At 54.0% G+C, this 57,671-nt stretch carries 46 protein-coding genes, 3 rRNA genes and 1 pseudogene (2 of these 50 only partly in view); 8 read left to right on the forward strand and 42 right to left on the reverse strand.

The genetic code is table 11. The annotated features are described in order from the left end of the window. From HMPREF1292_RS08360 to HMPREF1292_RS08435, 17 genes and pseudogenes are all read right to left on the reverse strand, one after another. A protein-coding gene (locus HMPREF1292_RS08360; protein ID WP_034645230.1) for an SMC-Scp complex subunit ScpB crosses the window boundary here: on the reverse strand, nucleotides 1-117 show its 5' portion. 483 nt of this gene lie to the left of the window's left edge; only the first 117 of its 600 coding nucleotides appear in the window; the start codon lies at nucleotides 115-117; its stop codon lies off the left edge, out of view. A gap of 122 nt (nucleotides 118-239) precedes the next feature. Next, nucleotides 240-1,100, reverse strand: a complete 861-nt coding sequence (locus tag HMPREF1292_RS08365) for a ScpA family protein (protein ID WP_023019516.1) — start codon at nucleotides 1,098-1,100, stop codon at nucleotides 240-242. Next, nucleotides 1,097-1,972, reverse strand: coding sequence for a ParA family protein (locus HMPREF1292_RS08370; protein WP_018119497.1), 876 nt, complete (start codon nucleotides 1,970-1,972; stop codon nucleotides 1,097-1,099). The genes HMPREF1292_RS08365 and HMPREF1292_RS08370 overlap by 4 nt, the downstream gene beginning before the upstream one ends. 389 nt (nucleotides 1,973-2,361) lie before the next feature. Then, complete coding sequence (locus HMPREF1292_RS08375) at nucleotides 2,362-3,153, reverse strand: ABC transporter ATP-binding protein (protein ID WP_023019517.1); 792 nt, start codon at nucleotides 3,151-3,153, stop codon at nucleotides 2,362-2,364. Between the two features lie 52 nt (nucleotides 3,154-3,205). After that, entirely contained in the window at nucleotides 3,206-4,192 is a 987-nt protein-coding gene (locus HMPREF1292_RS08380; protein WP_023019518.1) for an iron ABC transporter permease, read from the reverse strand. A 23-nt stretch (nucleotides 4,193-4,215) separates the two neighbouring features. Further along, nucleotides 4,216-5,114 (reverse strand): annotated as a pseudogene (locus HMPREF1292_RS08385) (FecCD family ABC transporter permease). A gap of 122 nt (nucleotides 5,115-5,236) precedes the next feature. After that, nucleotides 5,237-6,172, reverse strand: a complete 936-nt coding sequence (locus HMPREF1292_RS08390) for an ABC transporter substrate-binding protein (RefSeq protein ID WP_023019521.1) — start codon at nucleotides 6,170-6,172, stop codon at nucleotides 5,237-5,239. 162 nt (nucleotides 6,173-6,334) lie between these two features. Next, on the reverse strand, nucleotides 6,335-7,264 hold the full coding sequence (gene xerD / locus HMPREF1292_RS08395; RefSeq protein WP_023019522.1) for a site-specific tyrosine recombinase XerD: 930 nt from the start codon (nucleotides 7,262-7,264) through the stop codon (nucleotides 6,335-6,337). Then, nucleotides 7,264-8,019 carry an NUDIX hydrolase gene (locus HMPREF1292_RS08400; RefSeq protein WP_023019523.1) on the reverse strand — a complete coding sequence of 252 codons (756 nt, stop codon included), beginning with the start codon at nucleotides 8,017-8,019 and terminating at the stop codon, nucleotides 7,264-7,266. The genes xerD and HMPREF1292_RS08400 overlap by 1 nt, the downstream gene beginning before the upstream one ends. A 2-nt stretch (nucleotides 8,020-8,021) precedes the next feature. Beyond that, nucleotides 8,022-8,969: a copper transporter gene (locus tag HMPREF1292_RS08405; RefSeq protein ID WP_023019524.1), complete on the reverse strand. Its 948-nt coding sequence runs from the start codon at nucleotides 8,967-8,969 to the stop codon at nucleotides 8,022-8,024. Beyond that, nucleotides 8,969-10,153: a putative cytokinetic ring protein SteA gene (gene steA / locus HMPREF1292_RS08410; protein ID WP_023019525.1), complete on the reverse strand. Its 1,185-nt coding sequence runs from the start codon at nucleotides 10,151-10,153 to the stop codon at nucleotides 8,969-8,971. Before steA ends, HMPREF1292_RS08405 begins: the two co-directional genes overlap by 1 nt. A 50-nt stretch (nucleotides 10,154-10,203) precedes the next feature. Next, complete coding sequence (gene recN / locus HMPREF1292_RS08415; RefSeq protein ID WP_023019526.1) at nucleotides 10,204-11,931, reverse strand: DNA repair protein RecN; 1,728 nt, start codon at nucleotides 11,929-11,931, stop codon at nucleotides 10,204-10,206. An 8-nt stretch (nucleotides 11,932-11,939) separates the two neighbouring features. Further along, nucleotides 11,940-12,923, reverse strand: coding sequence for an NAD kinase (locus HMPREF1292_RS08420; protein ID WP_023019527.1), 984 nt, complete (start codon nucleotides 12,921-12,923; stop codon nucleotides 11,940-11,942). Nucleotides 12,924-12,934: 11 nt separating this feature from the next. Next, nucleotides 12,935-13,771: a TlyA family RNA methyltransferase gene (locus tag HMPREF1292_RS08425; RefSeq protein ID WP_023019528.1), complete on the reverse strand. Its 837-nt coding sequence runs from the start codon at nucleotides 13,769-13,771 to the stop codon at nucleotides 12,935-12,937. Between the two features lie 64 nt (nucleotides 13,772-13,835). Then, complete coding sequence (locus HMPREF1292_RS11280; RefSeq protein WP_023019529.1) at nucleotides 13,836-14,003, reverse strand: hypothetical protein; 168 nt, start codon at nucleotides 14,001-14,003, stop codon at nucleotides 13,836-13,838. A 3-nt stretch (nucleotides 14,004-14,006) separates the two neighbouring features. Continuing rightward, nucleotides 14,007-15,035, reverse strand: coding sequence for an HAD-IIA family hydrolase (locus HMPREF1292_RS08430; protein WP_023019530.1), 1,029 nt, complete (start codon nucleotides 15,033-15,035; stop codon nucleotides 14,007-14,009). Next, nucleotides 15,032-15,865, reverse strand: a complete 834-nt coding sequence (locus HMPREF1292_RS08435) for a hypothetical protein (protein WP_021353145.1) — start codon at nucleotides 15,863-15,865, stop codon at nucleotides 15,032-15,034. The genes HMPREF1292_RS08430 and HMPREF1292_RS08435 overlap by 4 nt, the downstream gene beginning before the upstream one ends. A gap of 440 nt (nucleotides 15,866-16,305) precedes the next feature. On the opposite strand from HMPREF1292_RS08435, the gene HMPREF1292_RS08440 reads away from it, so the two are divergent. Continuing rightward, nucleotides 16,306-16,725 (forward strand): thermonuclease family protein, encoded by a 420-nt coding sequence (locus HMPREF1292_RS08440; protein WP_051137389.1) that lies wholly within the window; start codon nucleotides 16,306-16,308, stop codon nucleotides 16,723-16,725. Between the two features lie 196 nt (nucleotides 16,726-16,921). Here the strand turns inward: HMPREF1292_RS08440 and rrf are convergent. From rrf to argC, 13 genes are all read right to left on the reverse strand, one after another. Continuing rightward, nucleotides 16,922-17,040 (reverse strand): 5S ribosomal RNA (gene rrf / locus HMPREF1292_RS08445). A gap of 140 nt (nucleotides 17,041-17,180) precedes the next feature. Then, nucleotides 17,181-20,235: ribosomal RNA gene (locus HMPREF1292_RS08450) — 23S ribosomal RNA — on the reverse strand. 375 nt (nucleotides 20,236-20,610) lie between these two features. Further along, nucleotides 20,611-22,126 (reverse strand): 16S ribosomal RNA (locus tag HMPREF1292_RS08455). The 16S, 23S and 5S rRNA genes sit together here, the layout of an rRNA operon. A 559-nt stretch (nucleotides 22,127-22,685) precedes the next feature. Further along, on the reverse strand, nucleotides 22,686-23,951 hold the full coding sequence (gene tyrS, locus HMPREF1292_RS08460; protein WP_023019532.1) for a tyrosine--tRNA ligase: 1,266 nt from the start codon (nucleotides 23,949-23,951) through the stop codon (nucleotides 22,686-22,688). Nucleotides 23,952-23,953: 2 nt separating this feature from the next. Beyond that, the gene (locus HMPREF1292_RS08465; protein ID WP_023019533.1) at nucleotides 23,954-24,145 is read right to left on the reverse strand and encodes a Trm112 family protein; all 192 of its coding nucleotides are present in this window, start codon (nucleotides 24,143-24,145) and stop codon (nucleotides 23,954-23,956) included. A 9-nt stretch (nucleotides 24,146-24,154) separates the two neighbouring features. Beyond that, nucleotides 24,155-25,600, reverse strand: a complete 1,446-nt coding sequence (gene argH / locus HMPREF1292_RS08470) for an argininosuccinate lyase (protein ID WP_031267972.1) — start codon at nucleotides 25,598-25,600, stop codon at nucleotides 24,155-24,157. 8 nt (nucleotides 25,601-25,608) lie between these two features. Then, entirely contained in the window at nucleotides 25,609-26,811 is a 1,203-nt protein-coding gene (locus tag HMPREF1292_RS08475) for an argininosuccinate synthase (RefSeq protein WP_021352201.1), read from the reverse strand. Nucleotides 26,812-26,972: 161 nt separating this feature from the next. After that, nucleotides 26,973-27,470: an arginine repressor gene (locus HMPREF1292_RS08480; protein WP_021352202.1), complete on the reverse strand. Its 498-nt coding sequence runs from the start codon at nucleotides 27,468-27,470 to the stop codon at nucleotides 26,973-26,975. Continuing rightward, nucleotides 27,467-28,462: an ornithine carbamoyltransferase gene (gene argF / locus HMPREF1292_RS08485; RefSeq protein ID WP_023019534.1), complete on the reverse strand. Its 996-nt coding sequence runs from the start codon at nucleotides 28,460-28,462 to the stop codon at nucleotides 27,467-27,469. The genes HMPREF1292_RS08480 and argF overlap by 4 nt, the downstream gene beginning before the upstream one ends. A gap of 8 nt (nucleotides 28,463-28,470) precedes the next feature. Continuing rightward, complete coding sequence (locus HMPREF1292_RS08490; protein WP_023019535.1) at nucleotides 28,471-29,643, reverse strand: acetylornithine transaminase; 1,173 nt, start codon at nucleotides 29,641-29,643, stop codon at nucleotides 28,471-28,473. Continuing rightward, nucleotides 29,640-30,575 (reverse strand): acetylglutamate kinase, encoded by a 936-nt coding sequence (argB, locus tag HMPREF1292_RS08495; protein ID WP_023019536.1) that lies wholly within the window; start codon nucleotides 30,573-30,575, stop codon nucleotides 29,640-29,642. The genes HMPREF1292_RS08490 and argB overlap by 4 nt, the downstream gene beginning before the upstream one ends. A 43-nt stretch (nucleotides 30,576-30,618) precedes the next feature. Continuing rightward, on the reverse strand, nucleotides 30,619-31,854 hold the full coding sequence (gene argJ / locus HMPREF1292_RS08500; RefSeq protein ID WP_023019537.1) for a bifunctional glutamate N-acetyltransferase/amino-acid acetyltransferase ArgJ: 1,236 nt from the start codon (nucleotides 31,852-31,854) through the stop codon (nucleotides 30,619-30,621). A 116-nt stretch (nucleotides 31,855-31,970) separates the two neighbouring features. Next, complete coding sequence (gene argC / locus HMPREF1292_RS08505; protein ID WP_021352207.1) at nucleotides 31,971-33,014, reverse strand: N-acetyl-gamma-glutamyl-phosphate reductase; 1,044 nt, start codon at nucleotides 33,012-33,014, stop codon at nucleotides 31,971-31,973. Between the two features lie 151 nt (nucleotides 33,015-33,165). Between argC and HMPREF1292_RS08510 the strand changes: the two genes are divergently transcribed. The 3 genes from HMPREF1292_RS08510 (at nucleotide 33,166) to HMPREF1292_RS08520 (ending at nucleotide 37,146) form a co-directional block, all read left to right on the forward strand. After that, nucleotides 33,166-34,185, forward strand: a complete 1,020-nt coding sequence (locus tag HMPREF1292_RS08510) for a formamidase (RefSeq protein ID WP_023019538.1) — start codon at nucleotides 33,166-33,168, stop codon at nucleotides 34,183-34,185. A 425-nt stretch (nucleotides 34,186-34,610) separates the two neighbouring features. Then, a complete protein-coding gene (locus tag HMPREF1292_RS08515) occupies nucleotides 34,611-36,026 on the forward strand; it encodes an amino acid permease (RefSeq protein ID WP_255342486.1) in 1,416 nt (471 codons plus the stop codon). 91 nt (nucleotides 36,027-36,117) lie between these two features. Next, nucleotides 36,118-37,146 (forward strand): ornithine cyclodeaminase, encoded by a 1,029-nt coding sequence (locus tag HMPREF1292_RS08520; protein WP_021352210.1) that lies wholly within the window; start codon nucleotides 36,118-36,120, stop codon nucleotides 37,144-37,146. A gap of 256 nt (nucleotides 37,147-37,402) precedes the next feature. Here the strand turns inward: HMPREF1292_RS08520 and pheT are convergent, their stop codons facing one another. The 7 genes from pheT to uvrA form a co-directional block, all read right to left on the reverse strand. Further along, nucleotides 37,403-39,907: a phenylalanine--tRNA ligase subunit beta gene (pheT, locus tag HMPREF1292_RS08525; RefSeq protein ID WP_023019540.1), complete on the reverse strand. Its 2,505-nt coding sequence runs from the start codon at nucleotides 39,905-39,907 to the stop codon at nucleotides 37,403-37,405. 29 nt (nucleotides 39,908-39,936) lie between these two features. Next, complete coding sequence (gene pheS / locus HMPREF1292_RS08530) at nucleotides 39,937-40,995, reverse strand: phenylalanine--tRNA ligase subunit alpha (RefSeq protein WP_021352212.1); 1,059 nt, start codon at nucleotides 40,993-40,995, stop codon at nucleotides 39,937-39,939. Nucleotides 40,996-41,116: 121 nt separating this feature from the next. Beyond that, nucleotides 41,117-41,938 (reverse strand): RNA methyltransferase, encoded by an 822-nt coding sequence (locus HMPREF1292_RS08535; RefSeq protein WP_023019541.1) that lies wholly within the window; start codon nucleotides 41,936-41,938, stop codon nucleotides 41,117-41,119. 104 nt (nucleotides 41,939-42,042) lie between these two features. Next, entirely contained in the window at nucleotides 42,043-42,426 is a 384-nt protein-coding gene (rplT, locus tag HMPREF1292_RS08540) for a 50S ribosomal protein L20 (protein WP_021352214.1), read from the reverse strand. A 58-nt stretch (nucleotides 42,427-42,484) separates the two neighbouring features. Then, a complete protein-coding gene (gene rpmI, locus HMPREF1292_RS08545; protein ID WP_018120128.1) occupies nucleotides 42,485-42,679 on the reverse strand; it encodes a 50S ribosomal protein L35 in 195 nt (64 codons plus the stop codon). Between the two features lie 33 nt (nucleotides 42,680-42,712). Next, entirely contained in the window at nucleotides 42,713-43,234 is a 522-nt protein-coding gene (gene infC, locus HMPREF1292_RS08550) for a translation initiation factor IF-3 (RefSeq protein WP_081703749.1), read from the reverse strand. 314 nt (nucleotides 43,235-43,548) lie between these two features. Continuing rightward, entirely contained in the window at nucleotides 43,549-46,392 is a 2,844-nt protein-coding gene (gene uvrA, locus HMPREF1292_RS08555; RefSeq protein WP_034645235.1) for an excinuclease ABC subunit UvrA, read from the reverse strand. Nucleotides 46,393-46,520: 128 nt separating this feature from the next. On the opposite strand from uvrA, the gene HMPREF1292_RS08560 reads away from it, so the two are divergent. From HMPREF1292_RS08560 to HMPREF1292_RS08570, 3 genes are all read left to right on the forward strand, one after another. Continuing rightward, on the forward strand, nucleotides 46,521-47,120 hold the full coding sequence (locus HMPREF1292_RS08560) for an MBL fold metallo-hydrolase (protein ID WP_023019543.1): 600 nt from the start codon (nucleotides 46,521-46,523) through the stop codon (nucleotides 47,118-47,120). A gap of 92 nt (nucleotides 47,121-47,212) precedes the next feature. Beyond that, nucleotides 47,213-48,064, forward strand: coding sequence for a DoxX family protein (locus HMPREF1292_RS08565; protein ID WP_021352217.1), 852 nt, complete (start codon nucleotides 47,213-47,215; stop codon nucleotides 48,062-48,064). A gap of 14 nt (nucleotides 48,065-48,078) precedes the next feature. Next, nucleotides 48,079-50,382, forward strand: a complete 2,304-nt coding sequence (locus HMPREF1292_RS08570; protein WP_023019544.1) for a UvrD-helicase domain-containing protein — start codon at nucleotides 48,079-48,081, stop codon at nucleotides 50,380-50,382. A 92-nt stretch (nucleotides 50,383-50,474) separates the two neighbouring features. On the opposite strand, the gene HMPREF1292_RS08575 is transcribed toward HMPREF1292_RS08570, so the two are convergent. The 5 genes from HMPREF1292_RS08575 to rpsA form a co-directional block, all read right to left on the reverse strand. After that, the gene (locus HMPREF1292_RS08575; protein WP_023019545.1) at nucleotides 50,475-50,963 is read right to left on the reverse strand and encodes a universal stress protein; all 489 of its coding nucleotides are present in this window, start codon (nucleotides 50,961-50,963) and stop codon (nucleotides 50,475-50,477) included. A gap of 21 nt (nucleotides 50,964-50,984) precedes the next feature. Beyond that, complete coding sequence (locus HMPREF1292_RS08580) at nucleotides 50,985-51,455, reverse strand: universal stress protein (RefSeq protein WP_021352220.1); 471 nt, start codon at nucleotides 51,453-51,455, stop codon at nucleotides 50,985-50,987. Nucleotides 51,456-51,574: 119 nt separating this feature from the next. Beyond that, nucleotides 51,575-53,680, reverse strand: coding sequence for an excinuclease ABC subunit UvrB (gene uvrB / locus HMPREF1292_RS08585; protein WP_023019546.1), 2,106 nt, complete (start codon nucleotides 53,678-53,680; stop codon nucleotides 51,575-51,577). 30 nt (nucleotides 53,681-53,710) lie between these two features. After that, the gene (gene coaE / locus HMPREF1292_RS08590; RefSeq protein ID WP_023019547.1) at nucleotides 53,711-54,316 is read right to left on the reverse strand and encodes a dephospho-CoA kinase; all 606 of its coding nucleotides are present in this window, start codon (nucleotides 54,314-54,316) and stop codon (nucleotides 53,711-53,713) included. Between the two features lie 116 nt (nucleotides 54,317-54,432). Next, on the reverse strand, nucleotides 54,433-55,899 hold the full coding sequence (gene rpsA / locus HMPREF1292_RS08595) for a 30S ribosomal protein S1 (protein WP_023019548.1): 1,467 nt from the start codon (nucleotides 55,897-55,899) through the stop codon (nucleotides 54,433-54,435). A gap of 559 nt (nucleotides 55,900-56,458) precedes the next feature. Here rpsA and HMPREF1292_RS08600 point away from each other — a divergent pair. Further along, nucleotides 56,459-57,671 carry the 5' portion of an ABC transporter substrate-binding protein gene (locus tag HMPREF1292_RS08600; protein WP_023019549.1) on the forward strand. It continues 383 nt past the right edge of the window, so the window shows 1,213 of its 1,596 coding nt (coding positions 1-1,213); it begins with the start codon at nucleotides 56,459-56,461; its stop codon lies off the right edge, out of view.

A 57,671-nucleotide genomic window follows, 5' to 3' on the forward strand; every position in this document is an offset into this window, starting at 1 on the left:
TCGAGCCAGGTGCGCAGCACTCGCCGGAGCATCGATGACGAGCAAGATGGACTCTAACTGGCTGCGCCGCTGCGAAATCAGTGGCAGATCCCTAGATTGCTCCGTGCTATCGTCCATGCTCATCGTGTTCCTTTACGCCTATTCTTGCTAGCAACCATTCTCACAGTCGCCTATTCTCACAGTCACCCATTTTCGCTGACAACCGCTCTTATTGACAGCCACTGGTACTTGTTCTCGACCTACTCCCAGTTTGCCGCACCAACGACGGCTGGGTCCACGTCCAAGCCAGTCCATGCGACAGATAGTTTTTCCAAAGCCTCGGGTTGTTCTGTATCCACCGCACGCGCCTTGTACAGCTCCAACAGCGCCAAAAATCGGCCCACTATGTGCATCGTATCTGGGCAATCCCGGGTCAGGGTTGCAAACGTCGTCCATTCGCTGGCCCCGAGCAGTTTCAGCGAGTTCAGCATCACACCTGCTTGTTCGGGCACTGAAACAGCCACCCGGTGTACGTGATCGGTGCCGACTTCCTCGGGAGGTTTCGGGCGGAATACGCCCGCGGCTAATTCTGCGAACGATTCCGGATTATGCCCCAGGTGCAACGGAGGTAGTAACTCAGCAAAGCGTTCTTCGATGGCCACGGCCCGTGGGTATCGTTGCTGTGCGTTTCGTTGCCAGTCTGCAAATAACTCTGCAACTTGTTTGTATGCGCGGTATTGCAGCAGCCGCGCAAATAAGAGATCCCGCGATTCCAGCAACGCGAGGTCTTCTTCGTCGTCAACTTCTCCGCGGGGAAGCAAACGCGCTGCCTTCAGGTCCAACAAGGTTGCTGCCACCACGAGGAATTCTGTGCGCTCGTCTAATCCGGCGCTGGCGTCAAGAAAACGGGTATACGCCAAAAACTCGTCGGTGACTTCGTGCAAAGCGATGTCCGTAATATCCATTTTTTTGGAATGGATAAGCTGCAGCAGCAGGTCGAAAGGTCCCTCAAAATTCGCCAAAGCCAGGCGAAAACCAGTGATCTCTGGTTGTTCTGGGGCTTCCGACTGGTTCTGTTCGTGCTGTGCGGTGCGAGTCTGTGCAGCGTGAATATGCGTCATGCCTGGGCGTTAGCGGTGCGCTCCATGACTTCCAGCGCCAAGGTTCGATATTGCTGGGTGGCTTGTGAACTCGGTGCCCAACTGGTTATTGGCTCGCCAGCCACGGAAGTTTCCGGGAAGCGGACGGTGCGTGTGATCACGGTATCGAAGACTTTCTCATCGAACACCTCGACAACGCGGTCCATCACTTCCCTGGCGTGTTTGGTGCGTCGGTCGAACATCGTGACCAAAATACCCAGAACTTCCAGGTCGAAGTTGATGCGCTCAGAGACTTTCTCGACGGTATCGGTCAACAGCGCCAAACCACGCAAGGAGAAATATTCACATTCCATTGGAATAATCACGCCGTGTGAACAGGCAAGCGCATTGACCGTCAACAAGCCCAAGGACGGCTGGCAGTCGATGATGATGAAGTCGTAATCCCGCATTACCGGACGCAGCGCACGAGCCAGAGTGTGCTCACGACCAACTTCGTTGACCATCTGAATTTCAGCAGCAGAAAGGTCAATATTCGCAGGAACTACATCAAGGTTTGCGGTATCGGTATGCAAAATTGCGGAGTGGATGCTGGTGTGGTTGTCCAACATGACGTCATAGATGGTGTCTTCTAAACGGTCATGCGAAATACCCAAACCCGCAGACAATGCACCCTGCGGGTCCAAGTCAACCAACAGGACTTTACGGCCATGCTCTGCGATACAGGCACCCAAATTGATGGTCGTGGTGGTCTTGCCGACGCCACCTTTTTGGTTACACATGGAGATAATCGTGGCTGGGCCGTGTTTGTCTAATGGCTTCGGTTGCGAGAATTCACGTTTTGCACGGCCGGTGAGGCCGGTTGTTTCCGCCTCAAAGAGCCCGTCGTCACTCATGTCCTCGCCTTCCTGCATCAAGACTAAATCCAGAGACGCCCTTCTTTACCGACCGGCCCCGGCCAGCAGCATGTCTCTGTGTCGATACACCAAACTTACAACGCTGTTATTAAAAAAGTCCACCTGCTTGACGAGAAAAGCACTAGACAAGTCTGTAACCTAGAATTACCAAGGATTAAAAGCAGGCACGGGCGCAGGTAAAGGAAAAGACCAGCTTTCAGAAACCTCAACAGACACACCAGCAAACGGCCGGTGTTACCAGTTTTTCTCGCTCTAACGATTCAATTAGACGTTTGTTGATATCAATTTCCGCATTAGCTAGGCGCTCTTCAAACTTCATAAAGGTAAGCATAACCTTGTTTTAGAAATAGTCAAGAGTAGTCCTCGCCTCATAAACTGTACGGAACGGGTAATTTCCTTCCAGTTGCCGGATCTTCCAGCAACAAACAGTTAACCGCGAAAACATCTTTTACTAGTTCTTTAGTCAATACATCTGCAGTATTTCCAGCACGTACCACTACCCCATCTTTCATCGCGATAACATAATTCGCATATCGTGCAGCTTGGGTGATGTCATGTAAGACCATCACTACAGTATGGCCTTCATGATGCAACTTCTTGACCAAATCGAGCGTCGATAGTTGGAATGCGGGATCAAGATACGTTGTTGGTTCATCCAGTAATAGCGTCGACGCTTGTTGAGCGATCGCCATTGCGATCCATACCCGTTGCTGTTGGCCACCCGACAAATTGGTTGCATCTTGATCCAATAACTCTGCGATTCCAGTTTGTTCGGCTGCGTCTTCGACTGCCAAATAATCCTCGTGCGATAAATTCGCAAAAATTCCTGTATAGGGATACCTTCCAAAGCTAATTAAGTCACGGACTGTAAGTCCTTCAGACACTGTTGGCCGTTGGGGCAGATACGAAACCATTCGGGCAAAATCGCGGGAGGAAAAGTTTTCTAGCTTAACGTCTCCGAGCTTAACTACTCCTGAAGACCGCGACAATTGACGTCCGAGCACTTTCAATAACGTTGATTTACCAGAGCCATTCGGTCCTATTATCGCGGTGACCATGTTTTTCGGAATATCTACGCTAACATTCCGTAAGACCGGTGCATCGCTATACCCTGCGACGATATTGTGTCCGGTGAGTGCATCAGTATTTCCGGAATTCATCTCGGCCCCTAAAATTTGTATCGTATATTTGCACAAATTGTACCTACTCAGTTCAGGTACCTTTTGCTGTAATTCGCATGAGTAAGAATACGAAGTACGGTGCGCCTATTACCGCAATCAGCGCACCAACTGGTATCTCAGTCGGGCTGAACATCCACCGTCCCAGCGCATCAGAACCAACAACTAATGCACTCCCGATGACTGTTGCCATTGGTAATTGCCGTAATAAATGCGGGCCAACCAATAAACGTGCTAAATGCGGTACGATTAACCCCGCAAATGCGAGTACACCAGCTGCCGCCACGGCAGCCGCGCCGCTAACGATCGCACAACCAACGGCGAGCAGCCGCCAGCGCAACGGCACCGCTCCGATTCCCTTCATTGTGGCGTCATCAAGCAACAAGACATCAAAATGCTTCGCGATGATCAGGCTCAAGCAAAATACGGTAACGACAATCGGACCGACAACAACAGCATCCGAAAGCGAACGTGCATACAACGAGCCTTTCAGCCACGCCATTGCGGCCCCAGCTTCGGGTGCAGTACGAACAAGTAATAACTGCGTGACTGCGCCAAGTCCTACAGAAACTGCAACACCGGTCAATGCTAAGCGAATCGGATTATTCACGCCTTTTCCGGAAGCAACTATAACTAAGCCTGCACCTATACAAGCTCCGACTAGCGCGACCGGGGTGAGAGCTTGTGCCGGCAATGCACCTGCGCCGAGCAATGCGACTACCGCAGCAAGCCCTCCTCCTGCAGTAATGCCTACGGTATCTGGGGCGGCAAGCGGGTTCCGGAGCCCTAGCTGCAGTAAGCAACCAGAAATCGCCATCCCGGCACCCGCAAACACGCCAACAAGCGCTCGCGGGACGCGGAATTTCCAGATGAGGTTATCGGCCTCCATCAGGCGTAGTACGACTTCACTAGGAGGTACAGCTACAGCTCCAATTCCCAGGGCAAGCACAATCGTCAAGAGTAAAACCGCATTCGCGATAACAAAGGCAACGATAAACCGCGTTGTCGATTGGGCGCCCATTATTTCATCCTCCACCAGTAGGCCTAAGACTTTTTAGACATGTGGTTTATTCCCCATAGCAGCACAGGGACACCAGCAATGGCGGTAATGATTCCTACGGGAGTCTCAGCCGGAGCCCATACCGCTTGACCGACAATATCTGCGAGCAACAGCACGAATGCACCAAGTAACCCTGCCACGGGTAACGCCCACCGGTGGTTAACACCACAAACCCGGTGAGCAGCCGTAGCAGCCATAAGACCTAAAAATCCAATCGGCCCAGTCGCAGCAACACAAGGAGCTATAAGAATAATCGCACCCACGATCGCAAGTAATCGCAATAACGCCGGTTTTGCACCAAATGCAGTAGCGACTTGCTCATCCGCAGTCAACGTATCGAGTTGTTTACCGCTCATGACCATCAGTGGCAACAGGATAATTAGGCAAACTAGTGCAGCCCAGATTTCTGATAGCCTTACGCCGGCAAGTTTGCCGGAAAGCCACGATAGTACAGTCGCTAACTGTGCCTCATCAAGGACCAAAGCAATCGATGTTAATGCACTGAATAATGCGCTCACCGCAATTCCCAGCAAAACCATGCGCTGCACAGATATTTGCTGTGCCTGGGTAGCGGAACCGCGTAGCCCGAAAAAACCGTAATCGCACCCGCGACTGTCGCGCCGAGTAATGCCCAAGGTAATAGAGTTAAACTACCCGAATTCCCTGAAAAGGCACTTGCTGCTACCGCTCCAAATGCCGCGCCAGAATTAACACCTACTATATCCGGATCTGCTAGCGGATTTTTTGTAGCTGTCCGCAGAAGAACGCCTGCTACCCCAAGGCACATCCCGACAACAACTGCAACGATAAGGCGATCGCGGTTAACCGCGACAACTTCGGCGAGCAACCATTCAGCATTCTGGGGAGCTTCAACCTGTAGCATACGCCAGCAAACTATCACTGTAATGCCAATAAGCGCTCCGACCACTGTTACGAGCGCGCGAACTTGTATTGTTCGCGTCCTGGCACGGACGTTGGTACTAGTCTTAGCTTCCGTTTCTACGTTCACTTCTGTAGCGCGTGGTCGATAATTTTATCGAGCATAACCTCGGCAGCTATCGGTCCGCGTGAGCGCGACCAGGTATCTTGTTCGACGTCAACCACGTCATCGACAACGTCAGCCCATGGGCTGTTGTGGAAAGCTTCTTGATCGTTATAAAGAAACAAAGTGTCTAACTCCATTGTTGACAGCTTATCACCGGTGAGCTCAGCTACATCTGTCTTTGATTCGATCGAACTCTTTTCTCCCTGGTAACCGTATTCGTAGCCTGCAGCAGTTAATAACGAAGCTGGAAATGAAGGATCCACCCAGGTATACAAGGTGTCCTTCGTCCAACCAATCAGTGCAGAACGAGTGCCATCCGGGACTACGTCTCTAGCCTTTTTCACTTTAGTTTCAATACGGTTACGCACTTCTTGTGCTTTATCTTGACGATCGTATTTAGCTGCGATTTCGTCCATTGCATCCAAAACATCGACATAGCTATCGTCTGAATAAGATTCCGTTGGAGCAATCTCAGCTAGTTGATCCATTATCGCAGCATGACGCGTTGGGCTTGCCAGAATCAAGTCAGGTTCAAGCGATTGAATCACTTCCAAATTTGGTTGTTTCGCTTGCCCAACGGATTCAATGCCGTCAAGTTTACCTTCCAGGGTAGCTGGTGCCTTTGATTGTCCGATTTCCACAATTCCGACTGGCTCCAGATCAAGCGCATGAAGGATTTCTTCGTACCGCCAATCGAGCGCCACAATGCGAGGATCTTCAGTTTCAGCAGTAGAAGATCCACCTACAGAAGAATCATCGGCAAGTTTCTCATTACTGCATGCTACAAGAACAACAGCAGAAAAGAGTGCAACCGAAAAAATAAGAATTGCTCGCAGGTTTATCGTATGCCGATAAACCGAAACTTCAGATTGAACACGCCGGGATAAATATTGCATGGGGTTCAATTTACACAGATTCCCCAGAAAATCAATATCTAAGGCTAACCTATTTAATCGATAATTCCACAAACGACTTTGGTAGAATTATCGGATCTCTGCGAATCTTTTGTTCGCTTTTCCACGACTTTTTACTCCCTCATTTGTGCGCACACCCAGCAACTACGCCCGGGGGTGCGACTGCGCCCAGACTTCCCGCATGTCATCCGCACTCACGTGGGTATAAATTTGTGTAGTAGTAACTGAAGAATGCCCTAGTAATTCCTGCACGGTTCGCACATCGGCTCCGCCAGAAAGCAAATGCGTGGCAAATGAATGCCGCAGCGTGTGCGGGGAAATCTTGGTGCTAATCCCCGCCCGTTGCGCAGCCTCTTGTAGCACCTTCCACGCGGACTGTCGCTTCAACTGCGCACCACGCGTATTCAAAAACAAAGCGTGACTAGTTCCTTTCGCCAGCATCGGCCGGGCCCGCACCACGTACTCGTTACACGCATCGATCGCAGCCTGGCCAATGGGAACGATGCGTTGTTTCGAGCCTTTACCGGTCACGCGAAGGATCCGTTCGCCGTCGGCAGCATGACGAAATTCGTCGAGCGTAATATCCAAAGCCTCCGAAATGCGGGTACCTGTGGAATACAACAATTCCAGCAAAGCCCGGTCCCGAATATTCACGGGGGTTGCCGCTTCACCATGCGGGATTGCGTCTAGCAAGCGTTCAACGTCAGCAATGGACAAGGCATCCGGCAAATTTTGTGCAGCACTCGGCGGAGCAATCCCCGCGGCCACATCTTCTGCCAATTCGCCCTCACTCAAAGCAAACTTGTGCAATCCCCGCACCACGATGAACGCCCGGCTCGTCGATGCCACTACCAATGGTTTATACCCTGCAAATCCAGTCTGCAGATCACGCAAATAACCTTCCAGATCCGCCGCAGTTACCTGGCCTAAGTGCGTATATCCCAGTTGCTCCAACCACGTGAGGTAGCGCCGGATATCACGTCGGTAACTCTGCAGCGTGTTATCCGAATGTCCTTTTTCCACCGCAAGGTGGTCCAGCCAAGTATCGGCAATCTCTTGCGCTGTAGCAGCCATTATTCGTGGTTGTCTGTCTCGGTTACGTGGGTCAACGCTGCACCCGGTTGCACCGTTCCAGATGCTTGCCGACGCTGCGCCAACGCGGTCGGGCGCAATGCGAATGGAGCTTCCACACTGCGCAGCTGCGTGCCTGCTACCACATGGTGGTGCGCCAACAAGATACCCGCCACGGCCGAGGCATTAGTGATTTCACCAGCGCAAACCTTGGCGACGGCGTCGTCAAGAGCTATCCAGGCTAATTCCATATCGGCTTCTTCATCTCCAGAATCACCGATCTGAGCTCCTAGACCGGATGCACCCTGCTCAGTCGGATCCCAGTCTGCTGTGCTGATATTTTGCGCGAGAAAAATCCGGGTGGCTTCATCCGATATCCCCGGGCTAGGAGCAATATCGCCGAGAACCGCCCATCGTGCTGCCTGCGCCCCGGTTTCTTCCAACAACTCACGCTGTGCGCATTCGAATGCCGTCTCGCCTGCCTGATCTAATAACCCGGCCGGGATCTCCCACAACCGCTGCCCGAAAGCGTGGCGATACTGATGGATCATCGCAATCCGGTTGTCTTCGTCCACCGCGACAATCGCCGCGGCACCGAAGTGTTCCAGGATTTCCCGCGTGGCCTCGCCCCCGCCCGGCATCGAAACAGTATCCCGGCGCAGCCCAACGATGGGGCCTTGCGCAAGCAGCTCCGAATTCAGCGTGGAAAAAGCGTGCTCGCCGCGCTGCTGTAGCTCCTGGTTTTGCTCGTTATGCACGCTTAATGCTCCGGCAAAACCTCATCGGCGTTTTCGGAAAATCCATAAGCGCCGCTGCCGCCTTCTAGTTGTTCGGCGGCGGCGAGAACCGTCGCCAAGCGTCCCCAGGTCTGATCCACGGCTTCGACAGTGCTTACAGCTCCGGCGGTGCTGTCGCTTCCACGCAATTGAGTAATCACGTTGCTCGCCTCGTCATGGCCTACGCGACCGGCAATTACAGTGGCCCCGCCCGCTTCATCCAGGGCTTCGGCGAAAGCAGCTTGGTTTTTTGCCACAAAATCTGCACCGCTAGCCGTAGAGCCGGATCCGGTGACCATTACGATAGCCTGCCCGGGAAGGATAGTGCCGGACTCATACTCTAAATACTCAGCGTCCGCTAAAGTTTCCAGCAGTAACCCTCGGTCTTCCGTGGTGGAATTCGGTGTATCCGTGCCTTCGGCAAAGGTCAGAGCCGCGCCCAACGCTTGTCCTGCATGGGTGCCAGGATCCCGATTATCGGCAGAAAGTTCAGTACCCGCAGGCAAGGTATTTGCCACTATCGTTTTAAGCTGGTCTGCACCGTTTTGAGTAAAAAGCTTCTCGGAAAGTTTAATTAACCCCGAATCAATCGCACCAGCTCGTTGCAATGATGCCCGCAGTTTTTCTACATCCTCGTCGCTGGCATCGGCTGTTGCTAGCACCAAAACAGGCTGTTCATCGAGTACGCCATTAATGATATCTTGCCCGGCGGCAGCAACGACCTCATCAGCGGCTTCGGCTTTGCGCTGCGCGAATTTTCCTTCGGCTTCCAGCGACTCATATTCAGAACTCGCCACAGTATCACTGGACACACCAGTATTCATCGCACCCGGGATATTAGGGCTAAGCAAAAATACCCCCAGCCCCGCACCTAGAGCTAGACCGATTCCGGCACCAGCGATTCCGACACCTGCTCGTGGAGTACCAGCCATTAGCTAAACCAACCTTGCACAGTCGCGAAAATATTATCCCACGTAGAAGCAATGTTCTCAGCGAAATTACCGCTTCCCGCGATACCAACAATCAGCACTAACGCAGCTAGCGCCACCAAGACCCCAAGTGCTGCCCAAAGCCAACCTGCAGCAACACCTCTGCCAGTCTGGTACAAGCCAATAACCGCATTAGCATCTACGAGTTTCGAACCTACTTTGGTCCTGGTCAACAACGCCGCGGGGCTGGCATATTTTGCTTGTTGGAAGATATCTCCTAAGTCCAATGTGCTGCCGGCGTTCACAATGAAGCTTGCTCCGTGGTAATCAGCCAAAAGCAATGCTAGATCAGTAGCATTATCAATCGCTGCCGGGAAAGTCATGGCTCCAACGCCGAGATCCTGGATCCGCTCCAGACCTGGGGCATGCCCATCTGGGTCTGCTGGCAACACAACCTGCGCACCACAACGCAGTGAATCGGCCTCCATTGCAGTGGGGTTACCAACGATAATATCTGGGGTATACCCCATTTCCAGCAAAGTATCAGCGGCTTGTTCCACGCCGATAATCGATGGCTGATATTCGCGAATGAAATTGCGCAAATTCTTGATTTGCGCACGATGGTGCACACCAGGACTAACCACGAGGACTTTGCGTCCTGCCAGACCAGTTGGAACATCAGGAATGCCTAAGCCGTCAATCAACAGCGGCCCTTCCGAATGAATAAACTGGATTGTGTTGCCGAAATATGCCTCCATATGATCAATGAGGGATTGTTGTGCTTCCGCAAAAGCCTTTTCCGCGGATTCACGATTCACCGGATCGCCTTTGCCGATGAAACGATCCCCTAGGTAGATTTCACCTTCTTCGGTCACGCGCGCTTTTTTGCCTTCGCGCATTGCAGAGGCAAAGCCCTCCCCGGCGTTTTCCAACAGCACAACATCTTCGTCTAGCAACATGTGCGGGCCATAATTTGGCACGCCGCCTTCGGTGAATCGAGCGACGTTAATTACCACTGACGGGCCGGCATCAACGAGGTTTTGTGCCTCCCGCCGAGTTATATCGGCAGCGTTAATCACTGCGATATCGCCACGTTGGAATTTGCGCATTCCCTTTCCGCCAGGAGTGCAATCACGCACAGTGGCCTGAACTCCAGGAAGATCGGCATCTTTGTTAAACAACCCCATGCCAGGATATTTAACACGCGTTCAGCCCGGTAGTGGCCAAGGCGCGCCTGTTACCGGGTAGTTTTGTCCTGGTCTGCCTTATCTAATAATTCTGCTGCATGCGCACGCCCAGTCTCTGTGTCATCCAAACCGGCTAACATGCGGGCAAGTTCCTCCACGCGTTGCTCATAACCCAACGTGAGCACGCCAGAGGTGACTGTCTCATCAGTGACTTCTTTAGCTACGTGCAAATGTGTATCCGCATAAGCTGCGACCTGTGGTAGATGCGTGACGACGATGACCTGATTATGCACCGCCAAGCGGGCCAAACGCCGGCCTATCTCGACCGCCGCACGGCCGCCGACGCCAGCATCAACTTCATCAAAAACCATCGTGGCACCAGTAGTTTCTGCAGAAATGATGACTTCCAATGCCAACATCACGCGCGATAATTCGCCACCGGACGCAGCGGTAGAAAGCGGTTGTGCCCGTGCTGCATCATTCGGCGCAAGTAGCAGTTCAACCTCATCAGCACCAGATTCTGCTGGCTGGATTTGTCGAACAGCAACCTCTAAACGTGCTTTCGGCATTGCCAAACCCTGTATCTCGGCGGTTGCCGCCTTTTCTAATTCCCCAGCGGCTCTAAGGCGTGCAGCAGAAAGTTTTTTCGCAGCCGCACGCATATTTTTCTCTGCCGTTTGCATGCGCTTTTGCAATTCTTCGAGTGCATGGGCTGAAGTGTCGATGCTCGCTAACCGTTTTTCCGCAGCGTCGCGCCACGCAATCACTTCGCTAATCGTCGGGGCATATTTGCGCGTCAAGTTTTTCAGTTCGTGCTGGCGTTGAAGTGCAGATTCTAACTGATCTGGATCTGCCGGTAGCTCCCCAAGAAAGCCGCCAAGTTCTGCGGAAATTTCCCCTAATTGCGTAGTGATATCGCCAAGTTTGTCCGCCAAGGCAGACAATTGTGGGTCATCAGAGCCCCGTACCGCTGATTCCGCCTGCCCCAGGAGAGTCGAAGCAGGGTCAGTTTCGCTAAACCCGTCTGATCCACCGGCAGCCTCCGCGCCGTCGATCGCGGTCAGTGCTGACATAGCTTGTTCACGGAGGGAGTCGACGTCTTGCAAGCGACGAATCCGGGTAATCAGCTCCTCGTCTTCACCAGCTTCCGGCGAAATCTCGTCGATTTCGTCAATCGCGAATTGCAAACGATCAATTTCTTGAGCCAGCTCGCGACGAGACTCTGTCCGAATTTTGAAGTCTCGCTGCAATCTTTTCCAGTCCCGATAATGAACTTGGTAATCCACAAGTAGAGCGGAATTCTTTGGCGCAAACCGATCAAGCGCAGCACGCTGTTCTTCTGGAGCCAACAAACGCAGTTGGTCATTTTGCCCGTGAATGGCCAAGACATAGGAAGAAAATTCCGCCAGCTTCGCGGCAGGCACCGAACGTCCTCCTAAGTGCGCCTTAGATCTCCCCTGGGCGCTAACCGTGCGGGCAGCGATGTATTCGCCATTTTCGTCTGCAGAACCGCCCCCAGATTCAACGATTTCTTTCACCGATTGTTGCGCACTGGAGCTAAGCTCATCAGTGAGAAAGCTACCTTCAACGACGGCTTTTTTAGCTCCCGTTCGTACCCGGGACGCGTCGGCACGGCTACCTGCGAGCAACCGAAGCCCGGTAACCACCATGGTTTTGCCGGCACCGGTCTCGCCAGTGAGCACGGTTAACCCGGAAGACAGTTCTGCTGAGGCATGACGAATCACGCCTAAATCTTCGATCGTGATATCCGCGAGCATAACCTTGACTACTCGCCTCCCCCTCGTGCATCGTCCGTGTCGTTGGCCCCGCGGCGAAGTCCCCGTGGACCACGCCACCCCTCCACCGGCAACCAAAATTTGTTAACGAGGCGGTCGGTGAACGGTTTATCATCCAAGCGTACCCAACGAATCGGATGTGCGCCTCGAACCACCTCTACTCGCGATCCCGGAGGCATAGTGATTTGCCGATGACCGTCCATAATCACGACCGCCTCATCAGTTTGCGAAGCGGACTCTACCGCCACCGTCGATGCCGGTGAAACTACAAGTGGTTTAGCAAAAAGCGCGTGCGCATTGTTCGGCACCACCAAAATCGCATCCAACTCAGGCCACAAGACTGGCCCACCAGCAGAAAACGAATACGCGGTAGACCCCGTCGGTGTCGAGATCAGCACACCATCGCAACCGAATGAACTCACCGGCCGGCCGTCGACTTCGAGAATGGCATCAAGCACTCCACGTCGATTCTGACTATGCATGCTAACTTCATTGAGCGCCCAAGAACGACCAACTTCTTCCCCAGCTGCATCGACTACGACCGTGTCAATGGTCATGCGCTCTTCAATGCGATAATCGCGCTTGACGACGCGCTCGATCGCGGTTTCCAGCGATTCCTCTTCCCACTCGGCAAGAAAGCCGACATGGCCCATGTTCACACCTAGGACCGGGACGTCAACTGCATGTGCCAAGTCTGCAGCACGCAAAAAAGTGCCATCTCCTCCGAGAACAAGCACCAGCTCGCAACCACGCGCAGCTTCTGGTTCTGCAGCAACCAACGGATACAGGGAGAGATACGGATGTTCGCTCACGCCGGTGGTTCGATCATCAACGACGATGCGCACAGAAATACCAGCGGCAGAAAGCAAGCGAACAACGCGTTCGGTGGTAGCTACGTTGCCCATGCTGCCAGTATGCGGGACCAACAAGACGACACGCTGGTCACTAGCGCGCCGGTTGCTCTGAGCAGCCATGTTCAACCTCGTCACTGTGGTCCTTTCTCAACCGCATTATGAATTAACTCGTGCAAAACCGAGTCAGACGGCATCCGTGCTCCACCGTCTTTCTTCAGCCATAAAAAGTATTCTACGTTTCCGCTCGGACCTGGCAGCCGCGAGGCCCCTGCCGCTAGCGTCGATAAGCCCAACTCAGCAGCAAATTCAGCAACCCCAATGGTGACTTCTTCTCGTAGCTGTGCGCTGCGCACTACTCCGCGATTTCCAAGTCGATTCTTACCGACTTCAAACTGTGGTTTGACCATAGGAAGTAGGTCAGCGCCGTCGGCAAGCACCGAAGCAATAGCAGGCAGCACTAACCGCCAAGAGATAAAAGATAAGTCTCCAACCATGGCATCGCAGTAGCCCTCCGTGTCATCAACAGTGACGTGCCGCAGATTAAGCTGTTCTTTCACCAACACCTGCGGGTGGCTGCGCAACCGCGGAATCAATTGCTCACGTCCGACGTCAGCGGCCACGACCACAGAGGCTCCACAGTGCAAACACACATCAGTGAAACCTCCGGTTGATGCACCAGCATCAAGAACCTTTTTGCCCGTAAGATCCAGGCCTGCAGGCGCAAATTCCTCGAGTGCTCCGAGCAATTTATAAGCGCCCCGCGATGCCCATTCCGGCTCGCCACCACCGCTAACCGTCACCAAGTTCGAATGCGTCACTGGGAAAGAGGGTTTCCGAATAACTGTCCCCTCGACAACAACCAAGCCATCTTTAATCAATCTGACCGCATGTTCCCGTGACCGGGCCAACTCGCGGTACACCAGCGCTGCATCGAGCCGTGAGCGGGATTCTTTGTGCGTGTCGTGCATGGGTTACTCGTCATTCCTGAGCTCGGTGTTTCGTGTTGCGATGACTACTTCCGCGATCAACACGCTAATTTTCTTGTAGACCACGTTGCAAGATCTGATGTGCCCGTTCGAGTTGTTCGGCTTCCATTTCTAGATCGGTTGCTGGTTGTGCAAACACATGGTCCAGTTCATCGGCAAGTTCACCCGGGGTAATCGATAAGGCGTTGGGGTCACGCGGTTTTGGTACAGACATGGCTTAGTTCCAGCTATCTACAGCTTTTTCGGCAAACTCTGATCGCGGATGGATATACCGGGGTGGCTTCGGCAGTGCCCACGCGACTTCAAGCACGGTGCGCAACGCAGCAGCCGAATGGGCAGCCTGCCCTTGGCCGTTGTTACCGTGACCTTCTACCGAGCCGCGTTCCAATAAAACATCGTGCCCATCGCCACGCGCGGTAAAACCATTTTGCGCCCCGGGTCGTAGTTGTTCAGCAGGAAGGAGGACATCAGCAAGATCAACGCCAATATAAGTTGGCCGGTGCTCCGGTGATGCCTCAAGCAAATCGATTGCCCCCGAAACTCCTGTAAGCACATGCAAGGAAGCGAAACCAGCGTTGTTGGCACCAGCAATATCTGTATTTAAGCGATCGCCTATGCACAGCGGATTCTTTGCCCCGATCTTCTGCGCAGCCAAATGGAATAATTCCGGTTCCGGCTTACCCGCTGCCCGGGGGTGCACCCCAGTAGACGCTGTAACTGCAGCGGCCATCGCACCGTTGCCCAGATAAAACCCGCGTTCTGTAGGCAGTGAAGTATCCGCGTTAGTCAAAATATAGCGAGCGCCGGCACGAACAGCCAATGCAATTTCCGACAACTGAGCCCAACCATTTTCTGGGTTATGTCCCTGCACAACTGTTGCGATCCCTGCGTTGACGGGGTCGTCGCCAGCTGAGGTCACTACCCGGTACCCCGCGTCTGCAATGGTTTCTTGCAGCCAAGCGGTGCCGACAACGAGCACGGTAGTGCCCGGCTCAGCTTCTTGTTGCAGCAGCTGCACAACTGCATCGACCGAATTAAACACCGTGGGACTCTCGTTGTTTATCCCTAAGGCACGGAGTTTTTCAGCGACGGCAGCATGGGCTTTTGAAGCGTTATTAGTTACGAAGGCGACGGGAACGGAGACATCGTTCAGGGCCGAAATAGCTGATGCAATGGCAGTGTCACCATTCCACACCGTGCCGTCCAAGTCGACAAGTAGACCATCATGCTGAGTTAACAGACTCATGAGCTTTTCTTCAACTCCTCTAAGCGCACTTCTGCATCAGTCCACTCTTCTTCATCAATTTCAGCAGCGTGCTCGAACCAATCCAGAGCTTCGTCACGACGGCCGGCCTCCAACAGTGCGTTGGCGTAGGCATAGCTCAGGCGCACAGCTGCCATCCCCCGATCAGCTTTATCTGGATTAGCGCGCTGCAAAGTAATCACGGCGCTGTCCGCCTGTTGCTGATCTAGGCGAGCACCCGCGGCGACAATCGCTAATTCAATGGCCTCGTCGAGAGGTAAATTGCGGGCTTCTGGTGACTTTGATAATTCGATAGCTTTTTCCGGCCGCCCAAGGCCGCGTTCGCAGTCAGCCATTACGGCCAAAAGACCGGGACCACCGTGCATACGTCGCGAAGCGCGGAGCTCTGCTAGAGCCTCTTTCCACTCACCAGCATGATAGGCCGCGATGCCGTTTACCTCCCGAGCGACCGAAACTCGGCCGGCACGGTCCTTAGCTGCGCGGGCATGACGCAATGCTAGCTGTGGATCTTCTTCCATCAGCGTAGCCGACATAATCATGTGTTTAGCTACAGAATCCGCGTTATCTTTCGACAAGACCTTCAAATCTTGCAGAACAGTTGGATCCAGGACGGTTGGATCAATATCATCTGGTAGATCAGGCTCTGTTGAGCGTTTGTTCAAGCGATCTTCCCGGAAACCAGGTTTCTGGGGCCCCTTATTCGCCTTCGCGGAACGCTGGGAATCGAATTGCCTGCCCCCGCGATTCTGGCTGTGGGTCCGTTTGTTGCCTTTGTTTCCAGTTCGCCGTGGTCGACCCGCGGGTTTATTCATACAGGATCCTCTTTCTAATTATCGTTGCGCCAAAAATCTGCCAGCTTCCAGCTAGCTTAGCGAACTGGATAGAGCAGCGATAGCTACAGTAGGCGGAATCACCGTTAGCGGACGACATGGCAAAGCGTGTAAAGGTAGGAAAAGAAAACAGAAGGGGTTGGGACAGCGAAGGCGACGAAGGCTCGTTGGACTACGCTGAGCGGACCTGGCCCTAAAGAACTAAAAGCTCCGGATTATGCTAAGCCGAGAAACGTTAAACCTGCACCGGGAAAAATAATTAACCGAAGAACGCTGAAACAGCCAGGAGGCAAACGGTGGACCAGAGGAGATCGAAATCTGCGCTCGGACTTACAATTATTGCAGCCCTTCTGTACGGGGGCTATCAATTACTGGGTTCCGATATAGACAACGGGCAGAGGCCAGAGCGCACAGACAGGACTGTGGTTGTCGCTAGCGTCGTCGATGGCGATACTATTCGCGTAAGGAAGCCTGGAACTTCGGAAACAACGCGGATCCGGCTGTTGAATATAGATACGCCGGAGCTCAATAAAGAATGTTACGCCGACGAGGCCAAACAGTTTGTCGAAGACCTGATTCCGGAAGGTACGCAAGTGCAGTTGGTTTATGATCAGGAACAAGCTGACCACTATGGGCGAGAGCTAGCAGGAGTATATGCCGGAGAAACCTTTGTAAACCGAGAAGTCGCCGCTGCTGGTTTAGCAGTACCGATCTTGGTGCAACCAAACACACTATTTTACGAAGAAATTGAGCGGGCTGCTGCCGAAGCGAAAGAAAGTCGACGTGGGGTATTTGCAGCTGATAGCGGATGTGAGTTTGCTGGTTATAAGACCCAAAATTAGACTAAGAAAAAAATGCACTGTCGTCCGGACTCTGCCTCTTGTGGCGCACTTAAGCGCGTTCAAAGGTAATATGCTGAGCCACGAAAACCTGGCGCCATAAATTGGGTGTGGATATGTTTGTGGCCCGTGGTTGAATGCACCACCACGATGCACCCAACCACGGGCCAAACAAACAATCAAACATGAAATTATATAGTGTCGGCAGCAACCTACTCTCCCACACCCTCCCGAGTGCAGTACCATCAGCGCGACGCAGGCTTAGCTTCCGGGTTCGGAATGGGACCGGGCGTTTCCCTGCCGCTATCAACCACCGACACAACCAACCAGACAACACACAAACAAATCATGTGCCCGTCAACCACACAAACACGGCGTGGTGTGTCAAACACTGCATAGTGGACGCAAAGCACAACAAAAATTAATCTCTCACGAAAAACACCAGCCAAAAAACCGGCATGTTGTAGTAGTTCGGTGAATTAGTACCAGTCACCTCCACGCCTTACAACGCTTCCAGATCTGGCCTATCAACCCCATAGTCTCTAGGGCACCTAATAACGAAACCTCATCTCAAAACAGGCTTCCCGCTTAGATGCTTTCAGCGGTTATCCCTTCTACACGTAGCCAACCAGCCATGCCACGGGCGTGACAACTGGCACACTAGAGGTGTATCCATCCCGGTCCTCTCGTACTAGGGACAGCCTTTTTCAAGTTTCTACGCGCGCGGCGGATAGAGACCGAACTGTCTCACGACGTTCTGAACCCAGCTCGCGTGCCGCTTTAATGGGCGAACAGCCCAACCCTTGGGACCTACTCCAGCCCCAGGATGCGACGAGCCGACATCGAGGTGCCAAACCATCCCGTCGATATGGACTCTTGGGGAAGATCAGCCTGTTATCCCCGGGGTACCTTTTATCCGTTGAGCGACACCACATCCACAAGTAGGTGCCGGATCACTAGTCCCGACTTTCGTCCCTGCTCGAGCAGTAACTCTCACAGTCAAGCTTCCTTGTGCACTTACACTCAAAACCTGATTGCCAACCAGGCTGAGGAAACCTTTGGGCGCCTCCGTTACTCTTTAGGAGGCAACCGCCCCAGTTAAACTACCCACCAGGCACTGTCCCCAACCCAGATCATGGGCCAAGGTTAAGGTATCCGATCAAGCCAGAGTGGTATTTCAACAACGACTCCACACACACTAGCGTGCATGCCTCACAGTCTCCCACCTATCCTACACAAGCCAAACCGAACACCAATACCAAGCTATAGTGAAGGTCCCGGGGTCTTTTCGTCCTGCCGCGCGTAACGAGCATCTTTACTCGTACTGCAATTTCACCGGGCCTGTGGTTGAGACAGCAGGGGTCTCGTTACGCCATTCGTGCAGGTCGGAACTTACCCGACAAGGAATTTCGCTACCTTAGGATGGTTATAGTTACCACCGCCGTTTACTGGGGCTTAAATTCTCCGCTTCGACCCAAAAGATCTAACAGGTCCTCTTAACCTTCCAGCACCGGGCAGGCGTCAGTCCATATACATCAACTTAACGTTTTCGCATGGACCTGTGTTTTTGATAAACAGTCGGACCCCTCTATTCTCTGCGGCCCCACCAAGCAAAACCCGGTGGGGCTCCCCTTCTCCCGAAGTTACGGGGACATTTTGCCGAGTTCCTTAACCACAGTTCACCCGAACGCCTTAGTATTCTCAACCTGACTACCTGTGTCGGTTTAGGGTACGGGCCGAATATGCACTCGCTAGAGGCTTTTCTCGACAGCATAAGCACACCACATTCACCCAAAAAAGGGCTACGCATCACGCCTCAGCAAACAGTGCCCGGATTTACCAATGGCACCAACCTCAACGCTTACACCAACAATCCAATAAGCGGCGTGGCTGCCCCACTGCGTCACCCCATCACTTGGACCACAGATCAGGCCCCACAAACTCAACCCATCAACACACTCAAAGAGCATAATCAATGAGTCTCACACGTGGTTAGTATCACTGCTTTACCATTGACGCACACACTCGGGTACCAGAATATCAACTGGTTATCCATCGACTACGCCTGTCGGCCTCGCCTTAGGTCCCGACTCACCCTGGGAAGACGAACTTGACCCAGGAACCCTTAGTCATCCGGCGGTAAGGATTCTCACCTTACAATTCGTTACTCATGCCTGCATTCTCACTCGCACACAATCCACACGTGTTCACACTCATGCTTCACCTCATGCACGACGCTCCCCTACCCAACTAAAAATAGTTGCCGCGGCTTCGGCGGTGTACTTGAGCCCCACTACATTGTCGGCGCAGAACCACTCGACCAGTGAGCTATTACGCACTCTTTCAAGGATGGCTGCTTCTAAGCCAACCTCCTGGCTGTCATCGCGATCCCACATCCTTTTCCACTTAGTACACCCTTAGGGGCCTTAGCCGGCGATCTGGGCTGTTTCCCTCTCGACTATGAAGCTTATCCCCCACAGTCTCACTGCCGTAGAACACTTCAATGGCATTCGGAGTTTGTCTGATGTTGCTAAGATGATAGTCCCGCTCAACCAAACAGTAGCTCTACCTCCACCAAGCTAACCTACGACGCTGCACCTAAATGCATTTCGGGGAGAACCAGCTATCACGGAGTTTGATTGGCCTTTCACCCCTACCCACAGCTCATCCCCGCAGTTTTCAACCTACGTGGGTTCGCGCCTCCACAACCTCTTACAGCTGCTTCACACTGGCCATGGGTAGATCACCCCGCTTCGGGTCCAGGACATGCCACTACAACACCCTAATTAGGATTCGCTTTCGCTACGACTACCCCACACGGGTTAACCTCGCGACATGCCGCTGACTCGCAGGCTCATTCTTCAAAAGGCACGCCATCACACAACAAAAGGTGCTCTGACGGATTGTAAGCACATGGTTTCAGGAACTATTTCACTCCCCTCCCGGGGTACTTTTCACCATTCCCTCACGGTACTATCCGCTATCGGTCACACTAAGTATTTAGGCTTACCGGGTGGTCCCGGCAGATTCACGGCAGATTCCACGAGCCCGCCGCTACTCGGGAAACAACAACCAACACGCACATGCCTTCAACTACAGGACTCTCACCTACTCCGGTGGGCCATTCCAAACCACTTCACCTAACACGCACGCACCAGCACAGCCATGGTAGTGACTGAACAATTGCTCCCAACAACCCCACACATGCAACCCCTACCAGGTATCACACACATGCAGTTTAGCCAACATTCGCGTTCGCTCGCCGCTACTAACGAAATCACTATTGTTTCCTTCTCCTACGGGTACTGAGATGTTTCACTTCCCCGCGTAACCCCCATACTGACTATAAATTCACCAGCAGGTGACTGCGAATAACCACAGCCGGGTTTCCCCATTCGGACATCCTCGGATCAACGCTCGATTGACAACTCCCCGAGGCATAACGCAGCCTTCCACGTCCTTCATCGGCTTAGCATGCCAAGGCATCCACCATGTGCCCTTACAACACACAACAAAATAAACACAAAAGAAAAAAATTACAGCACACACAACACAACAAAAGCTGCATCATGCGCACAGATGCTCGCGTCCACTATACAGTTCTCACACACCACACCAACCACAACCACAAGCAAACACAAACGTTCACCCACAGCCATGATGGTCAACGAACAACACACAAGTGCTGCCCGAGACACCCAACAACGTGCCAACACACAAAAAAATGATACCCACTCAACCAAGTGAAAACAGAATGCAAACCCACAAACAAAAAATAATAACGCTGCAACCCACACACCCACATACAGGTGCATGAACAACAATCACAGCAAAACACTGACCACCCACAACTGTGGAAACAATCAGTGCACAATAAAAACTCCTTAGAAAGGAGGTGATCCAGCCGCACCTTCCGGTACGGCTACCTTGTTACGACTTCGTCCCAATCGCCGATCCCACCTTCGACGGCTCCCTAAACGAGTTTGAGCCACCGGCTTCGGGTGTTACCAACTTTCATGACGTGACGGGCGGTGTGTACAAGGCCCGGGAACGTATTCACCGCAGCATTGCTGATCTGCGATTACTAGCGACTCCGACTTCATGGGGTCGAGTTGCAGACCCCAATCCGAACTAAGACCAGCTTTAAGCGATTAGCTCACCCTCACAGGCTCGCTGCGCATTGTACCGGCCATTGTAGCATGTGTGAAGCCCTGGACATAAGGGGCATGATGACTTGACGTCGTCCCCACCTTCCTCCGAGTTAACCCCGGCAGTCTCTCATGAGTCCCCACCATAACGTGCTGGCAACATAAGACAAGGGTTGCGCTCGTTGCGGGACTTAACCCAACATCTCACGACACGAGCTGACGACAGCCATGCACCACCTGTACACTAGCCACAAGGGAAACTACATCTCTGCAGCGATCCAGTGTATGTCAAGCCCAGGTAAGGTTCTTCGCGTTGCATCGAATTAATCCACATGCTCCGCCGCTTGTGCGGGCCCCCGTCAATTCCTTTGAGTTTTAGCCTTGCGGCCGTACTCCCCAGGCGGGGCGCTTAATGCGTTAGCTACGGCACAGAAACCCCAAAAGGTCCCTACACCTAGCGCCCACCGTTTACGGCATGGACTACCAGGGTATCTAATCCTGTTTGCTACCCATGCTTTCGCTCCTCAGCGTCAGTAACTGCCCAGTAACCTGCCTTCGCCATCGGTGTTCCTCCTGATATCTGCGCATTTCACCGCTACACCAGGAATTCCAGTTACCCCTACAGTACTCAAGTCAGCCCGTATCGCCTGCACGCCCACAGTTAAGCTGTGGAATTTCACAGACGACGTGACAAACCACCTACGAGCTCTTTACGCCCAGTAATTCCGGACAACGCTTGCACCCTACGTATTACCGCGGCTGCTGGCACGTAGTTAGCCGGTGCTTCTTCTCCAGGTACCGTCACAAAACGCTTCGTCCCTGGCGAAAGGAGTTTACAACCCGAAGGCCGTCATCCCCCACGCGGCGTCGCTGCATCAGGCTTGCGCCCATTGTGCAATATTCCCCACTGCTGCCTCCCGTAGGAGTCTGGGCCGTATCTCAGTCCCAATGTGGCCGACCAACCTCTCAGTCCGGCTACCCGTCGCCGCCTTGGTAGGCCATTACCCCACCAACAAGCTGATAGGCCGCGGGCTCATCCTACACCGAAAAAACTTTCCACCACACACACTAAAGCATGGTCCTATCCGGTATTAGACCCAGTTTCCCAGGCTTATCCCAGAGTGCAGGGCAGATCACCCACGTGTTACTCACCCGTTCGCCACTCGAGCACCTCCGAAGAGGCCTTTCCGTTCGACTTGCATGTGTTAAGCACGCCGCCAGCGTTCGTCCTGAGCCAGGATCAAACTCTCCATAAAAAATCAGAAAAAGAGTCTGATAACCTAGTCAAAAAACTACAAAAGAAAAATCAAAGAGCAACACTTACTCAAAACGATTAATCAAATGCAGAAACAAAAAGGATCTACATCCCACTAATCAAGTAAGTATCAAAAATAATAAGTACATTGACACGCTATTGAGTTCTCACACAACACCACCACCCCACTACTCAAGCACCCTTATCAACGAGCGCCCTTCCGTAAAGCAGCCAGACCGATGTTACACACTACGTTGTAGAAACACAAACCAGAACACTGTGTCGTTCACCACAACAACCGGAACCAGAAAGCACCCACAACCAGCGCCACCCACCAACACAACAAACAGCAAAAACCATCCGAAAGCCAGCGAGCATCGGCCCTATAAAATTATCACCATCACCACCAGACAAACAAAGAACACAACCACCAGAACCAACATCCTGTGAAGTTATTTTCTCTGTCAGCCCCTCGCGGCGACTTGGATTAATCTACACACGTTATAGATTGTTCACAAATCGCCAGGTCATAAGGCATAAATCGCGATATATAACTTGCCCTATATCGTGACTTTCGCCCCGGCAAAGTTTTTCTTTCCACGCCGCAGTACCAACCATTTGCCATGCAACAGGTCGTCCGTTTCTGGCTCCCATTCAGCTGATTCTATGCGCTGGTTATTCACGTATGCACCGCCTTCTTTGATCGTTCGGCGAGCAGCGCCTTTGGATTCCGCTAAACCGGAAACAACCAACAGATCTACGATTGAACGTGCTTCACCTGCACAGATTTTCGCAACTGTGGTTTCTTGTAGCGCACCTTCTAGCGTCCGCTCATCGAGGTCTGCCAAATCGGCACGACCGAATAAAGCTTGCGACGCCAGTTGCACGGCTTTTCGTGCTTCCACTCCGTGAACCAGGTCGGTCATTTCTTCAGCCAGCCGCCGTTGCGCGGCACGCTTGTGCGGTTCTTCGGCTACGGCACGCTCGTATTCAGCAATTTCTTCTTGTGAAAGGAACGTGAACATCTTGAGATAACGCACAACGTCGGTATCACCAGCATTCACAAAATACTGGTACCACGCGTAAGGACTAGTTTTTTCCGGGTCCAACCATAGCTTTCCGCCCCCAGTGGATTTCCCAAACTTCTTCCCGCTGGCATCTGTAACCAATGGAACTGTTAGCGCGTGGGTTTTCGCACCAGAAACACGACGGTTCAAATCAACACCAGAAATGATGTTGCCCCATTGGTCCGAGCCACCAATCTGCAACACCACATCGTGTTCTTTGTTCAAGTACAGGTAATCATTGGCTTGCAACAACATGTAGGAAAACTCAGTGTAAGAAATTCCATCCGATTCCAAACGACGCTTCACGGTCTCACGGTCCAACATGGTGTTCAGCGAGAAGTTTTTTCCGATATCTCGCAGGAATTGCACGACAGACATTCCCATCGTCCAGTCCGCGTTATTGACCAATGTCGCAGCGTTATCGCCCGTGAAGTCTACAAACTGTCGCAGCTGTTTTTTAATCGCAGAGACGTTAGCTTCAAGCTCCGCTTCGCTGAGCATCGAACGCTCCCCCACATCACGAGGGTCTCCAATAAAACCAGTAGCACCACCTGCCAAAACAAACGGCCGATGACCTGCTTCTTGAAAACGCCGCAGCATAATCATCGGAACCAAGTGGCCAGCGTGCAAGGAATCCCCAGTCGGATCGAATCCGCAATACAACGCGATGGGCTTCGATGTCGCTTCGCGCAGCTCATCGAGATCAGTGGACTGATTAATCAGACCACGCCATTGCAGTTCAGCAACGATATTGTTCATGGTTAATTCTCTCCTTGGGAATCATTCGGCCACTCCATTGCTTCGTCGGCAAGCAGCACAGGCACATTCTCGTCAATACGGTAGGCAATGCCTTTCCGTTCATTGACGAGCACGTTTTCTGCTTCGCGATACACCAATGGACCTTTGTCTTGTGGACAGGCCAAAATTTCCAATAACCGGGGATCAAGACTCATGCGGCTAGCTTATCGCTTCGCTTTATCCGCGACAGTGATAGAGGCCCATTCACGGAACTCGGTGGCTGCCTTTTCCACGGATTCGCGCTGTTCGTCGACGCGGACACCAGCAGTTCCGCCACGGGTTGCTCGCGATGCCACCGCGCCATCAATGGTCAGTACATCACGAACCTCTGGGGTCAATCGCCTGTCGACGCTTGCAAGCTGCTCATCGGAGAGATCCACCAGATCAACCCCTGCTTGTTCAGCTAAGCGGACGCACGAACCAGACGCTTCGTGTGCTTCACGGAATGGGACTCCCTGACGCACCATCCACTCGGCCAAGTCCGTGGCCAAGGTAAACCCGCGGGGTGCGAGTTCACGCATCCGGTCTTCGTGGAATACCAGCGTAGAAACCAAGCCCGTCATTGCGGGAAGCACCAAGTTTAACTGGGCAAAACCGTCGACAAGCGGTTCTTTGTCCTCTTGCAAATCGCGGTTATACGCCAGAGGCAAAGCCTTGCACGTCGAAAGCAGCCCGGTGAGATTACCAATTAGCCTGCCAGTCTTCCCACGCTGCAGTTCCGGAATGTCCGGGTTCTTTTTCTGCGGCATGATCGATGAGCCCGTGGACCATTCATCACTCAAGGTGACATAGCCAAATTCTGGCGTCGACCAGGCAATAATTTCTTCGGACAGGCGGGACATGTCGACGGAGATCTGCGCCAACACGAATGCTGCTTCCGTAGCAAAATCTCGCGATGAGGTTCCGTCCAAAGAGTTTTCCGCAGAACTGTCAAAGCCCAGCTCCTCCGCGATAGCTTCTGGGTCCAGCTGCAACGAAGAACCAGCCAACGCACCAGAACCATAGGGCGATACTGCCAAACGCTTATCTAAATCGCGGAGTCGATCAAGATCGCGCAGCAACGGTTGTGCGTGGGCCAGCAGGCCGTGCGCCAACAAGATCGGCTGCGCAGCCTGGAAATGAGTCTTACCCGGCATGATTACACGTGGGTGTGCTTTTGCCTGTGCCGCAAGCGCGTCGATGAGGTCGACAACTTGCGTAGCTACGTCGCGAATGGCGTCGCGTACCCACATGCGGAATAACGTGGCAACCTGGTCGTTACGTGAACGACCTGCCCGCAACCGGCCTCCCAATTCCTTGCCAACACGATCAATCAGGCCACGCTCCATCGCACCATGCACGTCTTCATCGCCAGGATCCGGCGTAAACTCGCCCGATTCGACATCACGGCCAAGCTGGTCAAGACCAGCGAGCATTGCCTCCAAGTCCTCATCCGAGAGCAACTCAGCTTTATGTAAAACACGGGCGTGAGCTTTCGAGGCAAGCACATCATAAGGTGCAAGAACCCAATCAAAGTGCGTGGATACAGATAGCGCAGCCATGGCATCGGACGGACCGCCTGAAAAGCGTCCGCCCCACAGTGCGCCTTCGTTCGTGGAATGCGCCTGAATTCCAGCCATTAGTTATTTGCCTCGCGATCACGCTTGTTAGAAATCTGGGTGGACAGACCGTGCAACTGAACGAAGCCTTTCGCGGCGGTCTGGTCGAAGGTATCGCCAGTATCGTAAGTAGCCAGGTTGAAATCATACAGCGACTGGTTTGAGCGACGGCCGTTAACGATGATGTTGCCGGCGTGCAATACCAGACGGATATCGCCGGTGACGTGCTCCTGGGTCGACTGGATAAAAGCATCCAACGACTTCTTCAATGGGCTGAACCACAGGCCGTCGTAAACTTCTTCAGACCAACGGGCATCGATGCTGCGCTTGTAACGAGCAACCTCACGCTCCAGGCAGACGTCTTCGATGGCTTCGTGCGCCTTAATCAACACCATCGCGCCCGGGGCTTCGTAAACTTCACGAGACTTGATACCAACCAAACGGTCTTCCACCATGTCCAACCGGCCTACGCCCTGCGCACCTGCACGGCGGTTGAGCTCTTCAATAATTTCAAGCGGAGAAAGCTTCTTGCCATCAACAGCAACCGGGCGTCCGGCTTCGAAAGAAATGATCACTTCGTCTGGAGCGTTACCCAGCGCTGGGTCCTCAGTGTATGCGTAGAGATCTTTTGTTGGAGGGTTCCACAAGTCTTCCAGGAAGCCAGTCTCGACAGCACGGCCCCATACATTTTGGTCAATCGAGAATGGTGATTTCTCCGATTGCTCAATCGGCAAATCAATCTCGTTAGCAAACTCGATGGCTTTATCACGAGTCCAGGCATAGTCACGCGCTGGCGCAATGATGTCCAGTGATGGATCCAACGCACGGAAGGAAACTTCGAAGCGAACCTGGTCATTACCCTTACCAGTGCAACCGTGAGAGACGTGCGTGCCGCCGTGTTCTTGGGCAGCCTGCACCAGGTGCTTGACGATCAGCGGACGCGAAATCGCAGACACCAGTGGGTACTGCTTCATGTACATGCCATTGGCCTGGACCGTCGGCAAGCAATATTCTTCAGCGAACTCGTCGCGAGCATCGACGACAATGGATTCCACAGCGCCGCAATCCAGTGCACGCTGACGGACCGATTCCATGTCTTCGCCCCCCTGGCCCAGGTCTAGTGCCACGGCGACAACTTCGCCTTCCGTTTGGCGTGCCAGGTATGGAATAGCTACTGAGGTGTCCAAACCTCCGGAGTACGCAAGTACGATGCGGTTTTTCATGATCGTTCCTTTACTGTTGTTTGTTGCTTTCGGTTGTTCCGGGCGCTATCGACGAGAAGCGTGACCCGCCGTTGGTACGGAGCCAACACCGTCCGGAATCAGTGTAGAGGCCCGCCATTGTTTAACAATGTTCGGGGTTTTGGGTACTTTTCGCGCTGGGGTTACTCGGGGTCAATCGTGGCTGCCCCATCCGCCAAGGAGTCGATGAGTTCTTTTCCAGTGAGCGGATCACGTGCGAGCACAAAGACGGTATCATCACCAGCAATCGTGCCGACGATGTCGGATACACCCACTCGGTCAATGAAACTCGCGAGGTAGGGCGCGGCACCGGGCGGCGTACGGAGCACCGCTGTATTCGCCGAGTGATCAGCTGCAACCACGAGATCAGCCATCATTTTGCGGAGTTTATCCCGAGGGCCGGACGCAGACGGTACTTGTAGTGATTCGGCGTCGCCGACCACATAAAAGCTGCGGCCGTCGACGGGTTTGACCTTCCGAGCGCCGAGCTCGTCGAGGTCTCGAGACAGCGTGGCCTGGGTGGTTTCGAAGCCTTCGGCCAATAAGAGCTTGGATAGTTGCGCCTGCGAATAAATGCGCGTCTGTTCCAGCAATTCCACGATCCGTGCTTGGCGCCCGGTACGGGAGTAGGTGTGTGTCATAGCTTCCTCGCTTTCGCTACTGGATTACCGGAGGCAATGCCCAGCAACCACACAAGCACGGCCTTTTGTGCATGCAGACGGTTTTCTGCCTCGTCAAAAACACGTGAAGCTGGGCCATCAATGACCTCTGCCGTGACTTCATTACCACGATATGCCGGAAGGCAGTGCAGGAAAATCGCGTTTTCTGCTGCCTTGTCCATGATTTCTTGCGTTACCCGGTACGGCACGAATGGCGTGGTGCGATCTTTACCGTCGCCTTCTTGCCCCATGGATACCCAAGTATCAGTGATCACGACTTCCGCGCCCGCCACATCTGCCGGATCCGCACTCACGGTCACATTGCCGCCAGTAATTTTTGCTTGTCGACGAGCACGATCAACGAATTTCACCTGCGGTTGGAAATCTTCGGGTGAAATGATCCACACATCCATACCAGCCATCGCCAGGCCCAGCATGTAGGAGTTAGCCATGTTCTGGTCGCCGTCACCCAGATATGCAACCTTCTTGCCGGACAATCCTGCTGCTCCTTTGTCTGGGCAGAGAGATTCCGTCATGGTCTGCAGGTCTGCCAAGATCTGGCACGGGTGGAAATCATCTGAAAGCGCGTTGATGACAGGCACGGTGGCGTGTGCCGCCATATCTTCCAAGCCTGCTTGCTCGTACGTGCGCCAGGCAATCGCCTCGACGTAGCGCGAAAGCACCCGCGCAGTATCGGCAACAGTTTCACCTTTGCCCATCTGGGAGGCGCCGGCCTCGGTAACGATGGCACTTCCTCCCAGCTGAGCGATACCGGCATCGAAAGAAAAACGAGTACGAGTCGAAGTCTTATCGAAGACGACTGCCACACTGCGGCCGCCGGACAATGGGCGGTGGCTCAGCGGGTCGGCTTTCAATTCAGCAGCGAGAGCAAGAATTTCTTTTTGCTCAGCGGGAGTAATCGAATCATCCGCCAATAAATGACGAAGCTGTGAAGGTTGTGTTTGCGATGTCATAAAAGTCCTTAATCGAGTATTTCTTGCAGTATTGTTACGCATTCATCGACGTGTCGTCGTTCGATAATTAACGGTGGAGTCAAGCGCACGACCTTGTCACTTGGAGCGTTAAGGATCAGGCCGCGCTCGAGACCTGCAACGACGACCTCTTTCGCGTTCGCTGACTCGAGCACCACTCCGAGCATCAAACCGGTACCGCGAACTTCCGAGACTGCGGAAAGCTGCTGCAGCTGGCTGCGAAGATACGCACCGATTTCACGTACGTGCTGCAAGAATCTTTCATCCAGAGTGTTAAGCACCGTGCGGGCTGCTGCCAAGACCACAGGATTTCCACCAAACGTGGTGCCGTGCTGGCCGGGCTGGAGGTATTGTGCAGCTGCACCGCGAGCCAGCACTGCCCCCATCGGCAGACCACCGCCGAGGCCTTTGGCCATGGTGACGACGTCTGGAACCACTCCGGCGTACTCATGGGCGAAAAACTTTCCGGTTCGTCCTACCCCGGTTTGTACCTCATCAGCGACCATAAGAATGCCGTAGTCGTCGCACAGCTGACGCACTGCAGCCAGGAAACCTTCCGGCGCGGGAATCACCCCGGTTTCGCCTTGAATTGGCTCGGCGAAAATCGCGGCAATGCCGTCAGGATCTTCCTCGACGATCTCACGCAGTTTCTGCACGTCGCCGTAGGGGTAGAAATCCACCCCACCTGGCAGCGGTTCAAATGGGGCTCGTTTTTCTGGTTGTCCCGTCAGCGCGAGTGCGCCCATAGTGCGCCCATGAAAGCCGGCCTCTGCTGCCAATACCCGGCCACGACCTGTCAGGCGGGCAATCTTGAACGCAGCCTCATTAGCTTCCGCCCCGGAATTGCAGAAAAACACCCGAGCGCTGTCGTCTTTGCCATCAGCGAAGCGCTGTTTCAGCGAAGTAGCAACCTCAACAGAATGCGGGGTGGCGAAGATGTTTGAGGTATGCCCCAGTGTGGCAATCTGCGTGCTCACAGCCTCGACAATATCCGGGTGCGCCTGCCCTAAAGCATTCACCGCGATGCCAGCTAGCATATCGAGATAACGCTTCCCCTCAGTATCGGTGAGATACATGCCTTGCCCACCGGTTAAGCTGATAGCTGGGATTCCGTAGTTATTCATCAATGCACTAGACCAATCGTTTGCTGTTTTCTGCATCATGCGTGATCATCCTTTCGCAGCACGGTTCCGCCGGGATAGTGCCTGCTTCGGTGATTATTTGGCAACACCATGGTGCCCACACCGCCTTCGGTGAGTAGCTCCAGCACCACCGAATGCGCCTCCCGGCCGTCGATAACGTGGGCTGCATTAACGCCACCGCGAACCGCATTGAGGCAGGCTTCCATTTTCGGGATCATGCCGCTATCCAGCCCCGGTAACAAGGCGTCGAGTTCGTCAACTTCAATGGTAGAAACCAGCGAGTCGCGGTCCGGCCAGTCTTTATAAAGGCCTTCCACATTGGTCAGTACCAACAAACGTTCCGCGCCAATCGCAGAAGCTAATGCGCCAGCAGCAATATCGGCGTTGACGTTGTACACCTCGCCGTCGTGATCAGGCGCAATTGTGGAAACCACAGGAATGCGCCCGGCAGCAATAATGTCCATCAAGGCTTCCGGGTTGACGCTGACGATATCACCCACGTGTCCGATATCTACTTGTTCTCCCTCGATATCTAGGTAGCGCTTTTCTGCGGTAAACAGCCCCGCATCTTCGCCAGAGGTTCCGACCGCATACGGCCCATGGGAATTGATAAGACCTACCAAATCACGGCCAACTTGCCCAAACAACACCATGCGGACGACATCCATGACCTCTGGAGTAGTAACCCGAAAGCCGCCCTTAAACTCCCCTTCAAGGCCAAGACGCTCTAGCATCTCCGTAATCTGCGGTCCACCGCCGTGGACAACTACGGGTCGAGCCCCGATCGTGCGCAACAACACCATGTCTTTCGCGAACGCTGCTTTTAACTCGTCATCCACCATGGCATTGCCGCCATACTTCACGACGACTATCTTGTCGCGAAGGTGTTGTAGCCATGGCAATGCTTCAGACAGCACTGCTGCTCGGTCGCGGTTACTGAGGTGTTCCAACATGGCCACGGGCTCCTTATTTCCTGGTTTTTGTCTTGGGGACGCGTTATGAGCTGTATGCCGAATTAATTTCGACGTAGTCATGAGACAGGTCAGTGGTGCGCACGAAAGCACTGCCCGGACCACCGGTGCCAAGATCTACTCGGACGTCGATATCAGCCCCAGACAGGTCGACCTCGCGTGCAGCCGGCGTACCAGTGGTGGCTTTGCAGACCGCATGATTGTTGAAATAGACGCTGATGTTATCCGGATCCATGTCCGCATCAGCCATACCAACGGCGGCCAAAACGCGCCCCCAGTTGGGATCTGAACCAAACATGGCACATTTGAAAAGGTTGTCGCGGCCCAGCGTGCGAGCGGCATTGAGCGCCTGTAAGTCATCCGTGGTGCCTTCGACAGTGATTTTCACGCGCTTGGTGACGCCTTCGGCATCCGCTTGCAATTGGTCTGCCAAGTCCGCACAGGCCGCGAGAACCGCTTCATTCAATACTTCTTGCGTGGTAGTCTCACCGGATGCCCCGCTGGCCATCAGTACCACGGTGTCGTTCGTAGAGGTCGATCCGTCCACATCGAGGGTGTCAAAAGTCAGCGCAGTTGCTTTCTGCAACGCAATAGCGAGTTGTTCTGGGGTAGCTGACAAGTCCGTCGTCAAGCACACCAACATGGTGGCCAGCGATGGTGCCATCATGCCTACACCTTTGCCCATTCCACCGAGGCTCCAGCCATCGCCATTCACCAGAGTTTGTTTCACCGTGGTATCGGTGGTCATGATCGCTCGTGCTGCACCCTTGCCATGGTCTGGGCTACTTCCCAACACACCGGGTAGCTTTTCGATACCAGCTGATACGTTGTCCATCGGCATCGGCTCACCAATCAGCCCGGTTGAACATACAGCTACGTGGTTGGAGTCGAAATTCAGTAATTCAGCAAGTTCAGTCTGCATCTGCTGTGCGTCGCGAAGCCCCAGTGCACCATTGCACGCGTTGGCATTGCCAGCGTTATACAGCACTGCGCGCAACTGACCGTCGGCAAGAGCTTCACGCGAGACCTTAACCGGCGCAGCCACCACGCGGTTCCGAGTGAAAACACCTGCCGCGGAAAATTCTGGGCCATCGTTGACAACTAACGCTAGGTCAGCCTTGCCGGAGGGCTTGATTCCCGCTTTGACACTCGCCGCCCGAAATCCCTGTGGCACGGTAACTCCGCGGGCACTATGGGAACATTCTCTATTCGCTCCTGCCTGTGGCGTGGAGCTATCTGCGCTGCTCTCTGGGTTGGTCATAGGAAATCCTCGTAGTTTTATGGTTGGCTAAAACATTTGTGCCGGTGCCGTGCGCAAAGCTGGTATTAGCTTCGTTGGCGTTTTATTCGGCGCATCTACGGTTCGTCCTCGTCGGGTTAGGGCGCTAGGCCTGGGTGAGTAAGCCCGGCGGTTTCCTCAAACCCCAGCATCAGGTTCATGCATTGCACAGCCGCTCCACCGGTCCCTTTGGTTAAGTTGTCGAGTACTGCGGTGATCAACAAAGTGTTGGTTGCTTCGTTGACCTCGGCTTGTATCTGGCAAGTGTTTGCGCCAATGACATGTTGCGTTTCCGGTTGCTGACCTGCAGGGAGCACCTGAATGAATGGCTCATCACGGTAGAAATCATGAAAGATATCGGTGATTTCTTCTTGCGACAACGGCGCCGTAAGTTGTGCGGTAGCCGTGGTCAAAATTCCGCGGGTTGCGGGTGCAAGCACCGGCGTGAAGTTGATGCGGTAGTCCTGATCGCGGATTTCGCGGAGGTTTTGCACCACTTCTGGGTTGTGGCGGTGCTTGCCGGAGGTGTTATAAGCACGCAGGTTACCCGTGGTTTCAGACCCTAACAGCGCAACCGCGGCCTTTTTACCAGCACCAGACGTACCGGTAATCGAGACGATGTTGATTGCCGGTTCGATTACTGCTGCCGCTACGGCAGGCAGTAAAGCAAGCGTCATTCCCGTGGGAAAACACCCAGGAACAGCTACCTTGTTTGCTGCCGCAATTTCAGCGCGGTGCCCTGGCATTTCTGGAATACCATACGGCCACTGGCCTGCATATTCCCCGCCATAGTACGCATCCCAGTCCGCTTTCTTCTGTAGCCGGAAATCAGCCGCACAGTCAATGATTATGGTGTCGTTTGGCAGCTGCTTCGCCAATTCTGCAGAGTGCCCGTGTGGCAGGCCCAAGAAAACAACATCGTGACCAGACAGAACTTCGACTGTGGTGTCTTCAATCATACGATCACGTAGCTGTAACAAATGCGGCATCTGCTGTGAAACAGGCTTACCGGCATGTGAGTGGCCAGTCAGTGCACCGATTCGCAAGTCACCATCCCGATAACGCGGATGGTTCAGCAACAAGCGGAGAATCTCACCGCCTGCATAACCGGTGGCTCCTGCTACAGCAACTGAAATCGTCATAGCGCCACCCTAGCAAACTTTATGCACGAAAGTGCAAATTATTCAATCATGAATATTTACCGGCCTTTCTTCGCAGAAAACCGCGGCGTGGCCACCTTTAGGCGTACAGTGGGACATATATCGTAATCCACATCACCTGAAGGAGTGACCCATGTCTAGCACTGGTTCGATTTCTGCTTCACCCGACGGCTTGCTCATGGCCCTTGTGCAGTACCGCGTCCCCATCGTTGAAAGCCCAGAAGACGTACAGAAAAACGTGGACGAGATCTGCCGCCGTGTAGCATCAACCAAAGCCGGTTATCCGGACTTGGACTTGATCGTTTTCCCGGAATACTCCACATCGGGGCTCAACACCGCAATCTGGTCCTATGATGAATTCCTCATCGCAGTTGACTCTCCTGAGGTCGATCAGTTCCGCAAAGCGTGTAAAGACAACAACGTTTGGGGCGTCTTCTCCATCATGGAGCCACACCACGAAGAAGGAAAGCCGCCATTTAATACCGCGATCATCATCGACAACAATGGTGAACTAGCCCTCCACTACCGCAAGCTACAGCCCTGGACACCAATCGAGCCCTGGTCGCCCGGTGATCTCGGCATGCCTGTTTGTGACGGGCCAAAAGGATCCAAGCTTGCCGTCAATATTTGCCACGACGGCATGTTCCCGGAACTGGCCCGCGAAGCAGCATATAAAGGCGCAAATGTCTATATCCGCATTTCTGGTTACAGCACGCAGGTGCAAGATCAATGGATAATGACCAACAAGACCAATGCGTTCCAGAACCTCATGTTCACCGCATCCGTCAACTTGGCAGGATACGACAATGTCTTCTATTACTTCGGTGAAGGCAATGTGTGCAACTACGACGGAAACCTCATCGCGGAAGGCCACCGTAACCCAGACGAGATTGTCACCGCCGAGATCTTCCCGGCGCTTGCCGATAAGGCTCGCATCAACTGGGGCTTGGAAAACAACATCTTCAACCTGGGCAATCGGGGCTATGTCGCTGTTCCTGGTGGCGCCACCGAAAACTACCTCACCTGGATCGATGATCTCGCCAAGGGGCAGTATAAGCTCCCGTGGGCAGATGAAGTACGCATTAAAGACGGCTGGAAGTACTACCCAGATGGCCCACAGCTGGGACCATTACCAGAAAAGTTCAAGAAATAAGAGGCCGTCTTTCCGGTAAAGCTTTCGTTCCAGAAAGCCCTAAAGGCTGATTGTCTCCCGTGGCTAACACGACGTCAGAGCGATGTCGTGTTAGCCGCTTTTTGTTTAGCGATGCAGACTCTCCATGCTCAAAAACACCCCCCGCTGGCGGATTCATAGAAAATCCGAAAGCTGTTCAACAACCCCAGTTGTTTTCATAACCTGAGTCACTTATTCTAAGAACACTTGGGCGTAGCCCGTGTCACATTCTCTTTATGTGATGCCGCCAGGCACTTTAGCCTGCCGAGCGTTACACTCCACCGACTGGAAGGTGAATAAGTCATATGTCAGAACAAAAACCCCAGCCGCACGGCGGCGCAATGGGGCCGACAACAGACGGAAGGCGTGCATCCTATCTTGATGAGGATCAAGGCCTATCCAAAGGAATGGGTCAACGTCAACTACAAATGATCGCTATAGGTTCCGCGATCGGAACCGGCTTGCTGTTAGGTACCGGGGGACGTCTGGAACAGGCCGGACCATTCCTGGCAGTCCTCTATCTCGTTTGTGGTTTCTTCGGCTATATCATTCTGCGCGGACTGGGCGAGCTGATCGTTTACCGGCCGTCATCGGGTTCGTTCGTGTCTTATGCCCGTGAATTCTATGGCGAAAAAGCAGCCTTTATTACAGGGTGGCTGTATTGGGGCAACTGGGCGATGACCATCATCGCAGACTCCACCGCGGTGGCCCTCTACATTCTTTGGTTTGATCGCTACACGTCCGTTCTGGACAGCATCCCGCAATGGCTGCTGGCACTGGGAGTCGTTGTATTCATCCTGGGCTTCAATATGCTTTCGGTCAAGATTTTCGGCGAACTGGAATACTGGTTCTCCTTGATCAAGATCGTTGGGCTCTTGGTATTCATGGCTCTGGGTATTTGGGTAGTTCTCACCGGCCATCCGCAGGGATACGACACTGGATTCCAGCTCATTAGCGAAGGCGGCGGATGGTTACCAAACGGCTTGTTGCCTGCCATTGTCGTTATCCAAGGTGTTGTTTTCGCATACGCAGGTATCGAACTCGTTGGTACAACTTCGGGTGAAACCAAAAACGTCGAAAAGATCATCCCGAAGGCCGTCAATGCGGTGTTGTTCCGCATCATTTTCTTCTACTTTGGTTCGGTTATGCTGTTGACCATGGTTCTGCCGCACACCGAATACATTGCCGGCGTCTCACCATTCGTGACCTTCTTTGATTCTTTCGGCATTGGCGTAGCTGCACCGATTTTCCAGCTGGTTCTAATCACTGCGGCACTGTCCTCGCTCAACGCGGGTCTGTATTCCACTGGTCGAGTGATGTACAACATGTCGATTTCCGGTTCTGGTCCAAAATTCGGTAAAGCACTGTCAAAGGACGGTGTGCCTTACGGCGGTATCCTGCTTGCCGGAGCCATCGCATTCGCTGGCGTGTTCTTGAACTTCGTGGTCCCAGAAATGGCCTTCGAAATTGTGCTGAACCTGGCAGCTCTGGGAACCATGGCCAGTTGGGCAGCAATCAGCATGGCACACTGGAAATTCGTCAAACTTTCCAAGACCGGTGAGTACGAACGCTCCAGCTACCGCAGTCCGTTTAACGCCTGGGGCGATATCGCAGTTGTGATCTTTATCGGTGTTGTGATCATCCTCATGGCTTTCGACTGGCCGGTGGGAACCTACACATTGGCAGCGTCTCTGCTGCTCATCCCGATGTTCTGGTTCGGATGGCGGGCGTGTAAACCGCAGGTAATGGCACAGCTAGAAGCTCGCCAAGCTCGAATGAACGCGTACAATGAAGGAAGCAATAGCCAGGAATCTGGCGAATAAATAGCTTTCGAACAGCTCTTCCGGCCAGCCCAAATAATCTTTAGCGGTCGGCCCGGAACGAAGAAGCACAATCCGAAAGGAGACCAAAAATATGGTCAAATTTGTAGATGTCGACAATATGGCACGCTGGATCCAGCGCGAAGGTGTCGAAAAGATCATCACCGGTATGGTTAGCTACCTGGAGAAGGATTACTCCGAGTGGGAGCGTTTCGATCTCATCCCTCGCGTTGCTAGCCACACCCCGTTTGGCGTCATCGAGCTGATGCCGACGTCGAACGGCGAAGAGTACTCCTTCAAGTACGTTAACGGTCACCCATCCAACCCAGCACGCGGTTTCCAGACTGTTACCGCGTACGGCATGCTTGCCGACGTCGACAATGGTTACCCAACCTTCTTGGCTGAGATGACGTTGCTGACTGCATTGCGCACCGCAGCAGTGTCTTCCATGGTGGCCAAGAAGCTGGCTCGCCCAGATTCCAAGACCATGGCCATGATTGGTGCCGGTTCGCAGGCTGAATTCCAGGCTTTGGGCTTCCGTGGAACCCTGGGCATCGAAGACATCCGTATCTACGACGTAGACCCTGAGGCCTTGGAGAAGGTTCGCCGCAACCTGGAACCGCTGGGCTTCAACATCACCGTCTGCTCCACCACCGAAGAAGCTGTCGAGGGTGCCGACATCATCACCACTTGCACCGCGGATAAGGCACAGAACCAGATTCTGGGCACCCAGCACGTCAAGCCCGGCGTACACATCAACGCAGTTGGCGGCGACTGCCCTGGCAAGACCGAGTTGGTAGAAGACATCCTGGATATGTCCACCGTCTTCGTCGAACTGCCTGAGCAGACCCGCATCGAAGGCGAGATCCAGCAGAAGCCAGACGACTACGAGGTTGTTGAGTTCTGGAAGGTCATCACCGGCAAAGAAAAGGGTCGTTCATCCGATGAGGAGATTACCTTGTTCGACTCCGTCGGTTTCGCCATCAATGATTTCTCGGCCTTGCGTTACCTCCGCGACGATGTCGCCGGTACCGAGCTCGAGACCGACATCGACTTGATCGCCAACCCAGAGGATCCAAAGGATCTCTTCTCGCTGGTCGCGGAAGTTCCTTCCCTGGTCTAACTCTGGTCTAAGCGATCTCAAGGGCTTAAGCACGCGGCTTATAAGCGCCTAGGCAGCTCATTAGTAGAGATGCTTAGGCACTAAGCTGAAAAATGCGCACTACCGGTTGGTAGTGCGCATTTTCTATCTGCAACTCTATTCCTTCAGCAATTCTTTTCCATGCTTGAGAGACAGTCCCCCACGCTGTAGATCGAAATCGCAGGCTGATGCTGCCCCAAGAAAAGCTGAAAGAAGCACCAGCACAGTCGGAAACTTTTTATGCACGCATGTGAGCTCCCAGCTCGACGCGAGCCTTCTCTGCAGCTTGCACACGGTATTCATTGACCTCATCATCAGTCAAGGTCCGATCATCGGCGCGGAATACCAAGTTAAATGCTAGCGACTTCTTGCCTGCTCCCAGTTGTTCGCCACGGAAGACATCGAAAAGCTCCACGGATTCCAGCAAGTCACCTGCTGCCGATTCAACGACGCGGCGCACAGTCTCGGCAGGTACCTCGTCGTCGACGACCAGCGCCAAATCTTGGTGCAAAGCCGGGAAGGCCGACAGGCGCGGCGCCGGGAAGGATTCGTCCAACGGCAAAGCGGAAAGATTCAATTCCATAGCGCACGTACGCGCAGGAAGTCCAAGAGCTTCGACAACCTGTGGGTGCAGCTCACCAGCGTGACCAACCACGGTGCCCGCAACACTCAGTTGCGCGCAGCGTCCCGGGTGCCACGGCAAATATTCTGCGTTCGCAATTTCCAGTTCTACCCCACACGCACGCGCCACGATGCGCGCAGACTCGATAGCATCTGCATAGGTGTAATGACGACCGCTACCCCACGGTCCAGTAAATTCCAGCTCACCGGAACCTACGGTTGCCACGTGCAGCGGCTGTCGCGGCAAACTATTGATTACGCTCGCCACGGTGGCATCATCCGGCCGCGCGGCAACCGACGGCATAGGGGTGTGATCCGCAACAGCGAAGCTCACCTGTTGGAGACCGAACAAACCAACCGAGTCACGGCCCCGTGCGACGTTACGGCGTACCGCATCCAGCATCGAAGGCAGCAGCGTGGTTCCCAAAACCGCATGGTCAGATTCCAGCGGGTTTTGCACTGCCACGGTGTTGCGGCGTGGGTCGTCAGCAGTCAATCCCCAAGTGTCGAAAATATCATTAGCAATGAATGGCGTCGGCAAGATCTCCGCATAACCGGAATACGCCAAAGCATGACCAACTGCACGGCGGCGCTTTTGCGCAGGGCTTAACCCGCGCCCTGCCGATGGTGTCGGCAAGATGGTCGGAATATCTTCCAACCCTTCCAAGCGCAATACTTCCTCCACCAGGTCGACAGCAACCGTCAAGTCAGAACGCCAAGTTGGTGGAGTCACACGCAATTGTGCACCGTCCTGGGAGACTTCCGCGCCGATCTCTTCCAGACGCCCGATAACAGTTTGTTCCGGGTAGTCAACGCCAGCGATCCGAGACGGGAAATTGATATCCATGGCAATTTCCGGCGCCGCGGGAACTTCCCCCTGCACACTTCGGGTGGCTTCTACCGTTCCGCCAGCGATCTCCGCGAGCAACGCGCAGGCCAGGTCCAGGCTAATCTCAACCAATGCTGGGTCAACGCCGCGTTCAAAACGACGGGATGCTTCCGAGGACAACTTATGCCGGCGCGAAGTACGCGCCACTGTGATCGGATCCCAGTTAGCGGCCTCGAAGTAGACATCAGTGGTCTCAGCGCTGATTTCAGAGGTGGTACCCCCCATAACACCAGCCAGGGACTGGATGCCAGACTCATCACAGATCACGACGTCTTCTGCATTCAGGGTACGGTCGACGTGATCGAGCGTCTCAAATTTCTCGCCTTCTTCTGCACACCGCACCGTGAGCCCGCCTTGAATCTTGCTGGCGTCGAACGCGTGCATTGGCTGGCCTAGCAGCAACATCAGGTAGTTCGTGATATCCGTAGCAGCATTGACTGGACGCTGGCCGGAAAGCATCAGTTCGCGCTGCATCCACCATGGTGACTGCGCTTTCGGGTCAATTCCGGTGACTTTGCGGAGACCAAAACGACGAGTCTTAGTGTCCTCGGCGATGTTGACGGACAGGGTTTCGCCGTCGGCAGCAGGCACTCCTTCAGTGCTCAGTCCTGCAACAGAAGGGTCGACTGCGGGATCCACATATTTCAAGTCAAACGCCGAGGCGATCTCACGAGACAAACCACGAGCGGAAAGAGCATAGCCGCGGTCCGGAGTGATGTTGACATCGAAGATGACATCGTCCAAGCCCAAATAACCACGGGCATCCTCGCCTGGCTCACCGGCATCAGCCGGGAGAGTCAAAATGCCATCAGATTTATCAGTCAGACCCAGCTCAGCTACCGAGCAAATCATGCCGCGAGACATCTTGCCGTAGGTCTTGCGCTCGCCGATGGCGAAGCCCCCGGGCAACACGGTTCCGGGAAGAGCGATAACCACTAGGTCACCTTCCGCGAAGTTCCGTGCACCACAAATAATTTCCTGCAGCTCGCCGGTGCCATTGGCTTTACCAACGTGCACATGGCAGTATCGGATCGGCTTTTTGAACTCGGTCAGTTCTTCGATGTTTTCCACACGCCCAAACACCAGAGGTCCAGTGGTTTCTTCGATTGCCTCATAGCCTTCAGTTTCAAAACCAACGCGGACATAGCCACCGTCGAAATCGGCTGGGCTGACGGCCCACTCCGGGTTGTGCTGGTTCAGTAGACGGCTAACCCAGTTCTGGGTGATCAACATTGTTGCGGCTCCTTATTCTGGGTTGATGGTTAAGCGTGGATTCCGAATGGCAAGGTAAAGCGGACGTCGCCTTCGACCATATCGCGCATATCCGAGAGACCATTACGGAACTGCAGGGTGCGCTCCAGCCCCATGCCGAAGGCAAAACCAGTGTATTCGTTCGGGTCAACACCAACGGCAGTCAAGACGTTGGGGTTGACCATGCCACATCCGCCCCATTCGATCCAGCCGGCACCGCCCTTTTTGTTTGGGAACCAGACATCGACCTCAGCGGAAGGCTCAGTGAACGGAAAATAGTTTGTACGCATACGCGTGGTGGTCTCTGGGCCGAAAAGCGTTTTTGCCAAGTGATCGAGAGTGCCGCGCAGGTGGGCCATGTTCAGCCCCTTGTCGACGGCTAAACCTTCAATCTGATGGAACACCGGGGTGTGAGTGGCATCGAGTTCATCAGTGCGGAACACTCGGCCCGGGCAAGCAATATAGAGGGGCACATCGCGTTCAAGCATAGACCGAACCTGCACCGGCGAAGTGTGGGTGCGCAACACCTGCTGTGAGCCTGGTTTACCAACGTGGAAGGTATCCTGCAGCGTCCGAGCCGGGTGGTCTGGCTTGAAGTTCAGCGCATCAAAGTTGAAATATTCGGCCTCGACCTCTGGTCCATCAGCGATCTCCCAGCCCATACCGATGAAAATATCTGAAATCCGCTCAGACAAAGCAGTGATTGGGTGCAGCGCTCCAGTTTGGTGCCGTGTGGTCGGAACAGTGACGTCAACTCTTTCCCGGATCAGTTGGGCTTGTCGCTCTTGTTCCTCTAATTCTGCATGAATTTGCGAATAAGCCTTTTCCGCTTTACCACGTGCCATATTAACGGCTTTTCCAGCGGCTTTGCGTTGGTCCTTGGGCAATGAGCCTAATGATTGTCGAGCGCGAGGAATATAAGCGCCATCCCCAAGATGTTGCCGTCGTGCTTCGGCAAGTTCTTCCATAGTGGATGCCGCTGAGAAATCTGCCATAGCTTTCTCAGCAGCAGCATCCAAAGCTTCCTGGCTCAAATCAATATCAGTTCCGTTATCAGGTGCGTTCGACACGTCAGCAGTCCTCGCAGTAATCGGTAGTAGTTAAGAATTCGGTTTCGTCCGCATGCCAGTCTAGCGATCAACAATACGTAACAGGTAGCGGAGTAGCCTTTACGTGCTCAGCACAAATGCTTTAGCGACGCCGGTTTTGCGCTTTGGCAGATTCGTAAAGGCAGATTGATGCAGCCGTCGCTAGATTCAGTGATTCTGCGTTGCCACGAATAGGGATTGACACTCGGTGATCAGCGCGAGCAGCCACACCCGCAGAAAGACCATGCGCCTCATTTCCCAGCAACCAAGCAGTGGGTTTGTGCAACATGCCAGATTCTTCAGCTTCTTCTAGAGTTATCTCCCCATCGGCGGACGTCGCCAAGATCTGCAGATTTGCCGCGCGTAACTGGCCCAATACATCGTTAACGCCTGTTTCTCGCGCCACGGGTGTATGGAATAGTGAACCCGCAGATGCACGCGCCACTTTGTTGGAGTGCGGATCAACAGTGTTTCCCGCGAATACGACGCCGTCTGCACCAAGGGCATCCGAAACGCGGATTAGTGTGCCCGCGTTCCCCGGTTCTGAGGTTTCCACAGGTATCGTCAGCAAGCTCGGGGAAGATTTGATGATTTTGCCGGCACTAAACATCACGGGTAAACAAACCGCGAAGATACCCGGGGTGGTTGTCGTTTCCGAAAGTAATTTCGCCGCACCGTCAGTAATCGGGTGAATATACACATCCATAAACCCTGCGGTGCTCACAATATGCTCGAAACGCTCAGCAGCACTCTGCGTTACAAACAGATCAGTCGCTGCACCCGTCGAGACTGCCGCGTCTACTGAATTCTCGCCTTCGATAAGGAAACGTCGTTCTTTCTTACGGACGGCGGCACGGTGCAGCTTCGCTGCTCGGGACACGCGCGGTGTGCGCTCGGTAAACGGGGCGGAAAAATCTAGCGTCATGGTGGCTTAGTCTACGGGATCAGAGTTAAGGTCTGCAGAACAGCAAAACGCCCCCGGAATCTTCCGAGGGCGTGTGGCGCATACGTACGGTGTTGCGCGGAAAATTAAGCGTTTGCCGGTGCGTTGACGTCGGCAGGCAGTGCGGACTTGGCAGCCTCACACAGTGCGGAGAAAGTGTCAAAGTCATTGACAGCCAGCTCTGCAAGCATCTTGCGGTCAACCTCGATCTCAGCCAAACGCAGGCCGTGGATCAGACGGTTGTAGGTGATGTCATTCATGCGGGCTGCAGCGTTGATGCGCTGGATCCACAGTTTGCGGAATTCCGACTTACGCGCGCGACGGTCGCGGTAAGCGTAAGTCATGGAGTGCAACCACTGCTCTTTTGCTACGCGGTAACGGCGGGAGCGCTGACCCCGGTAGCCCTTTGCGGACTTCAGGATTGTGCGACGCTTCTTCTTGGCGTTAACGGACCGCTTTACTCGTGCCACGGTGAAACTTCCTTAAATCTTGTTGTTGGTACTGATGTGGGATGAAACGAGTGGGCCTTTAGGCCTTGCCAAGCAAACGCTTGATGCGCTTCTGATCAGCCTGTGCAACGTCAACGTCACCCTTCAGACGGCGGGTGCGCTTAGAAGGCTTGTGCTCCAGCAGGTGGCGACGATTCGCCTGCTCACGACGCAACTTGCCGGAACCAGTCTGCTTGAATCGCTTTGCTGTGCCCTTGTGGGTCTTCTGCTTCATGGAGTTTCCTTAATCCCTTTAATTGACGGTTCGTTATTTCTTGCCCTTGCGTACTGGACCAAGCACCATGGTCATGTTGCGACCATCCTGCTTCGGTTTGGCTTCCACGACGCCATATTCTTCGACATCGTTAGCCAAGCGTTCCAGTAAGCGGAAACCAAGTTCAGGGCGCGACTGCTCACGACCGCGGAACATGATGGTTACCTTGACCTTGGAGCCCTTTTCCAGGAAGCGGACAACATTGCCCTTTTTGGTCTCATAGTCATGGTCGTCAATTTTTGGACGAAGCTTTTGCTCCTTGACGACGGTCTGCTGCTGATTCTTCTTGGACTCACGGGCTTTTTGGGCTTGTTCGTACTTGAACTTGCCGTAGTCCATGATCTTTGCGACAGGTGGCTTTGCGTTCGGCGCAACCTCAACTAGATCAAGATCGGCCTCATAGGCAACTTTGCGGGCGTCGTCTGTACGAACGACACCAACCTGCTCACCTTCAGGACCGATAAGACGGACTTCCGGTACTCGAATACGCTCATTAATGCGAGCTTCAGCGCTGATGTGTGACTCCTAAGTTCAAAAGGGGCGAATGAAACGTCTACCCTGCCACAATAAGAGCACTCCCCCGAGAAAACACACGTCAAGGATCAACACAGAGATCACTCGACGTATGCACCTTTACCCGTAACCAGCTCACGGAGCGGTATAAGGTGGGAGGAGACTCCACTTGCGACCTAAGTTCCTGGACGGAACCCTAGGTGGTAGTACGCATCAATCTAGCACGCATTAATCAATCACACAAATCGATGAGCACCTTCCCCATAGGAATGCCGCTGCATTGCGGTCACTCGCTCCGAGCAGGGCCATCACTCGCTCTAAGCATGCAGGATTTCCGCCAAAAATTGCCCGGTATAAGAGGCTTCCACCTTCGCCACATCCTCTGGAGTACCTTGCGCCACCACAGTGCCGCCACCAGAGCCGCCTTCGGGCCCCATGTCGACAATCCAGTCTGCTGCCTTAATTACATCCAGGTTATGCTCAATAATCAGCACTGAATTCCCTTTGTCCACCAGGCCTTGAATTACCAACATCAAGCGGCGAATGTCCTCAAAGTGCAACCCTGTGGTCGGCTCGTCCAGAATATAGACAGTGCGACCATGCGAACGCTTTTGCAACTCCGATGCCAGTTTCACCCGCTGCGCCTCACCACCGGACAGCGTCGTCGCTGATTGCCCCAAGCGCACGTAGCCCAAGCCGACGTCGACGAGTGTCGCTAGATAGCGATGGATTGAAGTAATCGGCTCGAAGAACTCGGCTGCTTCCGAAATCGGCATATTCAACACTTCGGCAATGTTTTTGCCTTTATAATGCACTTCCAGTGTTTCCCGGTTATAACGCGCGCCCTGACACACCTCACAAGGCACAAACACATCAGGAAGGAAGTTCATCTCAATCTTGAGAGTGCCTTCGCCTTGGCAGGATTCGCAACGCCCTCCCTTCACGTTGAAGGAGAAACGCCCAGGCTTATAACCGCGCACCTTAGCCTCTTGTGTTTCGGCAAATAGGTTGCGGATCTTATCGAACACACCGGTATAGGTCGCTGGATTGGAACGCGGAGTACGCCCAATCGGTGACTGATCGACCTGCACCATCTTGTCCAGGTTTTCGATACCTTCCACGCGCTTCGCCCGCCCCGGAACCTGACGGGCACGGTTAAGCTCGTTGGCCAAAGTCTTCGCCAAAATGCCGTTGACCACGGTAGATTTTCCCGATCCCGAAACTCCCGTGATGCAACACAGCACCCCTAGCGGAATGGTGACGTTGATGCCGCGCAGATTATTTTCCCGAGCACCAACAACGGTCAGCTGCCGCTCCTTATCAATTGGACGACGCTTTTCTGGAACTGCCAAAACCTTACGCCCAGACAGGTAATCCCCGGTTAACGATCCCGGGCAATCCGCAATCCCTGCAGGGGCCCCCTGATAAACGACCTCGCCGCCATATTCACCGGCGCGCGGGCCAATATCGACCATCCAATCCGAGGCACGAATCGTGTCCTCATCATGTTCCACGACAATCAAGGTATTGCCCAAATCGCGCAAGCGCTGCAAAGTAGCGATTAACCTGTGATTATCACGTTGATGCAAACCAATGGACGGCTCATCCAACACGTACAACACACCGGCGAGCCCGGCTCCGATTTGCGTGGCCAAGCGGATGCGCTGTGCCTCACCACCAGAAAGGGTGGAAGCACCGCGGTTGAGCGTGAGATAGGTCAGTCCGACGTCGACAAGAAATTGCAGACGCGCTTGGATCTCTTTGAGTACTGCACCAGCGATGATTTCGTTACGGTGATCCAACTGCAGCGTATCCAGGAACTGCGTGGCTTCTTCAATCGGTAGCTCTGCCAGCCCGGCGATCGAAAGCTCACCATGCGAGGTAGAAGCCAGCCGCACAGCGAGGATCTCCGGTTTCAAGCGTGTGCCCTTGCACTTCTTGCACGGCACCTGGCGGGTATAAGCCATGAAACGGTCTTTTTGTGAATCCGATTCGGCAGTATCCAACTTGCGACGCACATACCCTGCCGCACCTTCGAACGGGGCCGTCCAATCGCGCTGCCGACCGTAACGGTTTCGGTACCGCACACGAACTTCAGTTTTCGTGCCATTAACCAGCGCATCACGCTGCTGCTTAGTCAGTTGTGAAAATGGTGTCTCCGGGTCAAAATCCAGTGTCTTGGCCAGACCTTCGACTAATTTAACGAAATACCGTTGATTCGGGCTGGCGTACCAGGGCTGCACCGCCTTATTGGCTGGGGCATCCGGATCCGGAATCAACAAATCCTGATCCACCTCGTGGCGTGAGCCTAAACCATCACAACTCGGGCAAGCACCGTACGGTGAGTTAAAGGAAAAGGAGCGGGGTTCATACTCATCAATCGTCAGAGCATGCCCGTTTGGGCAGGCGGAGTTCTCAGAAAACATCCGCGTAGAATCCGGATCATCAACAAAATCAATGGTCACCAGGCCGTCGGCAAGCCGCAAGGCCGTCTCCACCGAATCGGTCAACCGTTGTTTCTGTGAAGCCTTAACCTGCAAACGGTCCACGATGACGTCGATATCGTGCTTGATCTGCTTTTTCAGTGTCGGTGGATCACTCAGCTGATAGATTTCACCATCAATCCGTGCGCGAGAAAAACCTTGTGCAGACAAATCAGCAAACAGATCCACAAACTCGCCCTTGCGTGTGCGCACGACTGGCGCTAGCACCTGGAATTTGGCTTTTTCCTCGTGCGCAAGCACCTGATCGACGATCATTTGTGTGGTTTGCCGTTCGATCACGGCATCGCAGGTAGGACAATGCGGGGTGCCTGCACGCGAAAACAGCAAACGCAAGTAGTCGTAAATCTCGGTGATCGTCCCGACAGTCGAACGCGGGTTGTGGTTGGTTGACTTTTGGTCAATTGAAACCGCTGGCGACAAGCCTTCAATAAACTCGACGTCCGGCTTGTCCATTTGCCCGAGGAACATACGGGCATACGAAGACAATGATTCCACATATCGACGTTGCCCTTCGGCAAAAATAGTATCGAATGCCAGTGAGGATTTACCCGAGCCAGAAAGCCCGGTAAACGCGATCATCTTATCGCGCGGCAAATCAATGTCCACGCCTTTTAGGTTATGTTCGCGTGCACCTTTGACCACCAAACGATCCGCCACGGATCCACCAAGCCTTCCCACAATTTTCTGTTTATATATCCGGCTGCAACCAGCACGCTTTAGACGCTCTCGTCCCTTCAAAACTACCAGGTTGTATGCAGCAACCATTATCGACGTAAACTGTCTGCATGAGCACCCTAGCGTTACATTCTGTGTCCATATCAGAGATGGACAACCAGTGTTATTTTCTTGTCGACGGCGACCAGGCGTTACTGATCGACGCCGCAGACGATGCCCCACGGCTGCTAGCTTTCGCTCAGGAATTAGGAGTCACCATCACCACGGTGTTGACCACCCACCGCCACTGGGATCACACGCGCGCGTTGGAAGAGTTGTTGGAAAAAACTAGCGCAAAGCACTACGCGTCATACCTGGATGCCCCAGCAATCCCCGGCAACATCGATGTGGAGCTACAGCATGGCGACGTTCTCGAATTCGCTGGCAAGGAATACCCAGTGATTATCTTGCGTGGGCATACTCCCGGTGGAGTCGCTTTAGCTGCTGTGATTGATGGTGTACCAAACTTGTTCGTCGGCGATTCGCTATTCCCGGGCGGTTTAGGAAAAACCGATTCCGAAGGCGATTTCGTGCGCTTGTTCCATGACGTCAGCGACCGGATTTTTGACCAATACCCCGATGAAACCAAAGTTTGGCCCGGGCACGGTAACCCAACCACTTTGGGAGAAGAGCGCGGCAAACTTACAGAATGGTGGGAACGACGCTGGTAAGTAACGAACAATGCCCACCACACTTTGTAGGCAGATAACGTAGAATTAGCGCTTAGTACTTCAAGCTACTATTACAAGGAGCATTACTAGCTATGATCCGCAAGATCGCACGACCAATGCTGGCTTCAGTCTTCATCCTCGACGGCGTTGATGCGCTGCGTAAGACTAACGAACGCGTTGACACCACCGAAGACCTGATCGCGCGTGTGCGCAAGATCGTCCCAGCAGACATCGCGGACGCTATTCCTAACAGCCCAAAGACCGTCGCTCGCGCTTTGGGCGGCATTAAAGTTGGTGCTGGTTCCCTGTTTGCTATCGGTAAGGCGCCACGTCTGGCTGCTGCAACCCTGGCAATCACTAGCTTGCCGACGCTTTTCACCCGCGATGCTTTCTGGTCTGCAGACGAAGATGACGAGCGCCGCGCACGTCTAAACAACTTCGCTACTTCCTCAGCTTTGCTGGGTGGCTTGTTCATCGCTTCCCAAGACACCGAGGGCAAACCAGGCCTAAAGTGGCGCGCAGAACACGCTTCGAAGCAGGCTGGCAAGAAGATGCAGCAGGCACTGCCAACACAATCTGATTCCGAAAAGATGCTCCAGGATGCCCGCGAAAAAGCAGGCGAATTCGGTGGTCAGGCTAGCGACTGGATCAAGGATTCCAGCGAAAAGGCGCAGGCCTACGTCAAGGACAACAAGGGCGACTGGTCCAAGAATGCCAATGAATGGCTGGATGCTGCACGCTCCAACGCCAAAACCGCCAAGAAGAGCACCGTAAAGGCCGCTAAAAAGGCCCAGGACAAGGCCAATGATGCTCTGAAGGACGCCGAGAAGAAGCACGGCAAGAAGGCAAAGAAAGCCCGCAAGAACGCCGAGAAGATTCAAAGCAAGGCAGACAAAGCTCTGTCCAAGGCTATGAAGAAGCTCGACAAGAAAATCGATTTCTAGGAAAATACTGACCATTGTCTCCCCGTAGAACTACGGGACAGCAATCCACGGGTTCGCAGAGAACCAAACGAGTACATCACTCGAACTATTCTGCAGAGCTCGCTGCCGAACAAAGCTATGTTGATGCTTTGTTCGGCATTTTGGATTCAGATGTCTCTCAAGCACGACAGCGTCTTGCCGACGCACAGCTAACTATCGACCCTGCCAATGCTGATTCCGATGCCTTGCTGCGTCGCGAAACCGAATATCACCGACTCCAAGAAAAACTCGACCAGTTGAACCTGGCGCAGATCGGTCTGGTTTTTGGACGCATAGATGTGGACGCGAAAGGTGAAAACCCGACGTCAGAGGGTCTGGACCGCCGATATATCGGACGCATCGGTCTCATGGATCGTGATGACGACTACCGTTCACTGCTGATCGACTGGCGCGCCCCTATGGCTCGGCCGTTCTATTTGGCCACTACTGCCCACCCAGAGGGAGTACGGGTTCGCCGACATATTCGCACCGCGGATCGCGTCGTCAAGGATATCGACGACGAGCTCCTATCTGGCACCGCTCCAGGCGACGCGGATCGCGCTGATGTAGCCGGCGAGGCTGCACTGCTGCACGCAATGAATAGCGCTCGCGGTGAACACATGGAGTCCATCGTAGAAACCATCCAGCGAGAGCAGGATGCGATCATTCGCGATAGCACCCGCGGGGTTCTCGTCGTGGAAGGAGGACCCGGCACAGGGAAAACTGCCGTCGCGCTGCACCGAGTGGCCTACTTGCTATACACCTGGCGGGAGCAGCTTTCACGGACCGGCGTATTGATCATCGGGCCGAACCCGACTTTTTTGAACTATATTTCGCAGGTTCTTCCCGAATTGGGGGAAACTGGCGTGGTTCTAAGTACGATTGGCCGTCTCTACCCGGGGTTGCGCCCTACCTTGCACGACACTGCTGAAACCCGACGGGTCAAAGGCTCGCTGCAGATGGTCGATGTGTTGAAAGCAGCGGTCAAGGCTTATCAACACGTACCGAAGCATAGCCGGGAAGTGGTGTTAGAAGGCACTCGCGTGGAGCTGACACCAACCATGGTGAAAACAGCTCGTACAAAGGCACGACGGTCGCGAAAACCGCACAACGAAGCCCGTGAAATCTTCAGTGAGCAGCTCCAAGAGCTTCTTGCACAGGGTTTGGCTGAAATCATAGGCCACGATCCACTAGATGGGGGCAACCTACTCAATAGCGCGGATATTTCAGCGTTGCATGAAGATATTTCCGATGAGGCCATCGTCGACGAGCTTGTAGACGAGTTCTGGCCGCAGTTAGGGCCGCGCCAAGTATTGCGCGAACTGTTATCCGACCGCGAGGCATTGCACGCTGCTTGTCGCGGTAACGGGGGCAAAGAATTCGCGTCTGCCCTATGGCGTTCGGAGCAAGGATGGTCGGATTCTGATGCCGCACTGTTGGATGAGCTTGCCCAGCTGCTGGGCAGCGGTGATGACGAACAGCAAGCTGCTGCGGATGAGCAGGAATGGCGCGAAGCACTGGAAGAAGCCGAGGGTGCACTGGATATCCTGGCTACTTCGGAATCCACCGATAACGATGATGTCTTCGACTCAGAAATACTGTCTGCGCACCACGTGATCGACGCGGAAACCTTAGCGCGTCGCCAGCAGGCACGTGATTATCGGACCACCGCAGAGCGGGCAGAAGGCGACCGTACCTGGGCATTCGGACACGTTGTCGTCGACGAAGCGCAGGAACTTTCTGCGATGGAATGGCGAATGGTGTTTCGCCGGAGCCCTAACCGATGGATGACGGTAGTTGGGGATCCTGCCCAAACGAGTTCACCGGCTGGCTGTGATAGCTGGAGCGAGGCATTGGAGCCGTTCGTCGGCAAGCGCTACCGGCAGCATCAACTGACGATTAATTATCGAACACCGGTGGAAATCGCTGAGCTGGCCGAAAGCATCGTGCACAAGTACAGCCCAGATACCACAGTGGCCCAGGCTATCCGTAACCGGAAAGGCGCTGTGCGCTGGCTACCAAGTGGTACCCCACCGGAGGAGGTTCGTGATCAATTGCGCGCAGACGAGACTGCCGCGAGTGCGGAAGACGATACCGCTGGCCAAAACCAGCGCAGTTATGCGATTATTTCTGCCCACAATGCCGCCACGTACAAGGGCCTAGAATTTGACCACGTGATCGTCGTGGAGCCGGAACAAATCATTGCTGCTTCCTCGCGCGGATGGCAGGATCTCTACGTTGCATGTACCCGCGCAACGCAGACTCTCAGCATTATCGGCACGTTGGACTTAGCAGGGTGAGACTAAGAAGGCTTGGACTTAGCAGGGTTGAGATTAGACAGGCACTAGTACCACGCCGGTTTTCACCGGCGGTGCCTGTCTAACTGTGGTGGCTATGCCACGGTGTGCACGATAATCACGTCACAATCGGATTGTCGTGCGATATCTGCTGGCACCGAGCCCAATAACCGTCCCGTCAGGGTATTGATGCCACGGTTTCCTACCACGAGCACATCAGCATCGTGTTGGGAAACTATGCGCATTAGCGCCGCGACGGGGCTTCCAGTTTCCATGGCTGCAGCCACTGTCTGTACGCCAAGCGCTCTGGCCTCTTCACACGCTGGTTGCAATATAGAATCGGCTTGTTCTTGTCCGACTACTGGATGTTCACTTTGGCATTCTTGCTGACCGACTGTGTCTTCAGGTTCGTAGTAGGCGCACGCGATGATTAACTCGGCGTCGAAGGCTGCGGCCAAACGCGCAGCACGCCGGACCGCTAATAGTGATGACGGGGAGCCATCGCTGCCAACCACAATGGTGGAGTAATCTTCGTTGCTAGGATCGGCGGGTGGCTTCCCCATGCCGGAGGATTCAGATCTCATGATTCCCGGAGCCCTGCTCCCCTATGCTTGCGCTTCGTCTGCTTGTTCATGATGATCACTGTTGACAACCAACACGTCTACATCAAAACGCCGAGTAACCTCACTGGGTATGCTGCCGAAAACACGACCGGACAGCGTCTTTAGGCCGCGGTTGCCGATGACCACAAGGTCGGCTGCGGATTCTTCAACCACCTCCCGTAGCACTGCTACCGGGCCCCCATTAAGTGCACGTAGCTCGATGTGCCCTGCACCTTCGTCCGTAGCTACCTGTTGGGCTTCGAGCAGGATATTTTCGGCGGCATCGCGATTAATAACGGGCAGCGCATTTGCGTCGGCTTTGGCATCAATCATGAGACCATTTTTCTGGTAAAAAGCAGAAACGATGATCAGCTTGGCTTGAAATGCCCGCGCCAGACTCGCAGCTGACCGCACAGCATGCAGTGACGAGTCCGATCCGTCAGATCCAGTAACGATAGTGGAATATGCGACCACGGGGGAGTTCCTTCCGAACTTGGCAATAGTGCGATTCTAACGCCTTATCTCACACTCCACGGAAAAATCACCGGAGAATCTGGCAAATATGACGCGATTATCACCACACTGGCTGCAAGTTATATACCAGCTTCTTTCACTCCGCGCAGTTCCTTTTTCAGATCCGCGATCTCATCACGCAATCGGCCTGCCAACTCGAACTTGAGATCCCGGGCAGCAACCTTCATTTGCTTCGTCAGATCGTCGATAAGAGTTTGGATCTCGCCTTCTGCCATGGATGACACGTCTGGCTTGTCGACGAGGGCCGCATCGCCGGATTCCGAGTTATTTGCCGCTTCCCCGTCATCACCAGATTCGTAAACTTGATCCAAGATATCCGCGATCTTTTTCCGCAGTGGCTGCGGGTCGATGCCGTGTTCCTTGTTGTAGGCGATCTGCTTTTCCCGGCGGCGTTCGGTTTCTTCGATAGCGTTGTTCATTGATTCCGTGATCCGGTCGGCGTACATGATCACTTCACCTGAGACGTTACGAGCGGCACGACCAATCGTTTGAATCAGCGACGTCGTCGAACGCAGAAAGCCTTCTTTGTCTGCATCCAAAATCGCCACCAGGGAAACTTCTGGCAGGTCCAAGCCCTCACGCAACAAGTTAATGCCGACAAGCACATCGAACTCACCCAACCGTAACTGCCGCAGCAATTCCACACGTTGCAAGGTGTCAATGTCGGAGTGCAAGTAGCGCACCTTGACACCGTGTTCCAGCAAGTAATCAGTAAGGTCTTCGGCCATGCGTTTGGTCAGCGTAGTCACGAGCACGCGCTCATTCTTTGCCGTGCGCGTTTTCACCTCATCGATAAGGTCGTCGATCTGGCCTTTGGTTGGTTTCACGGTGACCTTCGGGTCCACCAGGCCCGTCGGACGAATGACCTGCTCTACGTATTCACCACCGGCCGCGGTGATTTCGTAGTCACCCGGGGTGGCAGAGAGATAGACAGTCTGGCCGACGCGTTTTTCAAATTCGTCGAAAGTCAGCGGGCGGTTATCCAGAGCGGAGGGTAAACGGAAACCGAAATCTACTAAGTTCCGTTTACGCGACATATCACCTTCGAACATGCCCCCGATCTGTGGGACGGTCACGTGTGACTCGTCGATGATCGTAAGGAAGTCTTCTGGGAAATAATCCATCAATGTTGCTGGTGCGCTGCCAGCCTCTCGCCCGTCGATATGGCGCGAATAGTTTTCGATGCCGGAGCAGAAACCGACTTGTTCGATCATTTCCAGGTCGTATTCGGTGCGCATGCGTAACCGTTGGGCTTCGAGAAGCTTGCCGCGATTTTCCAATTCTGTAAGACGCTGTTGTAGCTCCTCTTTGATGTCCGCAATGGCTTTTTCCATGCGTTCTGGCCCCGCGACGTAATGTGTGGCTGGGAAGATACGGACCTCGTCGACTTGTTCTAGGATGTCGCCGGTCAAAGGGTGGATATAGTACAGCGCGTCGATGTCGTCTCCGAAAAATTCGATTCGCACAGCGCGTTCTTCATAGGCCGGGATGATATCGACGGTATCGCCGTTGACGCGGAAGGCACCGCGGGTAAATCCGACGTCGTTGCGTTCGTATTGAATATCGACCAGTAGGCGCAGGAAGCGGTCACGCTCGACCTCGTCATCGACCTTCATGACGACGGAGCGGTCCAGGTAGGACTGTGGGGTTCCCAGACCATAAATGCACGAGACGGAAGAGACCACGACGACGTCGCGGCGTGATAGCAGCGCGGAGGTCGCGGAGTGGCGCAGGCGTTCGACGTCCTCGTTGATTGAGGAGTCTTTTTCGATATAGGTGTCCGTCTGCGCGACGTAGGCTTCGGGCTGGTAGTAGTCGTAGTACGAGACGAAGTATTCCACCGCGTTGTGCGGGAGAAGTTGGCGCAATTCGTTGGCCAGCTGCGCCGCGAGGGTTTTATTCGGCGCCATGACTAGCGTGGGACGCTGCTGTTGTTCAATCAGCCAGGCTGCGGTGGCGGATTTACCAGTACCGGTGGCGCCGAGTAAGACGACGTCGGATTCGCCTTCTTTCAGGCGCCGATCGAGTTCTTTAATTGCTGTTGGCTGGTCACCGGCCGGTTGGTACTCGGAAACGACCTCGAAGGTCTTTTTCCGGCGCTCGATTGCGCCGACTGGGCGGTGTTCGGATTCAGATAAAACAGGGTACTCAGCAGCAAAAGCCATAGTCGCCAGTCTACTCTGCTATCTCGGCTGCTAGTGCTTGGTCAACTGTTTAATCTTGTCGACGGCTTGTGCGATTTGTTGTGTTAGGTCTTCTTCAGTGCCGTTGTTGTCGAGGAGGATGTCTGCGTGTTGTTTGCGCGTTTCGTCGTCGATTTGCGCGTTGATTCGACGGCGGACATCGTCAACGTCGAGGCCACGCTTGGTAGTCAGCCGTTCGAGGCGCACGTGTTCTGCGGCGTGCACGACGATGGTTGCGTCCATGTCTTTGTGTAGGCCTTTATCGATCAGCAGGGGCATGTCGTAGATGACGGCTTCTGCCCCATTTTCGCGGGCTTCGTCGAAGAGTTCTTGTGTGCGCTGGTTGATGCGTGGATGGGTGATGTTGTTGAGTCGCTGGGTGGTTTCTTTGTTTTCGAATGCGCGTGATGCAAGCAGTCCTCGGTCGAGGGAGCCGTCGGTATTGAGGATGTCTGCGCCGAATTCTTTGGTGAGTTCGGCGAGTGCGGGTTGGCCGGGTTCGACGATTTCGCGTGCGATGAGGTCGGCGTCGACGATTGGGAATCCGTGTTCTTGCAGGCTTCGGGCGACGGTTGACTTACCGCTGCCGATCCCTCCGGTAAGTCCGATAATTTTCATAATCCCAGTGTAGAACGCAAAAACCCACTTCTCAATGCCCGGGTTGGGGCAGAAAGAAGTGGGTTCTTATGCTTTTGCGACGCTAGCTGAAAACTCCGGCTAGCTAAGCGGCTTGTTTAGTTGCCAGCCAGCTTGTCGCGCAGTGCAGCAAGCTGCTCGTCGGAAGCCAGGGAACCTGCATCCTCGGTGGTGCCTTCGGATGACGGAGCGGCATCCGATGCGCCGGACTCGGAGGAGTAGTTAGCGGCTTCGTCGCTGTTAGCAGCGGCTTCTGCTGCGGCACGGTTGCGCTCGATCTGCGCGGTGTGCAGCTGGAAGCGACGCTCGGACTCGGCGTAACGAGCTTCCCAGGCCTGACGCTGCTCGTCGAAGCCTTCTTTCCACTCGTTGGTCTCTGGGTCGAAGCCTTCTGGGAACAGGTAGTTGCCCTGCTCGTCGTAGGAGTCGGCCATGCCGTACTTGGATGGATCGAATTCCTCGGTGTAGTCCTCGTCTGCCTGTTTCAGGGACAGGGAGATGCGACGACGCTCGAGGTCGATGTCGATGACCTTGACCATGGCTTCTTCGCCAACGTTGACAACCTGGTCTGGAACCTCGACGTGGCGCTGGGCCAGCTCGGAGATGTGAACCAGGCCTTCGATGCCTTCTTCGACGCGAACGAACGCACCGAATGGAACCAGCTTGGTGACCTTGCCTGGAACGATCTGACCCACAGCGTGAGTGCGGGCGAATACGCGCCAAGGATCTTCTTGGGTTGCCTTCAGCGACAGGGAAACGCGCTCGCGGTCCAGATCAACATCCAGGACCTCAACGGTTACTTCGTCACCAACGGTGACAACCTCGGATGGGTGGTCGATGTGCTTCCAGGACAGCTCGGAAACGTGTACCAGACCGTCGACACCGCCCAGGTCCACGAAGGAACCGAAGTTGACGATGGAGGAAACGACACCCTTGCGGACCTGACCCTTTTGCAGCTGGTGCAGGAATTCGGAGCGAACCTCGGACTGGGTCTGCTCCAGGTATGCACGGCGGGACAGAACAACGTTGTTGCGGTTCTTGTCCAGCTCGATGATCTTAGCGTCAAGCTCCTGGCCAATGTATGGCTCCAGGTCGCGAACGCGACGCATTTCTACCAGGGAAGCAGGCAGGAAGCCACGCAGACCGATATCCAGAATCAGGCCGCCCTTGACAACCTCGATGACGGTACCGGTGACGTGCTGATCGCTCTCCTTGAGGTCCTCGATGGCACCCCAAGCGCGCTCGTACTGTGCGCGCTTCTTGGAAAGCAGCAGACGGCCTTCCTTGTCTTCCTTCGTCAAAACCAGGGCGTCGATCTGGTCGCCCAGCTGAACAACCTCATCTGGGTTGACGTCGTGCTTGATGGACAACTCGCGAGAAGGAATTACGCCCTCGGTCTTGTATCCGATGTCAAGCAGTACCTCGTCGTGATCGACCTTGACGACGGTACCTTCTACAATGTCACCGTCATTGAAGTACTTGATGGTCTCGTCGATCGCGGCGAGAAAATCCTCAGCAGTGCCGATGTCGTTTACGGCTACCTGAGGGGCCTTAGAAGCTGTCATATTGTTGCGTGCTCCGAAATGGATAGGAAATCGATTGTGTACATTCGCAGTCTCTCGAAGGCTTCACTTCAGACAATGAACCAAAGAACGGTTCAGCCTTTCATGTAAGCTCACGATCTCGCGCTACAAGCACGTCGAACTTCCTATCAGAGTTCACGCACTTCTAACGCATAGACATGCCCCACAAAGCATAAACCCGTTCAGTGAGCTATGCAAGCTTTTGTTCTCTATTTTCCGGTCGGAGCAGGGAAGTTTTTTAAAACCCAACCGCCAGACACAACTCTCTAACACTACTCCGGTGTTAACTACATCCCCACAGGTCAAGACACGCTTCACTAAAACCTATCACCCCAAACTTGTTCAACAATTTAGGCTTGACTAAATAACGGGTGAATCAAAACACACGAAAATTTCAGTGAGAGAACAGTCACTGCTATACTTTGCGCAATCCCGCGATCTCACCTCGGCAAAACTACTTACATGTACTTGCAGTGATATTTCAGTCGCCAATTGACGTCATCGCGTGGAGCTTTGAATTCGACACTCACAGGAGAATGTAATGAAGATGACGAAGTCCATCGGAGTGCTGGCAGCTGCCGGGCTCTCACTGACGCTGGTTGCCTGCAGCGACGATTCTGGAAGCTCCAGTGCTGGCGGCAGTACTGAAGGCGGCACCAACTACGTGCTTGCCAACCTCACAGAGCCACAAAACCCGCTGGTTCCCGGAAACACCAACGAGGCTGGCGGCGGAACCGCAATTCAGTTCCTCTATTCGGGACTGACCTACTACGACGCCGAAGGCGAGTCACACAATGACCTCGCTGAAAGCATCGACTTCGACGGCGACCGCACCTATACCGTCAAACTGAAAGATGCCAAGTGGGAAGACGGCACCCCGATTACAGCCAATGACTTCGTCGATGCTTGGAACTACACAGTCTCGGAATCGTTGCTCCAGGAGTCTTTCTTCACACCAATCAAAGGTTATGCAGAAGGCGCAGAGTCCATGGAAGGTCTGACCGTCGAAGACGACAAGACCTTCACCATTGAGCTTTCCGAGCCAACCGCTGACTTTGAGCAACGTCTCGGCTACGGCCCATTCAAACCACTGCATCCTTCAGCATTTGACGACATCGACGCCTACGGCGAAAAACCAATCGCTAATGGCCCATACAAACTCGCTGAGTGGAACCACAACGAAAACATCCTTCTCGTTCCTAATGAGGAATACGAAGGCGACCGCAAAGCACAAAACGACGGCGTCGACTTCCGCATCTACACCCAGCAGGATGCCGCCTATGCAGATCTGCTGTCCGGAAACCTGGACGTCATTGATTCCATTCCGGAATCCGCATTGTCTCAATTCGAAGACGAGCTGGGCGATCGGGCAATCTCGCAGCCATCCGCAATTTTCCAGGCATTCACAATCCCGAGCGAGCTAGAGCACTTCGAGGGCGAAGAAGGCAAACTTCGTCGTCAAGCCATCTCCCTCGCTTTTGACCGGGAAGAAATCTCCAAGACGATTTTCCGTGACACCGTTACCCCAGCCAAGGACTTCACCTCCCCAGTTATCCCTGGTTATGAAGAGGACCTAGAGGGCAATGAGGTTCTTGAATTCGATCCTGAAAAGGCGAAAGAACTCTGGGAGCAGGCCAACGATATCAGCGAGTTCAACGGCACTTTCGAAATCGCTTATAACGCCGATGGTGGCCACCAAGCGTGGGTTGATGCCCTCACCAACCAGTTGTCGAATAACCTCGAAATCGATGCGA

Origin of the sequence: Corynebacterium sp. KPL1995 (assembly GCF_000477935.1) — a bacterium.
GTDB classification, from domain to species: domain Bacteria; phylum Actinomycetota; class Actinomycetes; order Mycobacteriales; family Mycobacteriaceae; genus Corynebacterium; species Corynebacterium pseudodiphtheriticum.

What these genes read in the sequence shown, in the direction of transcription:
- argC (WP_021352207.1), bottom strand. Translation starts at nt 33,014, where the DNA reads ATGACGATTTCAGTTGCTGTAGCAGGAGCCACCGGTTATGCAGGCGGT.
- HMPREF1292_RS08390 (WP_023019521.1), bottom strand. Translation starts at nt 6,172, where the DNA reads ATGCAATATTTATCCCGGCGTGTTCAATCTGAAGTTTCGGTTTATCGG.
- HMPREF1292_RS08435 (WP_021353145.1), bottom strand. Translation starts at nt 15,865, where the DNA reads ATGAATAAACCCGCGGGTCGACCACGGCGAACTGGAAACAAAGGCAAC.
- HMPREF1292_RS08560 (WP_023019543.1), top strand. Translation starts at nt 46,521, where the DNA reads ATGAGCACCCTAGCGTTACATTCTGTGTCCATATCAGAGATGGACAAC.
- HMPREF1292_RS08365 (WP_023019516.1), bottom strand. Translation starts at nt 1,100, where the DNA reads ATGACGCATATTCACGCTGCACAGACTCGCACCGCACAGCACGAACAG.
- HMPREF1292_RS08575 (WP_023019545.1), bottom strand. Translation starts at nt 50,963, where the DNA reads ATGAGATCTGAATCCTCCGGCATGGGGAAGCCACCCGCCGATCCTAGC.
- HMPREF1292_RS08375 (WP_023019517.1), bottom strand. Translation starts at nt 3,153, where the DNA reads ATGAATTCCGGAAATACTGATGCACTCACCGGACACAATATCGTCGCA.
- HMPREF1292_RS08475 (WP_021352201.1), bottom strand. Translation starts at nt 26,811, where the DNA reads ATGAAAAACCGCATCGTACTTGCGTACTCCGGAGGTTTGGACACCTCA.
- HMPREF1292_RS08535 (WP_023019541.1), bottom strand. Translation starts at nt 41,938, where the DNA reads ATGACGCTAGATTTTTCCGCCCCGTTTACCGAGCGCACACCGCGCGTG.
- HMPREF1292_RS08405 (WP_023019524.1), bottom strand. Translation starts at nt 8,969, where the DNA reads ATGGCTGGTACTCCACGAGCAGGTGTCGGAATCGCTGGTGCCGGAATC.
- argF (WP_023019534.1), bottom strand. Translation starts at nt 28,462, where the DNA reads ATGACATCGCAAACACAACCTTCACAGCTTCGTCATTTATTGGCGGAT.
- steA (WP_023019525.1), bottom strand. Translation starts at nt 10,153, where the DNA reads ATGGGGTTGTTTAACAAAGATGCCGATCTTCCTGGAGTTCAGGCCACT.
- recN (WP_023019526.1), bottom strand. Translation starts at nt 11,931, where the DNA reads ATGCTCGCGGATATCACGATCGAAGATTTAGGCGTGATTCGTCATGCC.
- HMPREF1292_RS08370 (WP_018119497.1), bottom strand. Translation starts at nt 1,972, where the DNA reads ATGAGTGACGACGGGCTCTTTGAGGCGGAAACAACCGGCCTCACCGGC.
- HMPREF1292_RS08510 (WP_023019538.1), top strand. Translation starts at nt 33,166, where the DNA reads ATGTCTAGCACTGGTTCGATTTCTGCTTCACCCGACGGCTTGCTCATG.
- argB (WP_023019536.1), bottom strand. Translation starts at nt 30,575, where the DNA reads ATGTTGGAACACCTCAGTAACCGCGACCGAGCAGCAGTGCTGTCTGAA.
- HMPREF1292_RS11280 (WP_023019529.1), bottom strand. Translation starts at nt 14,003, where the DNA reads ATGTCTGTACCAAAACCGCGTGACCCCAACGCCTTATCGATTACCCCG.
- rpmI (WP_018120128.1), bottom strand. Translation starts at nt 42,679, where the DNA reads ATGAAGCAGAAGACCCACAAGGGCACAGCAAAGCGATTCAAGCAGACT.
- HMPREF1292_RS08490 (WP_023019535.1), bottom strand. Translation starts at nt 29,643, where the DNA reads ATGATGCAGAAAACAGCAAACGATTGGTCTAGTGCATTGATGAATAAC.
- tyrS (WP_023019532.1), bottom strand. Translation starts at nt 23,951, where the DNA reads ATGAACAATATCGTTGCTGAACTGCAATGGCGTGGTCTGATTAATCAG.
- HMPREF1292_RS08520 (WP_021352210.1), top strand. Translation starts at nt 36,118, where the DNA reads ATGGTCAAATTTGTAGATGTCGACAATATGGCACGCTGGATCCAGCGC.
- HMPREF1292_RS08515 (WP_255342486.1), top strand. Translation starts at nt 34,611, where the DNA reads ATGGGTCAACGTCAACTACAAATGATCGCTATAGGTTCCGCGATCGGA.
- uvrB (WP_023019546.1), bottom strand. Translation starts at nt 53,680, where the DNA reads ATGGCTTTTGCTGCTGAGTACCCTGTTTTATCTGAATCCGAACACCGC.
- argJ (WP_023019537.1), bottom strand. Translation starts at nt 31,854, where the DNA reads ATGACCAACCCAGAGAGCAGCGCAGATAGCTCCACGCCACAGGCAGGA.
- HMPREF1292_RS08380 (WP_023019518.1), bottom strand. Translation starts at nt 4,192, where the DNA reads ATGGGCGCCCAATCGACAACGCGGTTTATCGTTGCCTTTGTTATCGCG.
- xerD (WP_023019522.1), bottom strand. Translation starts at nt 7,264, where the DNA reads ATGGCTGCTACAGCGCAAGAGATTGCCGATACTTGGCTGGACCACCTT.
- HMPREF1292_RS08425 (WP_023019528.1), bottom strand. Translation starts at nt 13,771, where the DNA reads ATGCACGACACGCACAAAGAATCCCGCTCACGGCTCGATGCAGCGCTG.
- pheT (WP_023019540.1), bottom strand. Translation starts at nt 39,907, where the DNA reads ATGTTGATCACCCAGAACTGGGTTAGCCGTCTACTGAACCAGCACAAC.
- rpsA (WP_023019548.1), bottom strand. Translation starts at nt 55,899, where the DNA reads ATGACAGCTTCTAAGGCCCCTCAGGTAGCCGTAAACGACATCGGCACT.
- HMPREF1292_RS08430 (WP_023019530.1), bottom strand. Translation starts at nt 15,035, where the DNA reads ATGAGTCTGTTAACTCAGCATGATGGTCTACTTGTCGACTTGGACGGC.
- coaE (WP_023019547.1), bottom strand. Translation starts at nt 54,316, where the DNA reads ATGAAAATTATCGGACTTACCGGAGGGATCGGCAGCGGTAAGTCAACC.
- HMPREF1292_RS08420 (WP_023019527.1), bottom strand. Translation starts at nt 12,923, where the DNA reads ATGGCTGCTCAGAGCAACCGGCGCGCTAGTGACCAGCGTGTCGTCTTG.
- HMPREF1292_RS08565 (WP_021352217.1), top strand. Translation starts at nt 47,213, where the DNA reads ATGATCCGCAAGATCGCACGACCAATGCTGGCTTCAGTCTTCATCCTC.
- HMPREF1292_RS08480 (WP_021352202.1), bottom strand. Translation starts at nt 27,470, where the DNA reads ATGACACACACCTACTCCCGTACCGGGCGCCAAGCACGGATCGTGGAA.
- HMPREF1292_RS08465 (WP_023019533.1), bottom strand. Translation starts at nt 24,145, where the DNA reads ATGAGTCTTGATCCCCGGTTATTGGAAATTTTGGCCTGTCCACAAGAC.